Raw genomic sequence first — 43,764 nt, 5'->3', positions numbered from 1 at the left:
CGACGGCCACCAGCGGGATGATCCACAACACCGGGCTGCGGTAGGTGAGGATGAGCAGGAGCGTGACGACGACGATGGTGGTGAGGAGGACCTGCGTGTCGATGCCGTCGAAGACGGCGTCCATGTCGCCGTCGATCGCGCCCGGGCCGGTCACGTCGAGTTCGAGGCCGGAGGGGCGGTCCTTCGCGGCGTCACGCAACGGGCCGACGATGTCCTCCGGTGCGCCGTAGGTCGTGCTCACGTCGAGGGTGAACATCATCGCCTTGCCGTCGGTGGAAGGGCTCGTCGGTGCGCCTTCGTCGTCGGCCGGGGCCGCCGTCTTCGGCGGGTACCGCTCGGCAAGGGTGTCGTAGTGGCGCTCGACCGTCGCGCGGTCGGCGTCGGTCATGCCGCCGGCCCGGTGGTACACGAAGACGAACGTGTTGTCGTCACCGTCGGGGAGACTGTCCTCCAGCACTGCGACCTTGGTGGACTCGGCGCCGGCCGGCAGGGTGTCAGCGGCGCTGTCGGTGGTTACCGAACTCAACTTACCGCTCAGCGGCACCGCGAACGCCGCCAGCACCAGCCACAAGCCGATCACCAACCACGGCACCCACCGGCCTGCCAACCGACCGGCCGGCGTTCCCCCGGACGGCCCTGCGTTGACTGCCATTACTAGCCTCCTACATACGGATTACATCGGTTATCTGCCGCCTACTTCCTAATGAGCGAACCTGAGACGACCCCTAGAACCTCGGATGCAAAGACCACCCGAGGTGTTCGGATCACTCTGGGATCAATGCCGCGGGGGTATGGGGGGCCGCTGCTCAGGTAGCCCTCACCACCGGACAACTCCTGTGTCCCGGCCACTGAGAGACACCGTTCGACAGATCAGGCAGTTGTGTCCACGGGATCTGCGGGGAATGAGGAAGGCTGGGTCGGTTCAGCACGCGTCGGTGCAGGGGGCCGGCTTGCGCAGCCTGTTGGCCCGGTGGTCCGCGTGTGCGAGTACGGGGTCGTCCTGTGCCGACAGGCACCGTGGCGGTGTGTCAACGAGGGCGGGAGGTTCGGGCCGTGTTCGAGGGCTTTGAGACCAGGCGGGTTCATGTCGATGAAGCATCGATCTTCGTCCGCTACGGCGGGGAAGGGCCGCCGGTGGTGCTGCTGCACGGCCACCCCCGGACATCCGCGACGTGGCATCGCGTCGCCCCGCTCCTCGTCCGACGCGGTTTCACCGTGGTCTGTCCCGATCTCCGGGGATACGGCCGGTCCACCGGTCCGGCGCCTACCGCAGACCACGCGGGATACTCCAAGCGGGCCGTCGCTGGTGACGTGGTCGAGGTGATGCGCTCCCTCGGCCATGCCCGGTTCGCGCTCGCCGGGCACGACCGCGGATGCAGTGTCGCGCTGCGTCTCGCACTCGATCATCCCGACGCGGTTTCGCGGGTGGCGCTGATCGACGGTCTGCCTCTCACCGAGCACCTGTCCCGCATCACGACCGAGTTCGCCACGCAGTGGTGGCACTGGTTCTTCTTCGCCCAGCCGGACATCCCCGAGCGGGTCATCAACGCCGATCCGGACAGTTGGTACCGCGGTGACCCCCAGAGCATGGGGCAGGAGAACCATGACGAGTGGCGCGCGGCCACGAGGAACCCCGCCGTGGTGCGGGCGATGCTAGAGGACTACCGGGCCGGCCTCACCATCGACCGGCGGCACGAGGAGGACGACCGCGCGGCCGGGACACAGATCCAGTGCCCGGCGCTGATCCTCTGGTCCCTCCGGGACGACCTCGAGGACCTGTACGGGGACCCGGTGCAGATCTGGCGGCAGTGGGCACCGGACGTACGCGGCCACGGCATCGACTCCGGGCATCATGTGGCCGAAGAGGCTCCGGAAGCGCTCGCATCTTCCCTCACGGACTTCTTCGCCGGACGACCTGACTGAGAAACCTCTGAGCCCCCTCCCGCACAACCGTGGGCCCCGGCTTCACGACCCCCGGCCCCTCAGCTCATCCAGCTCGCAGCCCCCGCCACGGGGCCCACTGTCGTGACCTCGGCATCCCCTCCACGGAGGCCGGTCTCGTCGACTCCTGCCGCCAGGCCCTGCGCGACGTGCACGAAGTGGGCGAACCGCTCCACGCCGACATCTGAGCCGCACCGACGCGACTCGTGAGAGGTGACTACGGTTGCGTTGGATCCGTCTGGTGACTGTTCGTCTCCTGACGCCCTCTCGTCGCACATAAGAAGGTGGGGCTCATGACGCTGGTGAAGGAACGCCCACGTGCGCTGCTCGCGGGGGCGTCGCGTCGGTGGGTGCGGCTGTTGCCGTGGGGTGTGGCGTTCGTGCTGTGTGTCGCCCTGCTGCCCACGACCATCGTGGTCCTCACCGCCGATTACGGCCTGAACGGTGCCGTGGCGAGTGCGTTGGCGGTCACGCAGGCGGCGCCGCTGTTGCTTGCTGTCGTCCGGCCGCTGCGCGCCTGGTTCGTGATTTTCGCGGCGGATGTGGCGGGAGCGCTGGTCCTGCTCGGTGTGGACTTCGAGGAGCGGCTTCTGTGGCCGTTCCCGCCCATGGAGATCGTCGGGTACGTCGGCCTCTGCCTCGCCCTCGGCCTGCGCGAGTCGCGCCGGACGCTGGTGCTGGTGTGGCTGGCGACGGCGGGCGCGAACGTCGGGCTGGGGTTCGCCGCGCCGCACGGCGCGGACGCGAGGAGTGTTCTGCTCACCATTCTCGGGGGCGTCACGCTTTTGCTCGGCGGTGCGCTCCGAGAGCGTCACGAGGTGCAGCGCAGGCTGGCCGAGCAGGAGACGATCAGTGAGGCGGAACGTGAACGTCGGACGCTGCTGGAGGAACGCGCCCGCATCGCGCGTGAGCTGCATGACGTGGTGGCGCACCACATGTCCGTGATCACGGTGCAGGCGGACACGGCGGCCTATCGTCTCGAGCGGCTGCCGCCGGAAGCGCAGAACGAACTGACGTCGATCGCGGCGACGGCGCGTGAGTCGCTGAGTGAGATGCGCCGGCTCCTCGGTGTGCTGCGGAACGAGGACACGCACGGCGAACTCGCGCCCCAGCCGGACCTGACCCGGATCGGACAGCTCGTGGAGGCGACGGCAAGAGCGGGCACGCCGGTGACGTTCACTGACTGCGACGCCGAGGTGCCCGAGGCGGTGGGGCTGTCCGCCTACCGCATCGTCCAGGAGGCACTCGCCAACGTCGTACGGCACGCACCCGGTGCCCCTACCCAGGTATCGGTGTCGCAGGATGAGGACCGGCTCACCGTGCTTGTCGTCAACGGTCCGCCGCCCCAGGCGCCTGCCGCGCCGCTGGAGGAGCACGGCACCGGGCATGGCCTGGTCGGGATGCGTGAGCGGGCTCGGATCATCGGCGGCACCCTTGACGTGGGGCCGCTGCCGGGCGGCGGTTTTCGGGTCGCCGCCCAACTCCCCCTGACTGAAAGGAATGTCACGTGACGACGCGCGTCATCATCGTCGACGACCAGGCCATGGTGCGGGCGGGCTTCGCCGCGCTGCTGGCCGCGCAGAGCGACATCGACGTGGTGGGCGAGGCCCCCGACGGCGTGCAGGGTGTCGAGCTGAGCCGGCGCACCCGTCCCGACGTCGTGCTGATGGACGTCCGCATGCCCGAGATGGACGGCCTCGAAGCCGCCCGCCGCCTCCTGACGCCCCCACCGGGCGTGACCCACCGGCCACGCGTGCTGATGCTCACCACCTTCGACGTCGACGATTACGTCTACGAGGCGTTGCGGGCGGGCGCGAGTGGCTTCCTGCTGAAGGACGCCCCGCCGGCCGACCTGATCGCCGCGGTCCGTGTCGTGGCCTCGGGCGAGGCACTGCTCGCCCCCTCCGTCACGCGCCGCCTCATCGCCGACTTCGCCCGCCAGCGCCCCGCCGCCCGGGGCAAGCCCGCGCTGAGGCTGAAGGCGCTGACGGAACGTGAGACGGAGGTCCTCACTCTCGTCGCCCGCGGCCAGTCCAACACCGAGATCGCGCAGACACTGGTCCTGGCGGAACAGACGGTGAAGACACACGTCAGCCGCGTCCTCACCAAACTCGACCTGCGCGACCGCGCCCAGGCGGTCGTCTTCGCCTACGAATCCGGCCTCGTCACCCCGGGTGAGTAGGCCGGCGGGCCTGCCCCACCCCCTACCGGGGTAGCACATCCCATACAGCTCCCGGGTATGACGCCCGACGCGCAGCCGTCCCCGCACTCTCTGGTCCGTCGGTACCAAGAGATCGCGAAAGGGCGGAACATGAGGCTACGCAGCACCAGGCGGCAGAAGGCGGACGACCGACCGGAGGCACCCGCCGCCACCACATCCGGCCTCGCCGTCGAACTGCGCGGTGTTCAGCGGCAGTACGGCCGTGGCGCGGGAACGGTGCACGCCCTCGCGGGCGTCGACCTGGCCCTCGCCCGGGGAACGTTCACCGCGGTCATGGGCCCGTCCGGGTCCGGCAAATCCACCTTCCTGCAGTGTGCCGCCGGGCTCGACAGGCCCACGTCGGGGCTGGTCGCCCTGGGCGGTACGGAGATCACCGGCATGAGCGAGGACGAGCTCACCGAGCTGCGCCGCAACCGCGTCGGCTTCGTCTTCCAGGCGTTCAACCTGCTGCCCTCGCTGACCGTGGAGCAGAACGTCCTGCTGCCCATGCGCCTGGCCGGACGGCGCCAGGACCGCCGCCGGGCGGCCGAGGTCCTCGCGCAGGTCGGGCTCGCCGACAAGGCCCGGCGCCGGCCCGGCGAGCTCTCCGGCGGCCAGCAGCAGCGCGTGGCGGTCGCCCGCGCCCTGGTCACCAGCCCGGACGTGATCTTCGCCGACGAGCCGACCGGCGCCCTCGACACCGGCACCGCCACCGACGTCCTCGGCCTGCTGCGGAACGCGGTGGACACCCTCGGCGCCACCGTCGTCATGGTCACTCATGATCCGGTGGCGGCAGCCTGGGCGGACCGCGCGCTGTTCCTCGCCGACGGCGCCTTCGCCGACCACCTCGAACGGGGTTCGGCGGAACGGATTGCGGCACGGATGGCGATGCTCACCTCCCGCAGGGGTGCGATGGCAGGTGCCGCGGCATGAGGCGCCCCAATGGACTCGCCCGTGAGGCCGTCCGCTTCAAGCCCGCGTCCTTCGCGGGGACCTTCCTCGCACTCTTCATGTCCGCACTGATCGTCGCCGCCTGCGGAATTCTGTTGGAGACCAGCCTGCGCGCGTCAGTGCCGGCGGAGCGGTATGCGAAGGCGCCGGTCGTTGCGGCGGCGGACCAGTACGAGTACGTCGTCACGGGCAGCGGCGAGGACCAGGAGAGGGAGGCCACCCCGCTGCCGGACACCGCCCGGCTCGACGCGGGGCTGGCGGCCGAGGCAGCGAAGGCACCGGGCGCGGCCTCCGCCGTCCCCGACTTCACCTTCCCGGTGCGCGTGGCGCACGAAGGCGAACTGCGCCTTCCTGGTGATCTGCTCACCGCGCACGGATGGGGATCCCACACATTCACCGGTACGGCGCTGACCGCGGGCTCCGCCCCCCGTCGAGGCGAGGTCGTGCTTGACGCGGGTACGGCCCGCGCCGCGGAGGCCGCGGTCGGCGACACCGTCGTACTGCGGACTGCCGCAGGTCAGCAGGCCTTCCGCATCGCCGGCGTCGCCCGGGCCGGAACGGCGGACACCGCCCGCAGCGCCGGACCCCTGGCCTGGTTCGCCGACTCCCAAGCGCCCGTGCTGGCCGGACACCCCGGCAAGGCCGACGCCATCGCCGTACTGGCGCGGAACGGCACCGATGCCCACGCGCTCGCCGCCGCGGTGAGGAAGGCCCTCGCCGGTTCCGGCGCCCAGGTGCACGTCGGCGACGACCGCGGCGCCGTCGAGGACCCCGGCCTGGGCCACGCCAAGGAGACACTGTTCGGAATCGGCGGTTCCTTCGGCGCCATCGCCGCCATCGTCGCGGTCTTCACCGCGGCAGGGACCGTGGCCCTGTCCGTGTCTCAGCGAGCCCGCGAGTTCGCGCTGCTGCGTGCCGTCGGCGCGACCCCGCGGCAGGTCCGGCGGGCGGTCGCCTCCGAGTCACTGCTCATCGCTCCGCTCGCCGGTGTCCTCGGCTGCCTGCCCGGTATCGGGCTCGCGCACTGGTGGTTCGGGCAGTTGCAGGACCGCGGCGCCGTCCCGCGGGCCGTGGACCTGCACGTGTCCGCGCTGCCTCTCCTCGCCGCCGTCGGCATCGGACTGCTCACCGCGCTCGGCGCCGGATGGGCGGCCGGTCGGCGGCCCGCCAGGATCAAGCCGGGACAGGCGCTCGCCGAGGCGTCGGTGGAGCGGCTGCGGCCCGGCCTGGTCCGTACGATGCTGGGCATCGGCGCCCTCGTCGGCGGGGGAGTCCTCACCGGCGTCTCCGCCAGCTCCTCGGGGGACGACGCGGCCGGGGCCGCTCTGGGCGTCGTCATGCTCTTCATGCTCGCCGTCGCGCTGCTCGGTCCGCTGGTGGCGCGACTGTGCGCGGGGCTCTTCGGCCTCCCGCTGCGTGGCGCGGGCCCCACCGCCCAGCTCGCGGCCGCCAACTCCCGTACCAACGCCCGCCGCCTCGCCTCCGCAATCACCCCGATCGTGCTCGCCATGGCCTTCGCCTCGACCCTCGTCTTCATGCACACGAGCGAGACCCGGGCCGCCGACAAGCAGCTGCGCGCGGGTGTCACCGCGGATCACGTGGTCACGGACCCGGCCGGGCTTCCCGTGGACGCGGCGGCGCGGGCCGCCCGAGCGCCGGGCGTGGAGGCGGCCGTCGGCCTGCTGAACACCCAGGTGCTGGTGCCGATCGGCTCCGGCGAGTTCAAGTCGCTCCAGGGCGCGGTGACGCAAGGCGTCAGCGGCTCGGGTGCCGAACTCGCGAAGGTACAGGACCTGGACGTACGCGAAGGCAGCCTCAGTGGGCTCGGCGAGAGTCGTATCGCCATCGACAAGACCCTGGCGAACTCGGCGGACGTCGGCGTCGGCGACCGGCTGCCGCTCTACCTCCCGGACGGCACCGAGGCCCGCCCCGAGGTCATCGCGGTCTACGGCCGTGGCCTCGGCCTGGCCACGGTCACCATGGACCGGGAGTCCCTCGCCGGCCACGTCACCTCGGGCTTCGACAGCACGCTGCTGGTACGCGGCGGATCGGAGAAGTCACTCACCGCATTGGGTGAGGTCACCGACGCCTCCGGCTACGCGACCGGGAAGAGCCTGGACGCGAAGCTGGGCGCCTGGATGAACAACACCATGGCCGCGGTCCTCGGCGGCTTCGCCGCCATCGCCGCCGTCAACACCCTGGTGATGACGGTCCTGGACCGCCGTCGCGAACTGAGCGCCCTGCGCCTGGTCGGCTCGACCCGACGCCAGGTCCTGACCATGCTCGGCTGGGAGAGCCTTCTGGTCTCCACGGCGGGCGTGGTCATCGGATCCGCGATCGCCGCGGCCACGCTGATCCCGATGATGCGAGGCATGACCGGCGAGGCGCCCTATGCGCCCCCGCTGCTGTACGGCCTCTTCGCGGCCGTCGGTGTAGGTCTGACCCTGCTCGCGGTGACGCTGCCGGCGCGGGCAGCGCTGCGACGCAGGCCATAGAAGCCGCACCGGGGCGGTACCGCTCTCGTCCTGGCCGCCACGGTGCTCGCTACTCGCCGCCGCCGGGGTGGTCACCTCCACCCCGACCGGGCTCGCGGCGGACCCCGGCCGAAAGCGGCCCGCCCTCAAGGAGGCCCTGCCCCCGAAGAGCGTTTCCCCGCCGAAGCCGTCGACGGCCGGGGCGGGCGAAACCGCCACCCGGGCGGCCGGACCCCTACCCGCCCGGCACCAACGGAAAGGACCCTCGTGACCACAACCCTGGCCTCTCCGGCCCGCATGGAGAAGGCGGCCGTCGCGGCCCTGGGCATGCTGGCGGTCTCCACCGGCGCCCTGGAGTCGGTCGTGGCGCCGACGCTCCCGCTCCTGCAACGCGAACTGGACATGAGTCCGTCCGAAGGGGCGCTCCTCAACATCGTGCTCGCCATCACCGGCACCCTCATCACACCGTTCGCGGGCAAACTCGGCGACCGCTACGGCGGGAAACGCGTCCTGATCCGGCTGATGGCCGTGGTGTCGGCCGGCGGCCTGGTGTCCGCCCTGGCGCCCAACCTGCCGGTGCTGCTGATCGGCCAGATTCTTCAGGGGGCGATGGTGGGCGCACTGCCGCTGTCGTTCATCGTGGTGCGCACACACCTCCCCTCCGGAGCGTCGAAGGCCGCCATCGGACTGGTCAGCGGAATGTTCGTGGGCGGCTCGATGGTGGGCCTGCTGGCGGCCGGGCCCGTGGCGGAAGCGTTCTCCCGGCACTGGATGTTCGCGGTGCCGACCTTCGCGGTCATCGGATTCACCCTGCTGGTGAACAGGCTGATGCCGTCCGATCCGCCGGGCCGGCCGGACGACGCCGGGCTCGACTGGCCAGGCCTGCTTCTCCTGAGCGGGATCCTGGTCACCCTCCTGCTCGTGTTCGCGCTGGCACCCGAGGCAGGCTCGCAGCCACTCGTGTTCGTCGCCCTCATCGCCCTGCTGGCCGCCTTCGTGGCCGGGTGGACAGCCGTTGAACGTCGCTCGGCCGCGCCGATGGTCGATCTGCGCATGCTGGCACGGCCGGTGATCTGGAAGTCGTGTGTGGTGACGTTCGTGATATGCCTCGGCACCGCGATGGGGGTCTATCTCGTCCCGCAACTGCTCGACGTGTCGGGCGATGGATACGGTTTCGGGCTCGGCGCCACCGAGATCGGCTTCGTCCTCCTGCCCGGCGCCGTCGCCGCGACGCTGGCCGGGCCGCTCGGCGGAATCTGGGAGCGGCGCTTCGGCTCGCGTGCCGTGGTCGCCACCGCGGCCGTCCTGATGGCCGCCGCCCTGCTCGCGCTGGCGGCCGCACACTCCGAGGTCTGGCACATCGCCGTCGGCAAGGCGCTGATCGCGCTCGCCAACGGCTTGTGCGTCACGGCCATGGTGACCAGCATCGCCTCTTCCGTCGACGCAGGCGACACCGGCATCGCCACCAGTCTGGTCCTGGTGACGCGCGTGCTGGGCTCCGCCGTGGGCGGGATGCTCGGCGGCACACTCCTCACCTCGGGAACCCTCCCCGGCTCCGAGGTCCCGACCGAATCGGCCTTCAGCGCCGGTTTCCTCATCGCCGGCGTCGTCGCGGTGCTGTCCCTGCTTGTCGTCCGAACCATGAGCAAAGGAGTCAAGGAATGACCTACACCGACCAGCTGACGGCTGCTCGTACCACGCCGAGGCCCAAGGTCCTGATCTCCGGGGCCGGCATCGCTGGTCCCGTCCTCGCGTTCTGGCTGAACCGCTACGGATACGCGGTCACGATGGTGGAGAAGGCGGGCGCGCCGCGCAGCGGTGGCTACCCCGTCGACGTGCGCGGCACCGCGCTGGAAGTCGTCCGTAGGATGGGCATTTTGCCACGGCTGCGGGAGGCGCACGTCGACCTGCGCCGGCTCACCTTCCTCGAAGGGGACGGCAGGGAGGTGACCTCGCTGCACCCGCACAGCGTCACTGGCGGTGTCGAGGGGCGGGACCTCGAGGTACGGCGCGGAGACCTCGCCGACGCTCTCCACACGACGGTCCGTGACGACCTGGAGTTCGTCTTCAACGATTCCATCGACACCCTCGACCAGTCCGGCCACGGAGTGGACGTCACCTTCCGCGGGGGCGGCCGGCGTACCTTCGACCTCGTCTTCGGTGCGGACGGCATGCACTCGCGTACCCGGGACATGGTGTTCGGCCCCGAAGAGCAGTTCCACCACTACCTCGGCTACTGCTTCGCCGTGTTCACCATGCGCAACACCTTGGGACTCTCCCACGAGAGCGTGATGTGGAACTCTCCCGGCAGGGCCGCGGCCCTCTACGCCGTGGGCGACGACGAAGTGCACGCCTTCCTGAACTTCGCCCAGCCGCGACTGCCGTTCGACGCGTTCAAGGATCCGCAAGCCCAGCGCGACCTGGTCGCCACGGCCTTCGCCGACTCCGGATGGGAGGTCCCGGGCATGCTGGCCGCCCTGCGTGACGCGGACGACGTGTTCTTCGACGCGGTCAGCCAGATTCGCATGCCCCGCTGGTCCCACGGCAGGGTCGCGCTGGTGGGCGACGCCGCGTGGGCGCCGTCATTCCTCACCGGACAGGGCACCAGCCTCGCCCTCGTCGGCGCGTACATGCTCGCCGGTTCCCTGGCCGGCCGGGACCATGCCGCGGGTTTCGCCGCCTACGAACACTCCACCCGTGACTTCGTGACCATGAACCAGGCTCTGGTCGGCAACGGCAGTGCCACCCTCTTCCCGACCACGCCTCAGGCCCTGGCGGAACGCAACGACAGGCTGCGCGCCATCGACGCCGTCCCCTCCGGTGAGGGACGACCGGCCCACTCGGCCCTCACCCTGCCCGACTTCACCGGGTGACCGGAGGATGCCCCGTCCTTTAGAGCGGGAGGAATCCGGCTTCCCGCGTAGCGGGGCAAGGAAAGAGCAATCGCCGTCAGGGCGATTGCTCGTTTCTCTCCCGCGGCGGCGCGAGCGACCTCAGGCCTGTACAGCAACTCGGAGTTGAGGGACCGCCGCTCGCGCTGTGCGTGAGCGCGCAACCAGTCACGGTGTTCTCTGGGGAGACGCAGCGTCATACGGACTTCCTCATCAGTCATGGTGCTATTACTGGTGTATGGCGACACCAGTGCTAGGCGACGGGGTCGGGCACGCCCGGTACACCTACCGGCTTCGCGTGTCGTCTACGGCCCGCACCGCTCTGGAAGCGGAGTGGGGCCGGTGCCGCTGGGTCTGGAATGAGTGCGTGGCCAAGTCCCGCCAGACCCACTCCCACAACAAGACACGTCCCGGCGACAAGCGCACGTGCGGTCCGGCGCAGCTCGACAAGATGCTGACCGAGGCCCGCGCGGCGATGGCGTGGCTGCGCGAGGGCGCTTCGGTGCCACAGCAGCAGACCATCCGGGATTTCGCGAAGTCCCGCGCCAAGGCGTTGAAGGACATCGCCAAGCGGCTCCCGATGCCGCGGCGCGCGGGCATGCCCCGCCCGAAGAAGAAGTGTGAGGCGCTGCCGACGCTGAACTACACCAAACGCGGATTCCGCGTGAAGGATGGCCGACTGCACCTCGCGGGCGGCATCGTCCTGACGGTGGTCTGGTCGCGCGAGCTGCCGTCCGACCCGTCGAGCGTGCGCGTGTACCGCGACAGCCTCGGCCACTGGCACGCCTCGTTCGTCGTCGCCGCGCAGACACAGCCCCTTCCCGCTACCGGTACCGTGATCGGCATCGACTGGGGTGTCAAAGAGACCGCGACCACCACCTCGAACGCACACGACCTCCCCCACGCCGAGCACGGCAAGAACGCGGCGCAGCGCCTCGCCCGCTATCAGCGGATGATGGCCCGCCGGAAACCGAAGCGCGGCCAGCCCGCGTCGAAGGGCTACCGGAAGGCGCAGAAGCAGACGGCGAAGCTGCACAAGAAGGTCGCCCGGCAACGCCAGGACACGGCCCGCAAGTGGGCCAAGCGCGTGGTCCGCGACCACGACGCGATCGCCGTCGAGGACTTCCGCCCGAAGTTCCTCGCGAAGACCACCATGGCCCGCAAGGCCGCAGACGCCGCGATCGGCGCCAACAAGGCTGCACTGATCGACCAGGCCCGCAAGCACGGCCGCGCCGTGCACCTGGTCGACCCCGCGCACACCACCATGGACTGTGCGCACTGCGGTGTGAGAGCCAAGCACCGCCTGCCTCTTTCCGAGAGAACGTACACGTGCACCGCGTGCGGAGCCGTCTCGCCCAGAGACAAGAACTCCGCCCGCGTGATGCTCGTCCGGGCTGGTCTCAACCCGGCTAGTGCTGAGGGCGTAAGACCCCCGGGGGCGCTGCTCCCGGAGGCCGCCTGAGCTAGGAATCCCCCTCCTTCAGGAGGGGGAGGACGTCAAGCCCATGACGTGACCCGGAGCTCCGCTCGGTTCTTACAAGCGCCGTTGCCCGAGCGGAAGCGTCCCGATCACCCCACCCGCAAGCTCGTCGACGCCGTGTTCAAGGATGTGACCTCGTTGCACGTCTCCCGGCCGGCCGCGTGGGCCCTCCGCGTCGGTGACGCGGGCCGTGCTGACGGAGATCATCGACGGCACGAGAAGCGCGGCGGCCGAGGATGCCAGGAAGAGGCTGATCCCCAAGGACCTCATCTGGCGACCGACCGCAACGTCGAGGTGGAGGAGGGATCGGCGTGCTACCTGCACAGCCCGACCTTCCACGGCCTGATCGGCGAGCTGCGCAACGCCGATGGTGCGCTCGTGTCTCTTCGTGAGCGCCGCGGGGCGCGTACACCGAATGGTGTGGCTGGGACCCACCGGTTCGAGGCCGGGGTGAGAAGTGTGCTGCGAAGCCGGGGATGAAGGGGTGGGGCAGTACCGGGGCGGGTCCTTCAGTTACGCGGCTCTTCGGGTAGGAAGGTCACCTGCGGGGCGCCCGTGCGCGGGTGGGCGGCGACTTCCGCTGCTACTCCGTAGACCTCGGCCAGGAGCTGCGGTGTGAGGATCTCAGCGGGCGGTCCGGAGGCGGTGACTTCGCCGGCGTGCAGGACGTAGAGGCGGTCGCAGTAGTAGGCGGCCAGGTTGAGGTCGTGGAGGGCGAGCAGCACGGTGGTGGGCAGGCGGCGCAGCACGCTGAGCACGGACAACTGGTGGCGGATGTCGAGGTGGTTGGTGGGTTCGTCGAGGACGAGGAGGGTGGGCTGCTGAGCGAGGGCGCGCGCGATGAGGACACGCTGGCGCTCGCCGCCGGAGAGCCGGTCGAAAGGGCGGTCGGCCAGGTGGACGGCGTCGACTGCGAGGAGTGCGGAGTCGATGAGTTCGGCGTCCTCGGCTGTGTCGCCGGCGAGGAGCTGTTTGTGTGGGGTGCGGCCCATGGCGACGACCTCGCGGACGGCGAGGTCGAAGTCAGGGGCCGAATCCTGGACCACTGCCGCCACGGTGCGGGCAAGTTGCCGCACCGGCAGCGCCCAGGCGTCGCCGCCGTCGACCCGGACCTGGCCGGTGTCGGGGCGCAGGACGCGGTAGACGCTGCGCAGAAGGCTGGACTTGCCGCTGCCGTTGGGACCGACGAGCCCGATGGTCTCGCCCGGGCGGGCGGTCAGTGAGACATCGCGCACCAGGTGGCGGGCTCCGGCGGTGAGCGTGACGCCGTCGATGCTCAGTTCGGCTGCGGTCATGCCACTCCTCGGTCGGTGCCGCGCCGGGCGTCCCGTCGCATCAGCCACAGGAAGAACGGCCCGCCGCACAGGGCCGTGAGCACGCCGACGGGTATCTCCATCGGTGCGGCGATGGTCCGTGCGGCGATGTCGGCCCAGATGAGGAAGACTGCTCCGCCGAGTGCCGCCGTCGGCAGGACCCGGCGGTGGTCGCCGCCGACGAACAGGCGCACGATGTGGGGCATCATCAGGCCGACGAAGCCGATCGGTCCGGCCGCCGCGACCAGCACCCCGGTGACGAGGGAGAGCACGACGAACAGCCGGGCGCGGAATCGGGCCACGTCCAGCCCCATCGTGGTCGCTGCCTCCTCTCCGGCCAGCAGCAGGTTCAGGTTGCGGGCCTGCGCCATGAGGACGCCGACACCGAGCAGCAGGGCCGTGCCGGGCAGCCACAGCGTGCCCCAGTTGACCCCGCCGAGGCCGCCGAGGGTCCAGGCGAGGACCGCGCGGGCCTCGTTGCCCCGGTCGGTGGTGAGCAACAGCAGATCGAGGACCGCGGTGAGCACCGCCGCGATCGCCACTCCGGACAGCACCAGCCGTGTCGAGGTGATACGTCCGCCGGTGCGGGCGGTGGCGTACACGAGCAGGAGCGCGCCCAAGGCGCCGATGAAGGCGGCCACCGACAGGGAGAGCGGTCCGAAGAGCGTGACCCCGAACACGATCACTGAGACCGCGCCGAGCGATGCCCCCGACGAGACGCCGAGCAGATATGGCTCGGCGAGCGGGTTGCGCACCAGAGCCTGCAGTGCGGTGCCGATCACCGCCAGGCCGGCGCCGGTGACCGCACCGAGCAGCACCCGCGGCGCCCGCACGTCCACCACGATGGTCTCCCGGGCCGGCGACCAGTCCGGATCCTGCCAGTCAGCGCCCAGTGCGTGTGTCACGATGCCCCATACCTGGCCGGGCGGCACCTGGACGGAGCCGATCGCCAGGCCCGCCGTGGCGGAGACCATCAGCAGGGCGGTGAGTACGAGCAGCGTGACGGCCAACCGTGTACGGCCTGTTCCTGACCCGGTGGTCTTCCGCCGTTGAACCGTCCGCTCGGTGGACGTGTCGGTGGCGGCCTGGGTCACCGGAAGCTCTCGGGGTGCAGCCCGCGGGCCAGGTCGTCGACCGCGTAGGCCGAGCGGATGCCGACCAGGGTGGCGGTCAGCGGCAGGACGACGAACCGCTTGTTCCTGATGGCGGGTACGTCGGCGAGCGCGGATTGGGAGAGCAGGAACTCCTTCTTCTCCTCCACGCTTCCGGCGCCGGCGTAGTCGTAGATGGCGATGATCTCGGGCCTGCGCTCGACGACCTGCTCCCAGGAGACGTCGCCGAAGACGTCGTCGAGGTCGGCGAAGACGTTCTCGCCGCCGGCCAGCCGGATCAGTTCGGTGCCCAGGCTCTTGCCGCCCGCGGTGAAGGCGCTCTTGTCGCCGCTGTCGTAGACGAAGACGGGCACCTCGGGCTCGCCCTCGACCTTGCCGGTGGCCTTGCCGACGCGGCCTTCGAGGTCGGCGACCAGCTTGTCGGCCCGGTCCGGGACACCGAAGACCTTGCCGATGGTGCGGATCTCGTCGTAGGTGTCCTCCATTGTCACCTGCTTCTTGCCGCAGTACTCGCGGTTGAGGTAGGTGTCGATGCCGGCGTCGGCGAACGCCTTGCGGGAGCGGCCCTCGTTCTCGGCGAAGGCGCTGCCGTAGCCGCCGTAGACGAAGTCGGGTTCGGCGTCCAGGATTTTCTCGAACGACGGTTCTTTCTTCGCCAGTTCGGGGATCGCCTCGTAGTCCTTCTTCAGCTCGGGCAGGACGGCGGAGTCGGGGAAGGCTGTGCCGACCATGCGGTCCTTCAGACCGAGGGCGAGCATGAGTTCCGCCGGGTGCTGATGAATGGTGACCACCCGCGACGGCGGCCTGTCGTACGTCGTTTTCACGCCGCAGTTGTCGACAGTGATCGGGAAGCCCGTGGGCACGGCAGCGGTAGCCTTCGCGTCCCTGCCGCTCTCCTCGGACGAACCGCAGCCGGTGGTCAGCAGCACTGACGAAAGAGCCATGGCAGCGGCCGTGGCACGAAGGAACCCGCGCGTGCGGGCAGGGGTGAACAAAGGGGACACGTGAAGCCTCCTGGAGTCCGCGCTCCTCGGATCGGGCCCGCGACGGACCAGTGTCCTGACTCCCGGATCGACGTTCCCTCCGCCTTCCCGCGCGGTGCGCAGTGGCATGTCGGAGGGGCGCTCCCCGGTCACAGTGGCGGGACCGTGCCGGATTCGCACCGGCTTCCTGTCTCCCGTCGCGGCGATGACCAGGTGATCCTACGTTCCTTCGAGCCGACGGCAAAAGGGCGCGCGGACCCGGCCGCACGCCCCGCACCCCCTCACGCTTCGCGGACCGCCCGAAGGACGAGCCGCTCGGCACTCTCGTCGTAGGGGCGCCCGTCGAACCCGCCGAAGACCTCCACGTGGCCGAACCCCGCCTCCTCGGTCATCCGCCGCAGCTCCACCGCGCTGTACACGAACCACGTCAAGGTGGCCCGCGTCACCCGCTCACCCCGGACCAGCACCCACTCGCTGCGCAGCCGCGCCCACTCGTCCAGCACGGTGTCGGTTTGCACCATCAGGTCGTCACCCCGCCGCACCACCTTGGGCGGAGTGACCCTGCGGGCCAGGAGCTCCTTTCCGGCGAGGTCCAGGACGAGCGTGCCGCCGGGAGCCAGGCAGGTGTACATCGTGCGCAGCACGCGCGCGTTGTCTGCGGGATCCTCGAAGTACCCGAAGGAGGTGAACATGTTGAGGACGACGTCGAAGCCGCCCGGTGCCTCGTACTCGCGGGCGTCGGCCCGCACGTACGTCACCTCTGCACCGGCGTCGGCCGACCGCTTGCGTGCCCGGTCCAGCATGGCCGGGCTCAGGTCCACTCCGGTCACGCGGTGACCGCGGCGGGCGAGCGGCACGGTGAACACCCCCGGCCCGCAGCACAGATCCAGCACACGCGCCCCCTGCGGAAAGGTCAGTAGGGGAGAGGTATCCAACAGCTCCTCGGCCTGCTCGTGGCGCTGCTCGGAGAAGAGGAAGTCATGGAATTCGGTCCAGAAGTCATCGTCCTGGAATCCGCCCGTCCGTGTCATCGCGCGTCAGTGCTCCTTCATGGTCGCCGTCGGGGACAGGACGCAGCGCCGTGCGACGGCGCAGCGTGAGTAGAAGAGGGGGAAGCAGCAGACACTGGACGGCTGCCAGCAGCCAGAACCAACCGGTGTGCCCGGCCCGTTCGCTGAGGCCGTACAACTGCCCGCCCAGCACGCCGCTCAAGCAGGCGCCCAGGCCCGCGGCCAGCCGCTGCTGGCCGAAGACCACGGCGTCGGAGCGCGGACTGCGGTGCAGTGCCTCCAGGTCGTTCTTGAGGAACAGCACGGTGTCGCCCAGGGTGATCAGCGCGCCACCTGCCAGCAGTGCCGTCCGGGTACCGGCCGCCAGCACCGTCAGGCCCGCCGCCAGGCCCGTGAAGCCGACCGCGAGGGCGAGGGCGTACGGCATGCGCCGGATCAGGCCGGACGCGAGCGGCTGGACGACGATGACCAGCGTGAAGCAGAGCAGCAACACCACGCTGTAGAAGGCGCTGGAGGCGCGCTCGACGGCGTACACCGCCAGGAAGTGCTGGAAGTGGAAGTAGAGATAGAAGGCCAAGGCGTTGGCGACGAACGGCAGGAGTGCCACACCGGCCAGGAGACCCGAGGCGGCAGTCTCCTCCGACCCGGTGGGGTGCTCCGCGGTTGTCCCCGGTAGTCGGGCGTGTCCCGCCGTGACCGCGAGGAACAGCGCCGTGACGGCCACGAACAGCCAGCCGGGTGACGACAGGACGAACGGCCCGGCGATCAACGGGCCCACGGCCATGCCCGCATTGAGTGCCGCGTTGCCCGCCGACAGGAACGCCGGGCGGCGCTCGTCGTCGACCCCGTGCACCAGGTACGCCTTGTTGGCGGGCAGGTAGAGCGCGGCACCGCAACACGTCAGGACCAGCGCCCAGATCGCCAGGGGCGGCCAGCGCAGGGCCAGCAGGAGCCCGGCGAAACCGGCGGTGCGTACGACGAGTGCCCACAGCATCGTGCGGCGTAGCCCGATCCGGTCCGCGAGGGCCCCACCTACGATGCCGCCGGAGAACTGCACGAGCGACGCCACGGCCAGGACGACACCGACCGTGCCGAGCCCCATCCCAAGCCGTTCGTGCAGGAACACCGACATGAACGGCAGCACCATGAAGCTACCGAGCGGAATGAGGAACGAGCTGAGCAGGAGAAACCGCAGCGGGCCGGTGAGCGGGAACAGCGAGGCGCGCAGACCAGGTCCCGGTCCCCAGGTGGTGCGCTCACCCACCGGGCGCCTCCGGACTGGCCGGGTCGGTGAGAACCCGCAGGGCGTTGGCAGCGGCCACCGCGCGGTGAGTGGCGAGTTCGGCGGTCTGCGCCTCGGCGTACACGATGCCCGCGTAGCCGCGGCTGTCGCCCAGGTGCTCGATGAGGTCCCCGGTCTGCTTGACCGGATACCAGGCGGGCGTTCCCGGCATGTCGGTGAGCCGGTCGAGCCCGGCCACGCCGGTGAACACGCCGGGCGTGGCCGGATAGCCCAGGACGAAGGCGACGGCCGGACCACCGGGCAGGTCCGCGTCCATGAGACGGGGGCGGCGACCGAGCACGGCCTCGACCATCGCCTCGTACACGTTGACGCCGAGCGCCCGGCACATGCCCTCCCCGACCAGGGCGCCCCCGATCCGGGGATTGACCTCCACCACCTCCGGGCCGTCGGCGCTCAGCACGAACTCCACGTGTGCGAACCGGTCGGTGTACCCGATGGCGGCGAGCACCCGGTCGAGCCAGCGCTCCAGCGATGTCCGCTGCGGGTCCGGGAAGGCGACGGGGAAGGCGGTGATCTCCTCCCGGAAGTGCGGCTCCGGCGACATGAGCCGGCTGGAGACACCCAGCAGCCGGGTGCGGCCGTCCCAGGTGAGCGTCTCGGCGCTGTACACCGGGCCGCTGAAGTAGGGCTCGGCGAACAACCGTCCCTTCAGGTCCCGGCCGGACGCCTCGGCGAGTGCCGTGTCGAGTTCTCCCTCATCCCGGACCAGCCACACGTTCTGGCTTCCTGTGCCCGCCGTGTCCTTGAGCACGAGCGGCAGTCCCGCCTCCTCGAGCAGCAACCCGCGTGCCTCACGGTCCGGACCGGCGTTCTCGACGGCCCTTCCGCGGGACAGACCCGCGTCGTGCAGCCTGTTGCGTACGGCGGCCTTGTCCCGGGTCAGTCGCAGGACGGACGGATCGAGACCCGGCAGGCCGAGGCGTTCGGTGAGGGCAGCGCCGGTGAGAGTCCAGGTGTCGGTGGAACTGATCAGGCCGCGCAGTCCCGGAGTGCGCTGGAGCAGATCGGCGGTTCGTTCTGCGTCGAAGGTGTCGGTCACGACGACATCGAGGGCGCCGGCGGGTAACCGGTCCAGTTCATAGGTGTAGTAGGCGGGGTCCCGGGTGAGGAGCAGCAGGCGCTCGCCGAGCCGGTCGGCGGCGCGGACCAGATGGCGAAGGCCGAAGGTCAGTGACTCCAGGCAGGCCACGGTCATGCCGCCCGCTCCTTCCAGTGGGCCGGGCAGGGAGTGCGCTGCCACGTCATCCTCGACCAGGGCATGGTCATCTCCTCCGGAGTGCGAACCTCAAGGGGTTTCAGCGCGGCCGGGTCCAGGGCCTCGGCGTGTCGGGCGAACACGCGTTCCACGTAGCGGTGTCCGGTGTCGGCCCCAATCACCAGGTGCAGTCGGTCGGGGTAGCGGCGGGCCTCGTACGTCGCCGTCAGGTAGCCGGCACCGGTGGACAGTCCGGCGAACACCGCGTGTTCGCGCAGCAGGGTGACGGCGCCGGACATGGCGTGGGTGAAGTCCAGCCAGTGCACGGTGTCGTAGAGATGGTGGCGGACGTTGTCGAAGACGATCGACGAGCCGATGCCGGCGATGATCGCCTCGGGATCGTGATGGTCCTGGCTGCCGAAGGTGACGCTGCCGAAGGGCTGGACGCCGACCAGGCGCACCGAGGGGTCCGTCACGCGCAGGCGTGCCACGATGCCGCCGGTCGAGGCTCCCGACCCCACCCCGCCGACGACGGTCAGCGATACGGCCGGGAACTCCGCCGCGATCCGGTCGGCGACCTCGCGGTAGCCGAGGTAGTGGACGTCGTCGTGGTACTGACGCATCCAGTGGTGTCCGGGACGCTCGGCGAGGATCTCGCGCACCCGCCGCACCCTCAGTTCCTGGTCGAGCTTGAGGTTCCGCGACGGTCTGACCTGTTCCACCGTGGCGCCGAGGATCTCCAGTTGGGCGAGGGTGGTGACGTCGACGGTGGTGGACGCGACGATATGGCACCGCATGTCGTACCGGTGGCAGGCCAGCGCGAGGGCGTAGGCGTAGATGCCGCTGGAGCTGTCGATCAGGGTCTGCCCCGGACGGACCGTGCCCCGCTCCAGCAGATGACGGACGGCGGCCAGGGCCGAGTAGATCTTCATCGACTCGAACCGCAGCAGGACCAGGCCATCGGTGAGCCGGACGAGATCCGGGACTTTCAGAGCGTCGGCGATGTGGGGGTGGATCACCCGTAGCCTCCTTGGGCGAAGGTGCACTGGTGGCCGAGCGAGTGGAAGAACGCGGAGAGTTCGGACTTGACCTCGGCGCATGGGCGTGAGGCGAAGAGATAGCCGGCCAGGCAGCCGGTGTGGGCGACGAAGACGCCGTCGGCGCCGAACCGCTCACGATGGGTTCGCAGGCTGCCGAAGGTCACCTTGGGCAGCACCTCCTGGGACAACGCGGCGCTGACCGTCGCGGCACGGGCGACGGCCGCCGGGTCACCCGAATCGAAACCCTTCACCAGATCGGTCAGACACCGCTGGTACTCCTCGCCGCGGCGCCGGTAGTGGTCCAGCAGCAGGGGAGTGACGGCGGCGGTGTCCACCGTGCCGGGCTCCGTGACGTAGGCGGTGTGGAAGCCGATATCCGCGCCCAGCCGCCGCACCACCTGGTGCCGGCCGCTGAGATACAGGGCGAACTCGTCGAGGAAGACGCTGTCGGCGCGCTCGATGTCCGCCAGGACGCCGAGGACCACGTCCGTGTCGTACGGCAGGGAGAAGACGCGGAACAGACAGCGCAGCGTCGCCACGATGTCCGCCGTCGAACTGGCCATCCCCACGCCCACCGGAAGTTCGGAGTGGGTGCGCCAGTCACCCGCGGGCAGGGCGAGACCGTAGTGGTCCAGGAAGAGCCGGGCCGCTGTCACCGACTTCTCACCCAGGGCCGGCGGACGCGGTGGTCCGGCCGTCGTCCTCGGTGTGAAGTACACCCAGGAGTGACGGTCCACGGGAAAGGACACCACCGCGATCTCAGGCTCGGTGTCCGCTCGCAACGGGCCCTGGTACAGCTCACCCAGAGTGCCGTGGCAGACACCGGACACCGTGCCGACAGCCACGTCCGGATCCTGGAGGACGCCCGCGACGGGTCCGAGGATCGTCTGTCCCGGTCCGTCGGACGACACGTCGACCCGGGGTCGGTACGGCCGACGCGAACCGGCTGGATCCCGCACGCCATCCTCCTCCGTCCCGGCCTTGAACACCGACAGGGAAGGAGGCGCGGCCACACACACGACGTACGACCGACCGTACCGCCGACCCAGTCCACGAGGTCACGTGCACAGCCCGCGCGGGACGCGGGCGCAGTGGCAGGTCTTCGGACTCGCGGGCACGTCCGCCGAAAGGGCGGACACCTACCGGCCGTCTCTTCCCCGGCCCTGACACGGGCCCAGTGACATCGACGGCTTTCGTTCCCACTCACCGCTGCGGGACAGCCCCGGACTCGCACCGGGTTCCCTCTTGCGTCGCGCCGCTGGCCGTCCGGGCGGACGGGAGGCGCGAACCGACTGCGTGTATCAGCGTAAGGGCGCTCGTACTCCTGCGACAGTGGCGCTTCGGCGGTTGTCTTGAATGTGGAGGGGAGGCAGAAACCAGGTGTGTCCCTGTCCAGCTGTCATGGCGGCCCTGGCCTGATAACGCCTCTGGCGATGGCTGCCCCATCAGCCAGACTTGTTGCCTCACGACACATGCACACCGTTGCCGCGGTGGCCCGTGCCCGGGAGGACCTTGATGCTGTCAGACGCGAGTCCGGACGAAGACGGGGCAGTAGCCCCGCCCGGAAGGCGACGGCCTCCCGGGGACCGCGTGGCTCTGCGCGGCGACCTGCGCTCCGCGCTGCCCGACGCCACCGCGGCGGTGGTGGTCACGGCGCTCGTGTTCGCCCTCCTGTGGGCGCGCATGGAGTCGGGCGAGTCGGACACCGTCGCGGTCATGCCGTTCATGGACGATCCCGGCACCTACTGGATGTACCTGCTCAGCCAGGCGTTCGGCTGGTCGGGGCTGCTGTGGGCGTGGGGCACGGTCATGCTCGGTCTTCTGCTGTCGGGGCCGCGCCCCGCCCGGCTGCCGGTCTCCCGGCAGGTACTGGAGCGCTGGCACCGCACCACGAGCCTGACGACCATGGCGCTGATGTTCGCGCACGCGCTGATGTTCGCGGCGGAACTCGTCCGCTACGAGACGAAGGTGGACTGGGCCGAGCGGCTGTGGATCGGTTTCGCGGACAGCTTCGTGCCGGGCTGGTACGACTCCGGAACCGGTCGGATCGCCATCCCGCTCGGTCAGGGGGCCCTGTACCTGGCGATTCCGCTGGGGCTGTTGTTCTACGTCCGGCACCGCATCGGAGCGAACACCTGGCGGCGGCTGCACCGGTTCGTGATCGTCGTCTATGTGCTGAGCGTGTGGCACACGCTGCTGTACGGGACCAACGTCTGGTACGGGGAGTGGCCGCGTACCGCTCTGTGGCTGCTGCAACTCCCGGTAGCGGCACTGCTGTTGCTGCGCCTGTTGCGACCGGCCCGGCGGGCCGAACGGCTGGGCTCCCCGAGCGGGGGCGCGGCCCGGCCGGGGTGGTGGGTGAGAGCGGCAGGACGGGTCCTCGCCGGAGCCGTCGTCATCGGGCTGGTCATCGTGGTGATGTCGGGCCGCGACGGCGGACGGGACCGTCCCACCCATCCGCCCGCGACGGCCCCGCACAGCCAGGAAACGGACTGACGACAGGCACCGGGCGAGTGGCATGGCGTCGCGGGATGGGATGATGGCCGGCGACAGGGCGACGGCGGACGTGGAAGCCGGTGTGAATCCGGCGCGGTCCCGCCACTGTGATCGGCGAGCGAGTCCCGACAGGCCACTGCCCGGCAGCGGGTGGGAAGGCCGGGACGAGCATCGATCCGAGAGCCAGGAGACTCACGCGGTCGCCTCCTCGACGACCACCGGGGCGGATCTCCCCGGAGAGAGGGACGGCACCGCATGCCCGCAGCGCCGACCGGACGAACGACGGACGACGAGAGGCCCGTGACGGTCACCGTCCCCGTGCCGTGCCGCATCGTCGTGTGCCGCGACTGCTGCTGCGGCAGCCCCAAGGTGACCGGCGTCGACCACGCGGCCCAGACCGAACGTCTGCGTGCCGCGGCACCGGTACGCGTCTCCGACTGCCTCGACGTCTGCGAACACGCCAACGTCATCGTCGTTCAGCCTTCTGCGGAGGGCCGGGCCGCCGGTGCCCGGCCCGTCTGGTTGGGGCTGGTCAACGACCCGGACGCGACCGAGGACATCGTGGCGTGGACCCGCGCAGGCGGTCCTGGGGTGGCGCCCCGGCCGGACATTCTCGACCTGTACGCCATCACGCCGCCGCGGCGGCGTACGGCCTCCTGAGCGTGTGGCCGGAGAGCCGGAAGGAGGACAGGACCGTGCACGACGCCCGTGCGTCGGCCGCATCTGTTGCCGCCGCACTGCACGACGTGGCGAAGCTCGGCGGCTTCTTCGCCCTGCACGTCGGCGGACGGGACAACGGCTGGCATCCGATCGCGCGCTCCTACAGGGCGGGCTTCACCGATCTCGCCGAAGCTGTCGCACGCCGCCACCACACCGCGGAGCCGCGCGTCGACGTTTCCATCGCCCACCTCGGTCACGCCGCCCGCCTCTGGTCACCGGCCCTTACCTGCGTCGTCCTGCACGGAATCGTCCCCGACCTGGAAGGGCTGGAGAGAGCCGACGAGGGGCCGGCCCTCCGGGTGCCCCGCCCGGCCGGCTGGTACGCCGACAGGCTCGACGGCGGTCCCGCCCGCGCCCTGTACCAGCAGGTGACACGTCACCTGTCGGCACTGGCCGACGGACTGCGCGTCAAGGTCGCCCCGCGTCTGCTGGACGGCAACTCGGCCTCGGCGCTCGCCGGGGCGGCCCACGCCCTGTGCGCGCTCCGTCCCGCCGTACGCGGGCCGCTCACCGACCTCACGACCGAGCTGCTGGACACCGGACGCCTGGCGGGCACCGGAGTGCTCACCGGCCCCGACCTCGCGTTCCGCCGCCGAAGCTGCTGCCTCTACTACCGCGCGCCGAACGGCTCGAAGTGCGGTGACTGCGGGCTGGCCGACGGCCTACGCCGCCGAGCCCCGCGATGAGGTACATCCGTTCCGGGCCGTGCCGCTCACCAGGCCGGAACATGTGCGTCCGGCCCGGTGAGCCGGGAGTCAGGAGCGGGACAGCTCGTCACGGACGGTGCGGGCGGCGGCCACCAGGTGTTCGAGCGAGGCCCGGATCTCGGGCCAGGCGCGGGTCTTCACACCGCAGTCGGGGTTGACCCAGAGCCGTTCGGCGGTCATGGCCTTCAGACCGGTGCGCAGGAGGTCCGCGGCCTCCTCCGTGCTCGGGACGCGCGGGGAGTGGATGTCGTAGACACCCGGTCCGGCCTCGCGCGGGTAGCCGTGGGCGGCGAGTTCGTGGGCGACCTGCATGTGGGAGCGGGCGGCCTCCAGGCTGATGACGTCGGCGTCGAGGTCGTCGATGGCCTGGACGATGTCGCCGAACTCGGCATAGCGCACATGTGGGTGTGGATCTGGGTGTCCGGGCGGACGCCGGACATGGTGAGCCGGGAGGTTTCGGTGGCCCAGGCGAGGTATCCGGCCCGGTCGGCGGTGCGCAGGGGCAGCGTCTTGCGCAGGGCGGGTGCGACCTGATGGGCGGTGTCGGCGAGTGGCTGATCGTCGCGGACGAAGGACCAGGCGAGCATGGTGACCGGCCCGGTGAGCATGCCCTTGACCGGCTTCTCGGTGAGCGACTGGGCGTAGGACGTCCAGCGCACCGTCATCGGCTCGGGGCGGGAGATGTCGCCGGCCAGGATCGGCGGGCGGACATAGCGGGTGCCGTAGGACTGGACCCAGCCGTGCTGCGTGGCCAGGTAGCCGGTGAGTTGCTCGGCGAAATACTGGACCATGTCATTGCGTTCGGGTTCGCCGTGTACGAGGACGTCGATGCCGGTCTTCTCCTGGAAGGAGATGACCTCCTGGATCTCCGCCTTGATCCGCTCCTCGTAGTCGGCCGTGTCGATCCGCCCGGCGCGCAGGTCGGCGCGGGCGGTGCGCAGTTCGGTGGTCTGCGGGAAGGAGCCGATGGTCGTGGTCGGCAGCAGCGGCAGCCCGAGGTGGGCGCGCTGGGCGGCGGCGCGCTCCGCGTAGCACGGGGAACGGCGCGTGTCGGCCTCGGTGACCGCGGAGGCGCGGGCGCGGGACGGACGGATCGTGGGTGACGGGGGAGTGGGGACGAGAGGCGAGGTCGGCACGGTTCGCCGCCAGGGCGGCGGCGATGGCGTCGGTGCCCCGGGCGAGACCCCTGGCACGGGTGACGACCTCGGCGGTCTTCTGCCTGGCGAAGGCGAGCCGGCGCAGGATCTGCGGTTCGATGTCCCGTTCGGCGGCCGTGTCCAGGGGGACGTGCAGCAGGGAGCAGGAGGCGGACACGTCGACGCGGTCGGCCAGGCCCAGCAGCGTGCCGAGCGCGGACAGGGAGGCGGCGAGGTCGTTGACCCAGACGTTGCGGCCGTTGACCACACCGGCGACCAGCCGCTTGCCGGGCAGCCCGCCGGCGGAGGCCAGCGTGTCCAGGTTGGCGGCCGCCGCCCCGGTCGAAGTACGAGGCGACCAGGAGCTTCGGCCGGTCGGCGAGACCGCCGAGGTCACGGTAGGCGCGTTCGGCGGCGTTCAGCTCGGCCGGGGTGCGGTCCTGGACGAGGGCGGGCTCGTCCAGCTGGACCCACTCCGCGCCCGCCGCCCGCAGGTCGGCCAAGACCTCGGCGTACACGGGCAGCAGCCGGTCCAGCAGGGTGAGTGGGTCGAAGTCCGCCGGCATGCCCGGGGCGGGATTGGCGAGCACAAGGTAGGTGACGGGAGGACGGGCCGGGCGGTCAGGCCGAGCGCGAGGGCCTCCTTCAGCTCACCGACCTGCTTGGCGGAGTCGGCGGTGAACGCGGAGTCGGGGCCCAGTTCCGGGACGAGGTAGTGGTAGTTGGTGTCGAACCACTTGGTCATCTCCAGCGGTGCCACTTCCTGGGTACCGCGCGCCATGGCGAAGTAGCCGTCCAGCGCGTCGCCGGCGACGGCGGGGCGGTGGCGCTCGGGGATCGCACCGACCATGACCGTGGTGTCCAGGACGTCCCTCCGCGCCACGGCCGCTTGACGAACGGCAGGGTCGGCAATGGGGCGCTGGGGCGCGCTCGGTGACGATGTCGAGAGGGCGGCATGTCAGCGCTGCGCAAGGTGGAGCTCCGAAGGTTCACAGGGGGAGCGGGGCGAGGGAACGGGCGGGGTGGCGCGGGCCGAGGAAGACGACGATGCCCGTGCCGTCGGGGGAAGGGTGGGTGGCTTGCGTCCAGCCGTTGCGGCGGTAGAAGGCCATGGCGCGCCCGTTCCGGACCGAGGTGAGCAGCCATGCCCGTCCCTCTGGCGCGTCTGTGGTCACCGCTTCGAGGAGGCGGGTGGCGAGGCCGGTGCCGCGGGCGGTGGGCCGGACGGCGAGTTCGTCGATCTCCCGGGCTCCGCACAGCCAGCCGGCGGTGCGGTCGTTGCCGAGGCCGGCGGCCGCCTGGGGATAACAGCGGTCGGTGGGGAAGGGGGCCGGAGTGGTCCACGCGGTGGCGAAGCCGACGACCTCCCCGTCGCGCACAGCGGTCGCGGCGGTGAACCCGGCACGCCGTACGCTCACCGGCAGCCTGGAGAGGAACTCGGTTGCCTGCGCCTCGTCCTCGTGCCAGGGCGGGGCGCAGAAGGCGTCGATGTACACCGAACGCAGTGCATCGGTGTGCGTGAGTATTCCGGCGTCCCGGTGCACACGGATGTCGGTGGTCATCAGGCGGCCACCGCCTTCCCCATGACGACAGCATGCCGTGCGGTGTATTCCAGCGGTGCCGGTGCGGCGCCCGCCCGTACGAGAAGGTCGCCGACGGGGGCGGTCATCGCGCCGTTGCCGGTGCACAGCCGCAGCGGCGGCATCCGCAGTTCGGCGCCCGCCGTCATACGGTGTTCCTCGGCCGATGACCGTACCGGCGAGCTCGCGGTGATACCGCCGGCCGCGAGAAGGGTGCTCACGCCGTGCTCGGCGCAGGCGGTGACCGCCTCGATGACCGAAGCGTCCTTGTCGAAGCACTCCGCGACCGCGTCGTCCAGTGCGTCCCCGAGGTGGGTGATCGGGTCCCGGACCAGGACCGCTTCCTGCTTGTCGTAGGACGACGCGACGCCTGGCGCCATCGCAGATCTCATCGGCGACTCTTTCTGCCTACGGTATGTTGTTGCAACTATTGTGCAATAAGCTCGTTCATGTGCACCAAACCGGCTCCGCGTACATGGCCGCCCCCGGAGGGCGCGGCCATGACTCCTTCGATGCTGCGCCTGATGCCGTGGTGCGCCGACGTGGCCCCCGCACGGCTGCTGTGGATCGCCGCGGTGAAAGCCGTCCGGGCCGGCGGCGACGGCGGGGGTGGCCCGGAGAGGTCGGCTGGGGCTCGTCTGCCTTCCGTGCCGAACAGGTCGCCCTCGCCGCGGAGTTCGCGGCAGCGAGGTGGGGCCGGGCGCCGCACGCGGTATCGGCCGCCTCGTGTTCGCCGTGCGCCGGTCGAGGTTTCGGCGCGACACCGGTCCTAGGGCCATCGCCTGATCAATGATCGCCACTACTGCTGCTAGCGTGCAACTGCACATTAGTTGCAATAAGGTCGGAGGATGTTGAACATGGCGGTGTACACGCTCCCGGAGCTTCCCTACGACTACTCGGAGCTCGAGCCGGTCATCAACCCGCAGATCATCGAGCTGCACCACGACAAGCACCACGCCGCGTACGTCAAGGGCGCCAACGACACGCTGGAGCAGCTCGCCGAGGCGCGGGACAAGGAACAGTGGGGCTCGATCAACGGCCTGGAGAAGAACCTGGCCTTCCACCTCTCCGGCCACATCCTGCACTCCATCTACTGGCACAACATGACCGGTGACGGCGGCGGTGAGCCCCTGGCCGCCGACGGCGTCGGTGACCTTGCCGACGCGATCGCCGAGTCCTTCGGCTCCTTCGCCGGCTTCAAGGCGCAGCTCACCAAGGCCGCCGCGACGACGCAAGGTTCGGGCTGGGGCGTCCTGGCGTACGAGCCGCTGAGTGGCCGGCTGATCGTCGAGCAGGTCTACGACCACCAGGGCAACGTCGGTCAGGGCTCCACCCCGATTCTGGTCTTCGATGCCTGGGAGCACGCCTTCTACCTCCAGTACAAGAATCAGAAGGTCGACTTCATCGACGCCATGTGGGCCGTCGTCAACTGGCAGGACGTCGCGAAGCGCTACGAGGCTGCGAAGGCCCGCACCAACGTGCTGCTGCTGAACCCCTGACCGCGGCGGCCGAATAACGTCCCGCACGTGATCGTCTTCTCACCCCTCACCTGCGGGCGGCACAAGGAAGGACCTCCGGCCGGGGACGACTCGGCCGGAGACCCTTCTGGTTGTATCCGGGGTGCACGACTTGAACACGTTCGAACCCGCCGGCGCCCATGGCCCCGTGATATCCGTTCCCAGCCATCGCGGGTCGGACGCGCGGCGGCCCGTCCGGGTGAATCAAGTCCGCTGCCGTCACAGCTCGACTCCGTCAGACGCGACGCACGGGGTGACACCTGGGGAGGATATGGCTGCCGCGCTGAAAGGGGCGGCCTCTGCGAAAGCGGTGCATGACCGCCCGTTCGGCAAACAATCAATTGAACGCAATATGACTGCAGTTCGGAATGACCGGCGGCTCTGCGGCAACGCGCGAAATCCACGATGCGGGGCTGATTCGGCGAGCGTAGCCTTGAATTGAGAGGTACGCAGGCCACGGAGGCGACAATGTCAGAACGCATCCTTTTCTACGGCGCGTCAAAAGGCCGCGGCGTGGTCGCCGCCATCGACGACGACAACCGTCTCGGGGACGTTCGAGTCATACCCGAGGGCAGCTTCGCAAGGGACTGGACCGCATTCACCGGCCTGAGCGGTGACCGGATCCTGTTCTACAGCGCGAGCAGGGGCGGCGGCGTGGTCGCCGCCATCGACGACGACAACAACATCGGAGACGTCACCCTCATCCCCAAGGGCAGCATGGCCACGGACTGGACAGAGGTCACCGCGCTCAGCGGCGACCGCATCCTGTTCTACGGAAAGTCCAAGGGCCGTGGCGTGGTCGCCGCCATCGACGACGGCAACAACGTCGGAGACGTCCGCGTGATCCCCGAGGGAAGCTTCGCCAAGGACTGGACGGAGATCGCCAGCCTGAGCGGTGACCGGATCCTGTTCTACAGCGCGACCAGGGGCGGCGGGGTCGTCGCCGCCATCGACGACGACAACAACATCGGAGACCTCACCCTCATCCCCAACGGCAGCATGGCCACGGACTGGACCCAGATCACCGCCGTGAGCGGCGACCGCATCCTGTTCTACGGAAAGTCCAAAGGCCGAGGTGTCGTCGCCGCCATCGACGACGACAACAGGATCGGGGACGTCCAGGTCATTCCCGAGGGCAGTTTCGCCAAGGACTGGACGGAGGTCAGCGCGCTGCGTCCGCAGGAGAGCCGTCTCGCAGCGGGCCTCGCGGCGGAATCGCGCCTCGCCTGACCCTCCCTGTACGCCTCGGTGTCCTGTGCCGGCGCAACGGCACAGGACACCGACACGACGTACACCGGCACGACGTACACCGGCATGACGTACACCGGCATGACGTCCCGCACGCCGACAGGCCCGTCACGCCAACAACTGCGCGAACCCCGGCGCCGTCTCTCCGTACCGCACGTTCCAGCCCTCGACGACGGCCGCCTCCAGAACGCCCGTGTCCACGTCCTCCAGAAGTCGCGGCGACGGCTGCCCCGGCGAGTTCTCGTAGTTGAACGCGATGACGTCCAGGAACACCGGGCGCTTCAGCCCCCTGCTGTTCAGCCTCAGCAGCAACGACTGGGCGAGTGCCGGATACGGCGTGAACTCGGGGTTGCGGAGCCAGTCGGCGAGGTCCGCCTCCGGCACGCTGTAGTCGACGGCCACCTCTGCCAGCGCGTCCATGAACGCGCTGGGCGATGCCTGGGCCTGCAGTAGCCTGCTCAGCTCGCCGCGTCCGACGGCGTCGAGGTCCGGCGGCTGGGCGATCAGCCTGAATGCCTGCCTCAGCCAGGCCCGTTCGGCGATCCGGCGCGTGCTGAGGTCGCTCCACGGCGGTTCGGGCGTCGGCCTGCGGAACGGCGCGGGCATCCGCTGGTACCGCTGCGCGATCCGGGCCAGACAGTCACCGAGCTTCGCCACGTCGTCGGGGTGGACGCCCTCCACCCATCCCGGTGCCGTGAACACGGCCGTGGCGGACGCCGTCGTCCCGCCGCCGCTCACCGTCACCACCGCGGGCGTCTCGTATCGCTCCCCGCCGCGGGAGGTGAGCACCAGCTCGGCCGTCTCCGGCTCGATCGTGTAGTCGAGCGTGAACACCGCCCCGTCCACAGGCACCTCGACCGTCCCGCCCGGCGCGGCCACCGGGACACCTCCTACGCTCCAACTGACCGTGGGCTGCGGGTCGACGGGGACACCGCTGCCGCCGAAGCCGGTGCTGCGCACGCCGAAGGCGGCGGTCGTGGCCGTGGCGAACGTCCCGCGGCGGACGGGATCGCCGCACGGCGTCCTGGTCTCCTGGAGGTCCCCGACGGGACCCATCACGCCGTCGGTCTGGAGCCCCCGGACGATCTCGGCCGCGCTCGCCGCGCCGGCCGTGACCGACACGTCCACCCAGTGCCGGTCCGGATCGGCGGCCACGGTGCGCACGACCAGCGGTGTCGTCGAGACGGTGACGTCGGTGTCCGGTGAATGCGTCGGTACGGCCCCTCTGTACCACACGCGCGGGCCCTTGTCGGCGATGTCGACGACCGAGTGGACGACCACTCCCTCCCGCGAGAGGCTCGCCCCCAGCGGGTCCATTCCGGCGTCCCAGCCCTCGGGTACGCGGTACTCGACGTAGACGCGGCCCACCCCGTTGGCCGGCTCGCCGGGCGGGTGCAGCAGGAGCAGGCACCTGCCGTTCGACGCGGACGCCGGTACGAGACGGGCGGTGACCGGCGCGCCCGGCTGCGGGAAGGGCGCCTCGACCACCCGGCCGGCCAGCGCGTCCGGCATGAACAGATGCAGGTTCGCGCGCGCGAGGTGCGGGCCCATCGCGACGGCGCCCGGGTACGGCCAGCCGGGGACCGCCGGCCCGGTGAAGGTCGGCTCACCGGCGTAGGTCGGCCCCGTGCCGAGGAAGCGGCCGGCGAAGGTGGCCGACGACATGAGGTCGTACGGCGAGCCGTACTCCTGGCCCACGATGATGTCGGCGTCACCCGGCGCCCAGTCGGTGCCGTTGTTGTCGAGCCCGAAGGAGTGGTCCAGGCCGAGGACATGACCGACCTCGTGGCACATGAAGGTGTGGTCGCTCGCCATCACCGGTAATACGGCGACCGGCAGCCCGTCGACACCGCTCGCGCCGCCGTCGAAGCTTTGCGTGATCGTGGGCGGCTGACCCGGGGTCCCCGCCAGGGGGTTGGGCACGGTCCGCTGTCCCGGGTGGGTGAGGACGATCAGACCGTCGAGGCCCGGCCACTCCGGCGGATCGGGGAACCGGGCGCGCAGCGCGTCGACGGCGGCGCGGGCCTGGGCCGCGCGGGAGGTGTCGGTCCCTATCGTCATGTCGACCCACGGGAACATCGTCGAGTCGACGAAGTCGAGATGTCCCCGGGTGGTGTTCTCCCAGAACCGCAGCACGGCGTGGTCGCCGGTCATGAGCACCGCGAAGCAGGCGGGGTCGGGGATGACGGGCACGGCGGTGTCGTGCCGGGCCCGGATGATGCCGAGGCGGACGGACTTGGCCATGATGTTCGGCTCCTTGTCGGGACTGCCGACGCGGGTGCGATTGGTGGGAGTGCGCTACGGCCCGGGGCACGCTCAGGAACTGGTCCTGACCCGCAGGTCCCAGTGGTGCAGAGTCCCGGCGGCGGGCTGCGCCGCGTCCGTGATGCGCAGCGCCCAGGGGCCCGCCACGCCGGTCCCCACGAGTGAGGCGAGCAAGGAGGGCGGCTGGGAGTCCAGCGAGAGCCGCAGGTTCTTGGTGGCTCCGCCCGTGCGGTTGTGCAGCACCGCCCGCCGTCCGGTCGGCGACAGCAACACCACGCGCAGGTCCCCGATGTGGGGATGCTCGATGTCGATCACGACCTTCAGCTCACGCACGGTACCCGCGCCCTGGAGCGTGATGGCGTCGGTCAGACCACCGGGGTCCTCCTGCGGGATCGGTGCGTCCGGCGACGACTCTCCCGTGATGAGGGCCCGGGCGGCGGCGTCGTGCGCCCCGGCGTGGAAGGTGATCACCGGGCCCGGCTCGCCGATCTCGGAGATGGTGAGGCCCGATTCGCTGCCGTCCCACCACAGGGACGCGGGTCGGCTGCTGTGCGAGAGGGCCGTGCCGGGGCTGGGGCCGTAGAGGTCCGAGCCGTCTCCCTGGTTGCGGTTGGTCTCCAGGTCCAGATGGCCGTCGGCCTGTACGAGCGCGCACTGGTAGTGCTTGAGCAGCGTGCCCTGCTGGAACTCGTTGGAGCCCTTGATGTCGCAGTGGTAGACGGCGAGGCCGCTGGCGGAGAGGGCCGAGTCGAAGCCGCGGCGGCTGCGGTTCTCGACGACGAAGTACTCGACGTTCGAGCGCTGCGGGTTGTCGTAGACGTAGACCTTGTCGTACGCCCCGTGTTCGATGGCGAAGTCGCCCTCGGCCGCGAGGTCGACCTCCTCACCGCACCAGTCGACCAGCCGCCGCAGATACGCGCACACGGCCGACGGCGTACGGCCCCTGCCCAGGTGGTCGCCCGCGGCCATCACGCAGTAGTTCCCGAGACCCGCGCTGGTGAAGTCGTCGCCCTCGCGTTCGATCGTCCCGTAGTCGTACAGGTCGGGCCAGCGGCACAGAAGGTGGCCGCTCTCGTGGCAGTAGGTGCCGATGCTCAGATCGGCGGCGTTACGCCCCATGGCGGTGACGGTGTACAGCTCGGTCCGGGTGCCGTCGATGACCCGGCGGTGCACCCAGTTGTGCGGCCACAAGTCACCCACGTACTCGGTGCGGCCCGCGTACATGATGTTCAACGAGTCGACGATGCCGCGCCCTTGGGAATCGAACCGGCCGAAGTCCACTCCGTCGTCGACCGCCGCCTGGATCGCGTCCGGGACGAGGAGCCCTTCCGTGTTCGCGTACGCCAGCTTGGACCGGGGCAGCCGGTACGGCCCCACGACCTCGTTGGTGAAGTCGAGCCGGCCCGTCGACATCGTCTTGAAGAACTCGTTCACCGAACAGCGGTTTCCGTTGGCGTGGTAGTCCGGGCTGTTCAGCATGGCGATCACGTCGTCCGGCATGACATCCGAGTCGGTGCCGGGGAAGGTGACGAGAATGGTCAGGCCGGCCACGTTCCCCTCGCTGACCCGGTCGCCGGGCAGCAGCCCGCGATTGGCGCCGAAGGTGAAGCCGACGTCGGAGGGTATACCTCCCCTCTCCTCCGGCGGCACCATCTTCGCGAAGCGGTCCCGCACCACGTTTCTGCGGTACTCCGGGCCCTCCTTCAGATGCCGGCGCAGTCCTTCGGGCGGCCGGTCCGCAAGGCGTACGCCTGTGGAGCCGAAGCGCCGCCGGAGGCCCTCGCCGACCGGCTTCGCGTAGCAGTAGCCGTCGTACTCGGGGTCGTACACGACCGTGTAGCCGTCCAGCGTCTCGTACCGCGCGTATTTGTCATCGCCGAAGGTGACGAGCTGTACGTCGCCGCCTTCGTGCTGGGTGAAGGTGAGGGTTTCACCGAAGATGGCACTCATCGCGCACTCCTCCCGTACGACAAGGGAGCGAAGGGCCGCCGACTTCAGTTTGCGCCCCGACGCGCATGCGCTGAAAGGGCAGAACCACCCCGGGCGCCAGGGGCGGAACTACCCCTTGACGATGTCGTGGGAGAGGGCGAAGCGGGTGAGATCGGCGCGCCGCCGGGACCCGATCTTGTCCCTGAGCCGGTCCAGGTGGGAGTGCACGGTGTTCTCGCTGATGCCCAGGCGGACGGCGATGCCGTGATCCGTCTCCCCGACCGCCACCAGTTCCATGATCTCCCGCTCGCGTTTCGTGACCCGGCAGGGCGGGTCGAGACACGGGCGCGGGTCGACCGCGAGGACAGCGGAGATGTATCGGCAGCCGGCGACGACGAGTCTGATCGCCGCCAGCAGTTCCAGCTCGCCGGCCTGCCGGCTCAGACAGCCCCGGGCTCCGGCGCGGATGGGCTCCGCGATGTCGGCGGGGGGCGCGGCGTACACCACCAGGACCCGCACGCCGCGCGCGGCGAGCCGCGAGACGGTCGCCGACAGGGCGCCCGGCGGCTCCTGGAGGTCCAGGAGGAGCAGGTCACCGCTCTCCAGCTCCCCCTCGGCCTGCGCGACGGACCGCGCCCCGACGGCGAACTCCAGGTCGGGCGCGGAGTCGATGACACGGGCCAGCCCGTACCGATAGGCGGGGCAGTCACCGACCACGGCGACACGGCTCACGTCGGTACTCATGGGGCCCTCGGGAAAGCTGGTACCGGATGCACTTCCAGTGTTGGTCCCCCGCGTGGTTCCCGCACGCCGAGCGCCGGCAGCGACACCGTGCCCCAGCACGGGCCGAGGGGCACCCCCAGGTCACGGGCGGCTGCCTTGCCGTGCTCGGCGTCGACCCGTGCCGGGCCGCCGGTCCCGACGAGGGTGCGGGGCGCATCGACCGAGCCGCGCCGCGCGAGGTTGGCGCGATCTCCGGCAAATCCACGGAGCTGCGGTTTGTCCAGCCTGAGGAGATCGATCAACTGCCGATGCACCACACGCAGCGGCTCCGGATCCGTCACTTCCTGGAGCCCCGTGATCGGCCCTACCTCGGCTGACCCTGCCGTAGAGGCTCAGAAGAAGACCTGGCTGAGGGCACGGCCAGGGTGGCTGCAAGCGTGAGTACGGCGGCGAACGTGGTGGGAGCCCGCATGACCGCCGTGGGGTGAGTGGCGCCATCCAGGCGGGCAAGCTCGCCTGCGCCGACGGCGGACAGCAAGGCGCGCCAGGCCGGTACGAGCCAATAGAGGCAACGTACGGGTACAGGCAGCCAGTCTTCAGCCGCGTTGGATGGGCAGCCCAGCGAATGGGGAGCAACAAGCCAGCAGACCCGCAGAAAGAGGAGGAGTGCTTCATGGGAACAATGCTGCTTGTTGCGCTAGCCGTCGCCGCCATCGGGACCATCGTCACCAGACTCGTGCGTGCCGGGCGACGCGAGGCGCAAGCGGAGAAAGCCCGACTGGCCGACGAAGCGCGTCGTCAGGCCCGCCGCTCCCTGGACACGGTTTGGGCCATGGACGACCGCCAGTTCGAGGAATACATCGCCGACCTGTGCCGCCGGGACGGCTGCACCGACGTGAAACGAGTCGGCGGCGCCGGCGATCTCGGTGCCGACGTCACCGGCCTTCTGCCCGACGGCCGCCGGGTTGTCATCCAGTGCAAGCGCTACGCCAAGCACCGTACGGTCGGCAGCCGTGACATCCAGACGTTCAACGGCACCGCCCGTGCCGAACACGGCGCCGACGTTCCCGTCTTCGTGGCCTCGTGCGTTTTCACGAAACCGGCCCGCGACTTCGCCGCCAAGCACCAACTGGTACTCATCGATGTCAACCTGCTCGGCTTCTGGAACAGCGGCACCCTGCTCACCTCGTTCCTGGACCTGGAAATCGGTAGGTCCGGCACCAACCGCAAACTCCACCCGGACCACGACTGACAGAAGACCCGCCGTGCTCGAGCAGGTGTTGTGGAACCGGAAGCGCTGTTTCGCGCGCTGCTCGGCGTCGCCGGAGGTCTCGTTCTGTGCGGTCGACAGGCTCTTGAGAGGAAGTACTCTTCTGACTCACACGTAGCCAGGTGGACTGAGGTGGCCATGCACCGAAGGCCTGTGCTCATCGGCGGGTTCGCGGGGATGGGGCTTGTATGTGCTTCCACCCTCTCAACTGCGCAGAACGACGTGAACGAAGGCGACGGGCATGGCGGTCAGTTCACAGTGACAGACGGCGATGGGAATACGCCCTCAGCAGGCCCGCCTCTCACCGAGCGGCAACGTAAGCAGAGAAGGCAAGTGGAGACGCCCGAACAGGTCCGGAAGCGGATCGATTACCTAGACAGCCTCCAGCGGAAGTACTCACCCGGCGACTGAGAACCTGGCGAGGGCGGGTGGTTTCCCAGTGAGTGGCTGTCCCTGACCGCCGGTCTTGGTCTGGCAGGCCGGGATGGGCAGCAGGGGTTCCAGCAGTGCCCACTTGCCAAATTACGCGCACGGCTGGCTCGGCCCTCGATACGAGCACCGTTGCAGTACTAAGTTGTAGATCTTCGACAGGTGTGGGGGGACGGCATGGGACAGCGGGGGACAGGGATGGCCGTGCTGGGCGCGACCTGGGTACTCCTCGCAGGCTGCGGTTCCACACCTGCCGACGCCGGCCAAGAGCCGGCAGGCGTGGCGCCGTCCGCGACGACGGCCCCGGCTTGGACGCTTGCTGCCCCGATCCGTATCGATGGCGTCCGTACCACTGACGGCGGCCGCTCCTTGGTGGTCGACGCCGAAGTGCCCGACGGCGCACGTGACTGCGTACGCGGCCTGCGCGGCGAGCTCGACACCGTGGAGCACGGCACGGTGTACGTGAACGTCACCTACGAGACCCGGTCTCTCGACCGGGCCTCCGGATGCACGGACACGCAGCAGGTGACAGCGACGGTTCAGCTGCGCGAGCCCTTGGGCTCACGCAATGTCATGGTGAACAGCATGGACGTGTACACCCCCGTGGGTGCCGAGCATTCCCCCGTTCTGCGGCAGTGCGGTGAGAACGGCTGCGACCCCACGCCCCCGCAGTGCACCTCGTCCTCCTACCGGCAGGCAGTCAACGACACCGACATCCCCGAGCACACGAGTTGGGAGGAACGCGGCTGCGACGACACCTGGCTGGTGCTGGATCTGTCCACGCGGATGGGCCCGGCATGCGGCGACCCCGGTGACGGATGCCCCCCTCCAGTGTCGCGCAGCGCTGGTTCTACCAGGCCGAACCCTCGGGTTGGCAGCCGGCCGCCACGAACGGCGATGCGGGATGCACGGGCATCCACAAAATCCTGCCGGAACTGCCCGAGCACCTGTGCGCGTCGCTGCCACAGCTTCCGCGCCGCTGATCCCCCGATCACGGCCCGTCGGCACGCGACCCCGACTACCCTGACCGAGGCGGTTCACAGGCTTGGGGGCTACGGATGGATCCCGCAGTCATCGGTACACGCCTGGCTTCGAGCGTGGTCGCTCCGCTGGTGCGGAAGCTGCTCGTGAAGGAGGGACCGGGCGCCGGACTGGTCGACAGGCCCGTGAGGCTGTCGAGCCTCGTCTCCTTCCGTGGTGAGAAACGGACCTTGAGCGAGAAGGACGTGCGCTCTCTCGCCGCCCGCCTGGTCCGCCAGGCGGCGGAGTCGCCGGGGGAGGCGCCCTTCCCCCGGGACGAGGAGACGGCGGTCACGGATGCGCTGACGGCCAGGCTGCTTGTACTGGGCGAGCTCGAGATGGACGACGTTCAAGCGGTACGGCTCGGCTACCGGGAGCTTGCCCGCGCCCTTCATCTTCAGGCCGCCACCCGGGACCTGTCCGCGGACGCCTCGTTGTTCCTGGACTCCCTCACCGAGTGGGCCTGCCTTCACATCATCAACTTCTTCACTCAGCGCTCGACTTTCGTGGCCCGCACGCTCGTGGAGCAGAGCCGGGATCATGCCGAACTCATCGCCAAATTGGATGTGTTGATCGCCCGCACTCCACGGCCGGACGGCCGTGACGCCGCCTTCGAGCAACGCTACCTGTCGTACATCACCAAGAAGCACGGCCGGTTGCAGATCTACGGCATCGACCTGCTCAACTCCCCGGGCAAGTGGCCGCTGGACGTGGCGTACATGCGTCTGGAAGCCACGTCGCCCGTGGACGCCTACGAGGACTTCCTGCGCCGGCACCCCCGGTTCCGGCAGGGGCGCCAGCCCGTGGACGAGGTCCTCGCCGGTCACGACCGCGTCCTTCTGCGCGGCGAGGCCGGATCCGGAAAGACCACGCTCATCCAGTGGCTGGCCGTCTCCGCCGCGCGCCCGGACCCGGACGACCGGATGGCGTATCTCGCCGGTCTGATTCCCTTCGTTCTTCCCCTGCGTACCCTGACCCGCCACGGTGGACAGCTCCCCGCCCCCAAGGACTTCCTGGCCGCCGTGGGCTCACCCCTGGCCGGTGAGGAGCCGCCGGGCTGGCCCTCGCGCGTCCTCACGTCCGGACGCGGACTCCTCCTCATCGACGGAATCGACGAAGTCCCCGAAAGTGAGCGGGCACATGCACACGGTTGGCTCAGCGACCTGGCCGAGGCATACCCGGGCAACCGCTGGCTGGTCACGTCCCGCCCGTCCGCCGTGGCGGAGGAGTGGCTGACGGCCGAGGGATTCGGCGAACTGAGGCTGTCGTCGATGCGACCCGCGGATGTCCGGTCCTTCGTTGTACGGTGGCATGAAGCCGCGCGCACGGGCGTGTCCGCGGATGACGAGGCGCTGGCCTCGTATGAGAGCCGGCTCCTGGACTCCATCCGGACCAAACCCGATCTGGGGCGACTCGCCACCAACCCGCTGATGTGCGGCCTGATCTGCGCCCTGCACCGGGACCGCCACGGCTTCCTGCCGATCGGCCGTAAGGAGCTGTACCAGGCAGCGCTCAGCATGCTCCTCATCCGCCGTGACCGCGAGCGCGGGGTGACGGGGCCCGAGCTGAGGGAGGAGCCACAACTCCAGATCCTCCAGCGACTCGCCTACTGGTTGATCAAAGACGGCCGAACGGAGCTGACCCGCGACCGGGCGCTCGTCGAGATCGGCAAGGCACTGCCCGCCCTGCCCGAGATGGCGGCGCTGGGCGACCCCGAGACGGTCCTTGCCCACCTGCTCAACCGCAGCGGTCTGCTGCGCGCCCCGACCGCCGAGACCATCGACTTCTGCCACCGCACCTTCCAGGACTTCCTGGGGGCGCGTGCCCTCCTCGACGAGGGCACGTTCGGGATGGTTCGCAAGCATGCCGCCGACGACCAGTGGGAGGACGTCATCCGCATGGCGGTGGCACAGGGGCGTCCGCGCGACCGGGCGGACGTCCTGCGCGAGCTCCTGCACGACGGGTCGGCCCGGGCCGTGGTGCTCGCCGCATCCTGCCTCGAACAGGCCACGGAACTGGACCCCGCTGTACGGGCCGAACTCGAACACAGTATGTCCGCACTGCTTCCCCCGCGCACCCCTGAAGCGGTGACCACGCTCGCGTCGGTGGGACCCCTCGCCCTCGACTTCCTGCCGGGACCGGAGGAACTGGCCGGCGCGTGGCCCGCCTCCGACAGCGACGACTACGCCCAGCTGTGCGTCAGAACGGCGTCCCTGATCGGAACCGACGAGGCCATCCCGTACCTGGCTCGCTTCAACGACCACCCGTCCCTGCGCGTACGCAGTCAACTTGCCCTGTTCTGGCACCGGTTTCCCATTGAGACCTACGGCAGGGAGGTCATCGCCCAGCTCCCGTACGACGACCTCTACCTGATAGCTCACTCCGTGGCAGAACTCCGTGCCCTGCGGGAATTGGGTGGCCGCCCGTGGATGAGGCTGGTCGGCGACTTCACGGCCACAAGCCTCCTCGTCTACCTGGACCCGAGCCAACTCACCCGCCTCGACCTGCGAGGCACCGTCGACGACATGTCGGTGCTGGGAGAATTTCCCCTCCTGGAAGTCGTCTCCGTTTCCGAGTGCCCCGACAGCACCTCACTGGCGAGTCTCCAAAAGCTCCCTGAACTGCGCCACTTACGGCTGTCAGCACGGCACGCGGCCCGCTCCGCCCGGTCGGGTGTGCGTTTCCCCCAGGTCCACCGTCTCGACCTCCACGACACGTACACCGATGCCATGCTGGAGCCGCTACCGCAGGCGTACCCCTCGGTCGACACTCTGTGTCTGTACGCCGCCCCGAGCCCGGACCACCGCCTGGACCAGGCCCGTCTCCACGCCCTTTTCCCTCACGCGTCGATCAGCGTGACCGTGTAGGCGCCGATCAACGACACCGCGAGTGGGATGCGTCGGCCGTGGACGACGGGTGGTGGTTGATGTGCCCGGCTGTGTTCGGCCGACTTTCCCTCACCGACGACCGGATGGAGTCCTCGACCCAGTGAGGCCACCGTCGAAGCCGAGGACAGCTGTTCAGTGGCCTCCGCAGTCGCCGACGCGGGAGACAGCCGGGCCCGTAAGGCCCTCGCTCCTTGGAAGCGCCGCCGGGAGGCGACCTGCGGCTGCTGCGCCCGGCGCCTGAACAGCCGGATTCAATCGCCGGATGAGCGTCGGGGCCCGCGGCCCGGGCCCCGAACCTCGTCACTGGCTGCGCACCACCACACCGTCCAGCAACGCCCGCAGGTCGCGGGCCGGCCGGGCGGGAGCCCGGATCCCGTCGAGCTCCGACAGCGCCGAGGCTCTGCACCGCCGCGCGACGGCGAGCGCCGCCGCGCGTCCCCCCGCTTCCTCGGCCAGCTCCGCCGCCCTGGCCACGTCCCCGTCCGCTTCGAGCAGAGCGGCGAGACGACGGGCGGCGGGGCGGCCGCTCTCCAGGACGGACACCACCGGCAGGGTCTTCTTCCGCTCGCGCAGGTCACCGTGCACGGGCTTGCCGGTGACGGCGGGATCGCCCCACGTGCCCAGCACGTCGTCCGCGATCTGGAAGGCGACCCCCGCCTGCCGGCCGGCCCGGTCGAGGCCGGCCACCACGGCGGGGGACGCGCCGGCGACCAGCGCCCCCAGGGCCAGCGAACAGCCCAGCAGCGCACCGGTCTTGCCCTCGGCCATGTGCCGGTACTCCGTGCTCCGCACGCGGCGTGGCCCGGTCCACGGGCGCCCCGCGAACAGCAGGTCGTCGGCCTGTCCGCGCACCAGGTCGCCCAGCGCCGCCGACAGCAGCCGTACGCCCTCGATCCCGCCGGCGGACGTGGCGAGGGTGTCGACGGCGAGCGCGAAGAGGGCGTCGCCGGCGAGGACGGCGGGGCCGGTCCCGTACGCCCGCCAGACGGCGGGACGGCTCCGCCGTACCGGGTCGCCGTCCATGATGTCGTCGTGCAGGAGCGAGAAGGTGTGCACCAGTTCCACCGCGACGGCGGCGGGCACCCCTGTCTCCGGGGGCGCTCCGGCGATCTCCGCACCGAGCACGGCCAGTGCCTGCCGTAGGCCCTTGCCGCCGGGGGCGGTGACCGGCGCGCCGCCCACGTCGCACCAGCCGAAGGAGTAGGCGGCCATCTCACCGACCCAGGGGTGCAGTCGGCCGACGGCCTCCCGCAACGCCGGCCGGGTCAACCGCGCGCACCGGTCGACGATCTGGGCCGGTGCCGCCGGTACGGCCGTCACCGTCACGCGGAGACCTCCCCGTCCGGGACGAACTCCGCCTGAGCCCGGGCGACCATTTCCCGGGCGTGCCGCAGTCCGATCCGCTCGGTCAGACGGGCGAGTTCGGCGAGTTCGGCCGCCGTCGCGGCGCGGTCACCACCCAGTCGGGCCAGTGCCTTGGCCAGCCCGAGCCGGGCCAGCGTCTCACCGCGCGGCTCGGTCATCTCACGGAACTCCGCAAGCGCGTCCCGGTACAAGTCACACGCCTCGGCGTAACGCCCGGCGCGGTAGAAGACGTTGCCCCGCATTTTGAGGTTGTAGGCGAGAGCGCTCTTCAGTTTCATCTCCCTGCACGTGGCCTCGGCCTGCGACAGCAGGGACAGGGCCCGCTCGGTGTCGCCGTCGCGTACGGAGACGACGTCGGCGAGGCCGCGCAGCGCCCAGGCGTGCCCGCGCCGGTCGTCGGCGCGGGCGGATATCTCGGCCGCCTCGGCGAACAGTGCGTAGGCGCTGTCGTACTGCCCGGTGTTGCGCCGCATCTGGGCGATGCCCTCCAGCGCCCAGACGGTGTGGCGGGCCTCGCCGCGCTTGCGGGCCTCGTCGAGCAGTTGCTCGTGCAGCCGGCCCACGGCCTCGTAGTCCCCCTGGATACGGCCGGTCTCGGCGAGACCGGCCAGCGAGTACCCGCGGACGACGACGTCCCCCGCCTGCTCGCCGAGCTCGGCGGCGAGTGCGAGCAGCCGACGGGCCAGCGGGAACGCGCCCCGTTGGCGGGCCAGGGTGCCGCCGCTCCAGAGCGCCCAGGCCATGCCCGCCAGGTCTCCGGCCTCCCGGGCCGTGCGGTAACTCGCCTTCCAGGCCCGCTCGGCCTCGCGTACCTGCCCGAGGCGCCGGTGCGCTTCGGCGACCGCCAGGCCCGTCCGCGCCGCCTCGGCGGTCCGTCCGGCCCGTACGGCCTCCTGCATCTGCTCGGTGCCGGCCGCGAGCACGTCCGCCAGCGGTGCGTTGACGGAGAGGGTGGTGAGGGCGCCCTGGTACTCCGGGGCGAATGCCTTGCCGTACATCGAAGCCTTTCCGTTCGGTGGCCCGGAACCCCGCGTATACACATCATGTATACGTCGGGTGTATAGTCCGGCGGCCGTCAGCCCTTCCGCTGAGGGAGGGGAGAGAGGGCTGCGGCCCGTTCGTCGTCCGTCAAGACGGAGGATCTCGGTCCGGGGTTGCCTCCGCTGATCGACGAAAGGCGCGACGACACCGGGCGCGCACACCAGCCGGGCGGTGAGCTCCTCCGCGAGCGAGGAGGCCCACGCCCGCCGTCCCGCGTCAGCGGTTGCTCGTCGTCTCGATGTAGATGAAGCATCACTTTGAGCCGACCAGCTGCGGGCGTACTTCAATGCGTCGTCACTCAGCGGCACCCCGGCCGACGGGACGTGCTCCCAGGCCAGCGTGTGCCAGGCTCGGGTCATGATCGGTCCGTACTGGATAAGCCGACGCACTGGACCGTGCGCCACTTCTCGCAGGCCAACCCTGCTGGCCCCGGCTGCGACAGTGTTCCGGCGCTTCTGCGGCGGCTGGCGGATTCCATCGAGGCGTTGGCCCCCGCCGAGATCCAGGATGTGGTCATCGCGTCGGAGATGGCCGAGCATGGCCCCTGGCGGTCGGGGACCGTCTATTTCCACCTGCCTGAGGATGAGGACTGATTCTGACACTCACGAACGGAACCAGATAGCGAGGGGCCGCGGCAGTCGCGGTCCCAAGGAAGACGTAGCCGCGCTTGTCATAGCGGGCGGCCACTGCTCTGGCGTGCTCAAGCCGATTGATCGCCCGTTCGACGGTGCTGCGCTTCCTGTACAGCTCTTCGTCGAAGCTGGGTGGCCGTCCGCCGCGTGACCCTTTGCGCCGGCGGGCGGTCCGGCTGTCGGTCGCGGGATGGTTCCGACCGCGGTGTGGAGGGGCTGGTTGTTGGACTCGGAGAGCCGTTCGAAGAGGTGCTCTGTTGCGCTGACGGGTTGAGGTCACCCGGTGAACGACCCGAGAACCGGCCGCCCGTGGCACACGGGCGGGGGGCTGCCCCGCGGCGCACCGAAACCCCGCCGACAGGAAGCGGGGATGTTTCCCCGTTTTGTGCTACGGTCGCGGCCGAGGCTTTGAGCGGGGACAGCTCCCCACTTCCACCAGGAGTCGCCAGTGCACCCGCAGCGCCCCACCGTCCGGCTCGCCGACCTGACCGACGACTTCACCGCCGACCCATACTCCGCCTTCACCTCGCTGCGTTCTCGCGGATCTGTCCACCATGTGCATTTCCCCACCGGGGACGAGTCGTGGCTGGTGGTCGGGCACGAGGAAGTGCGTATGGCGTTATCCGACCCCAGGCTGCTCAATGACGTACGGCACTCCGCCGACTTCGAGGACGACGGGCTGTACTCCGTGGGCCGCAATATGCTCCAGGTCGACCCGCCCGATCACACCCGGCTGCGGACGCTGGTGGCCCGCGAGTTCACCGCCCGCCGTGTCCACGCGCTGCGCCCCCGCGTCGAGGAGGCGGCCGTTGCGCTGCTGGACGTGGTGGCCGCCGACGGCCGGGCCGACCTCGTGGCGGCGTACGCCTATCCGTTGCCACTCACCATCATCTGCGAGTTGCTCG

General features: G+C 70.2%; 34 protein-coding genes, 5 pseudogenes and 3 riboswitches (1 of these 42 cut by a window edge). Of the genes and pseudogenes, 21 read left to right on the top strand and 18 right to left on the bottom strand.

The window, feature by feature from the left end:
* Positions 1-652, bottom strand: a 652-nt coding sequence (locus tag IE118_RS32535) for an MMPL family transporter (protein ID WP_189561695.1), incomplete at its 3' end; no start/stop codon positions are given.
* Between the two features lie 401 nt (positions 653-1,053).
* Here IE118_RS32535 and IE118_RS32530 point away from each other — a divergent pair.
* The 8 genes and pseudogenes from IE118_RS32530 (at position 1,054) to IE118_RS32500 (ending at position 10,439) form a co-directional block, all read left to right on the top strand.
* Positions 1,054-1,923 carry an alpha/beta fold hydrolase gene (locus IE118_RS32530; protein ID WP_189561694.1) on the top strand — a complete coding sequence of 290 codons (870 nt, stop codon included), beginning with the start codon at positions 1,054-1,056 and terminating at the stop codon, positions 1,921-1,923.
* A gap of 92 nt (positions 1,924-2,015) precedes the next feature.
* A pseudogene (locus IE118_RS34295) lies at positions 2,016-2,129 on the top strand (acyl-CoA desaturase); the annotation flags it as partial.
* 105 nt (positions 2,130-2,234) lie between these two features.
* Positions 2,235-3,452, top strand: a complete 1,218-nt coding sequence (locus IE118_RS32525) for a sensor histidine kinase (protein ID WP_189561693.1) — start codon at positions 2,235-2,237, stop codon at positions 3,450-3,452.
* Entirely contained in the window at positions 3,449-4,123 is a 675-nt protein-coding gene (locus tag IE118_RS32520; RefSeq protein WP_189561692.1) for a response regulator, read from the top strand. Before IE118_RS32525 ends, IE118_RS32520 begins: the two co-directional genes overlap by 4 nt.
* A gap of 129 nt (positions 4,124-4,252) precedes the next feature.
* Positions 4,253-5,074 carry an ABC transporter ATP-binding protein gene (locus tag IE118_RS32515; RefSeq protein ID WP_189561691.1) on the top strand — a complete coding sequence of 274 codons (822 nt, stop codon included), beginning with the start codon at positions 4,253-4,255 and terminating at the stop codon, positions 5,072-5,074.
* The gene (locus tag IE118_RS32510; protein WP_189561690.1) at positions 5,071-7,587 is read left to right on the top strand and encodes an FtsX-like permease family protein; all 2,517 of its coding nucleotides are present in this window, start codon (positions 5,071-5,073) and stop codon (positions 7,585-7,587) included. The genes IE118_RS32515 and IE118_RS32510 overlap by 4 nt, the downstream gene beginning before the upstream one ends.
* Before the next feature lie 246 nt (positions 7,588-7,833).
* Entirely contained in the window at positions 7,834-9,231 is a 1,398-nt protein-coding gene (locus IE118_RS32505; protein WP_189561689.1) for an MFS transporter, read from the top strand.
* On the top strand, positions 9,228-10,439 hold the full coding sequence (locus tag IE118_RS32500) for an FAD-dependent monooxygenase (protein ID WP_189561688.1): 1,212 nt from the start codon (positions 9,228-9,230) through the stop codon (positions 10,437-10,439). The genes IE118_RS32505 and IE118_RS32500 overlap by 4 nt, the downstream gene beginning before the upstream one ends.
* Here IE118_RS32500 and IE118_RS32495 read toward each other — a convergent pair.
* Complete coding sequence (locus IE118_RS32495; RefSeq protein WP_229847059.1) at positions 10,331-10,657, bottom strand: Arc family DNA-binding protein; 327 nt, start codon at positions 10,655-10,657, stop codon at positions 10,331-10,333. The genes IE118_RS32500 and IE118_RS32495 overlap by 109 nt on opposite strands.
* A 38-nt stretch (positions 10,658-10,695) precedes the next feature.
* On the opposite strand from IE118_RS32495, the gene IE118_RS32490 reads away from it, so the two are divergent.
* Both IE118_RS32490 and IE118_RS32485 read left to right on the top strand, forming a co-directional pair.
* The gene (locus IE118_RS32490) at positions 10,696-11,919 is read left to right on the top strand and encodes an RNA-guided endonuclease InsQ/TnpB family protein (protein ID WP_189561686.1); all 1,224 of its coding nucleotides are present in this window, start codon (positions 10,696-10,698) and stop codon (positions 11,917-11,919) included.
* An 84-nt stretch (positions 11,920-12,003) separates the two neighbouring features.
* Positions 12,004-12,414: pseudogene (locus tag IE118_RS32485) on the top strand (hypothetical protein); the annotation flags it as partial.
* A 32-nt stretch (positions 12,415-12,446) separates the two neighbouring features.
* On the opposite strand, the gene IE118_RS32480 reads toward IE118_RS32485, so the two are convergent.
* The 8 genes from IE118_RS32480 to IE118_RS32445 all read right to left on the bottom strand — a co-directional run bounded on the left by IE118_RS32480 (position 12,447) and on the right by IE118_RS32445 (position 20,738).
* Positions 12,447-13,232 (bottom strand): ABC transporter ATP-binding protein, encoded by a 786-nt coding sequence (locus tag IE118_RS32480; RefSeq protein ID WP_189561685.1) that lies wholly within the window; start codon positions 13,230-13,232, stop codon positions 12,447-12,449.
* Positions 13,229-14,344: a FecCD family ABC transporter permease gene (locus IE118_RS32475; RefSeq protein WP_189561684.1), complete on the bottom strand. Its 1,116-nt coding sequence runs from the start codon at positions 14,342-14,344 to the stop codon at positions 13,229-13,231. The genes IE118_RS32480 and IE118_RS32475 overlap by 4 nt, the downstream gene beginning before the upstream one ends.
* Positions 14,341-15,306 (bottom strand): ABC transporter substrate-binding protein, encoded by a 966-nt coding sequence (locus IE118_RS32470; RefSeq protein ID WP_229847058.1) that lies wholly within the window; start codon positions 15,304-15,306, stop codon positions 14,341-14,343. Before IE118_RS32470 ends, IE118_RS32475 begins: the two co-directional genes overlap by 4 nt.
* A gap of 88 nt (positions 15,307-15,394) precedes the next feature.
* A riboswitch (cobalamin riboswitch) is annotated at positions 15,395-15,572 on the bottom strand.
* A gap of 54 nt (positions 15,573-15,626) precedes the next feature.
* On the bottom strand, positions 15,627-16,376 hold the full coding sequence (locus tag IE118_RS32465) for a class I SAM-dependent methyltransferase (RefSeq protein ID WP_189561682.1): 750 nt from the start codon (positions 16,374-16,376) through the stop codon (positions 15,627-15,629).
* Positions 16,345-17,619: an MDR family MFS transporter gene (locus IE118_RS32460; RefSeq protein ID WP_229847057.1), complete on the bottom strand. Its 1,275-nt coding sequence runs from the start codon at positions 17,617-17,619 to the stop codon at positions 16,345-16,347. The genes IE118_RS32465 and IE118_RS32460 overlap by 32 nt, the downstream gene beginning before the upstream one ends.
* Entirely contained in the window at positions 17,612-18,853 is a 1,242-nt protein-coding gene (locus IE118_RS32455; protein WP_189561681.1) for an ATP-grasp domain-containing protein, read from the bottom strand. The genes IE118_RS32460 and IE118_RS32455 overlap by 8 nt, the downstream gene beginning before the upstream one ends.
* Entirely contained in the window at positions 18,850-19,872 is a 1,023-nt protein-coding gene (locus IE118_RS32450; RefSeq protein WP_189561680.1) for a cysteine synthase family protein, read from the bottom strand. Before IE118_RS32450 ends, IE118_RS32455 begins: the two co-directional genes overlap by 4 nt.
* Complete coding sequence (locus IE118_RS32445) at positions 19,869-20,738, bottom strand: GHMP family kinase ATP-binding protein (RefSeq protein WP_229847056.1); 870 nt, start codon at positions 20,736-20,738, stop codon at positions 19,869-19,871. Before IE118_RS32445 ends, IE118_RS32450 begins: the two co-directional genes overlap by 4 nt.
* A gap of 235 nt (positions 20,739-20,973) precedes the next feature.
* Positions 20,974-21,198: riboswitch (cobalamin riboswitch) on the bottom strand.
* A gap of 210 nt (positions 21,199-21,408) precedes the next feature.
* Between IE118_RS32445 and IE118_RS32440 the strand changes: the two genes are divergently transcribed.
* From IE118_RS32440 to IE118_RS32430, 3 genes are all read left to right on the top strand, one after another.
* On the top strand, positions 21,409-22,389 hold the full coding sequence (locus IE118_RS32440; protein WP_189561679.1) for a ferric reductase-like transmembrane domain-containing protein: 981 nt from the start codon (positions 21,409-21,411) through the stop codon (positions 22,387-22,389).
* A gap of 72 nt (positions 22,390-22,461) precedes the next feature.
* A riboswitch (cobalamin riboswitch) is annotated at positions 22,462-22,581 on the top strand.
* 63 nt (positions 22,582-22,644) lie between these two features.
* Positions 22,645-23,049, top strand: coding sequence for a (2Fe-2S) ferredoxin domain-containing protein (locus IE118_RS32435; protein ID WP_189561678.1), 405 nt, complete (start codon positions 22,645-22,647; stop codon positions 23,047-23,049).
* A gap of 35 nt (positions 23,050-23,084) precedes the next feature.
* Positions 23,085-23,795, top strand: coding sequence for a (2Fe-2S)-binding protein (locus IE118_RS32430; protein ID WP_189561677.1), 711 nt, complete (start codon positions 23,085-23,087; stop codon positions 23,793-23,795).
* A gap of 69 nt (positions 23,796-23,864) precedes the next feature.
* Here the strand turns inward: IE118_RS32430 and metE are convergent.
* The 3 genes and pseudogenes from metE to IE118_RS32405 all read right to left on the bottom strand — a co-directional run.
* A pseudogene (gene metE / locus IE118_RS34550) lies at positions 23,865-25,820 on the bottom strand (5-methyltetrahydropteroyltriglutamate--homocysteine S-methyltransferase); the annotation flags it as partial.
* A gap of 121 nt (positions 25,821-25,941) precedes the next feature.
* Positions 25,942-26,514 carry a GNAT family N-acetyltransferase gene (locus IE118_RS32410; protein WP_189561674.1) on the bottom strand — a complete coding sequence of 191 codons (573 nt, stop codon included), beginning with the start codon at positions 26,512-26,514 and terminating at the stop codon, positions 25,942-25,944.
* Positions 26,514-26,867: pseudogene (locus IE118_RS32405) on the bottom strand (tRNA (adenosine(37)-N6)-threonylcarbamoyltransferase complex transferase subunit TsaD); the annotation flags it as partial. The gene IE118_RS32410 and the pseudogene IE118_RS32405, both read right to left, overlap by 1 nt.
* Positions 26,868-27,389: 522 nt before the next feature.
* On the opposite strand from IE118_RS32405, the gene IE118_RS32400 reads away from it, so the two are divergent.
* Both IE118_RS32400 and IE118_RS32395 read left to right on the top strand, forming a co-directional pair.
* Positions 27,390-28,031, top strand: coding sequence for a superoxide dismutase (locus IE118_RS32400; protein WP_189561672.1), 642 nt, complete (start codon positions 27,390-27,392; stop codon positions 28,029-28,031).
* Positions 28,032-28,517: 486 nt separating this feature from the next.
* Entirely contained in the window at positions 28,518-29,279 is a 762-nt protein-coding gene (locus IE118_RS32395) for a hypothetical protein (RefSeq protein ID WP_189561671.1), read from the top strand.
* Between the two features lie 126 nt (positions 29,280-29,405).
* Here the strand turns inward: IE118_RS32395 and IE118_RS32390 are convergent, their stop codons facing one another.
* From IE118_RS32390 to IE118_RS32380, 3 genes are all read right to left on the bottom strand, one after another.
* The gene (locus IE118_RS32390; RefSeq protein ID WP_189561670.1) at positions 29,406-31,541 is read right to left on the bottom strand and encodes a hypothetical protein; all 2,136 of its coding nucleotides are present in this window, start codon (positions 31,539-31,541) and stop codon (positions 29,406-29,408) included.
* A gap of 72 nt (positions 31,542-31,613) precedes the next feature.
* Positions 31,614-33,512, bottom strand: a complete 1,899-nt coding sequence (locus IE118_RS32385) for a M6 family metalloprotease domain-containing protein (RefSeq protein ID WP_189561669.1) — start codon at positions 33,510-33,512, stop codon at positions 31,614-31,616.
* Positions 33,513-33,620: 108 nt separating this feature from the next.
* The gene (locus tag IE118_RS32380) at positions 33,621-34,235 is read right to left on the bottom strand and encodes a response regulator transcription factor (RefSeq protein ID WP_189561668.1); all 615 of its coding nucleotides are present in this window, start codon (positions 34,233-34,235) and stop codon (positions 33,621-33,623) included.
* A 224-nt stretch (positions 34,236-34,459) separates the two neighbouring features.
* On the opposite strand from IE118_RS32380, the pseudogene IE118_RS32375 reads away from it, so the two are divergent.
* From IE118_RS32375 to IE118_RS32360, 4 genes and pseudogenes are all read left to right on the top strand, one after another.
* Positions 34,460-34,591, top strand: a pseudogene (locus IE118_RS32375) (DNA mismatch repair protein MutT); the annotation flags it as partial.
* Between the two features lie 296 nt (positions 34,592-34,887).
* On the top strand, positions 34,888-35,466 hold the full coding sequence (locus IE118_RS32370; protein WP_189561667.1) for a restriction endonuclease: 579 nt from the start codon (positions 34,888-34,890) through the stop codon (positions 35,464-35,466).
* 30 nt (positions 35,467-35,496) lie between these two features.
* Positions 35,497-35,895, top strand: coding sequence for a hypothetical protein (locus IE118_RS32365; RefSeq protein ID WP_189561666.1), 399 nt, complete (start codon positions 35,497-35,499; stop codon positions 35,893-35,895).
* Between the two features lie 1,076 nt (positions 35,896-36,971).
* Positions 36,972-39,800, top strand: a complete 2,829-nt coding sequence (locus tag IE118_RS32360) for an NACHT domain-containing protein (RefSeq protein WP_189561665.1) — start codon at positions 36,972-36,974, stop codon at positions 39,798-39,800.
* A gap of 321 nt (positions 39,801-40,121) precedes the next feature.
* On the opposite strand, the gene IE118_RS32355 is transcribed toward IE118_RS32360, so the two are convergent.
* A complete protein-coding gene (locus IE118_RS32355) occupies positions 40,122-41,141 on the bottom strand; it encodes a polyprenyl synthetase family protein (RefSeq protein WP_229847062.1) in 1,020 nt (339 codons plus the stop codon).
* A gap of 2 nt (positions 41,142-41,143) precedes the next feature.
* A complete protein-coding gene (locus tag IE118_RS32350) occupies positions 41,144-42,184 on the bottom strand; it encodes a tetratricopeptide repeat protein (protein ID WP_189561664.1) in 1,041 nt (346 codons plus the stop codon).
* Positions 42,185-42,622: 438 nt separating this feature from the next.
* Here IE118_RS32350 and IE118_RS32345 point away from each other — a divergent pair, with 438 nt between their 5' ends.
* Both IE118_RS32345 and IE118_RS32340 read left to right on the top strand, forming a co-directional pair.
* Positions 42,623-42,820 carry a hypothetical protein gene (locus tag IE118_RS32345; protein WP_229847054.1) on the top strand — a complete coding sequence of 66 codons (198 nt, stop codon included), beginning with the start codon at positions 42,623-42,625 and terminating at the stop codon, positions 42,818-42,820.
* Between the two features lie 487 nt (positions 42,821-43,307).
* A protein-coding gene (locus tag IE118_RS32340; RefSeq protein WP_229847053.1) for a cytochrome P450 family protein crosses the window boundary here: on the top strand, positions 43,308-43,764 show its 5' end (the start). 749 nt of this gene lie beyond the right edge of the window; only the first 457 of its 1,206 coding nucleotides appear in the window; it begins with the start codon at positions 43,308-43,310; the stop codon falls past the right edge of the window.

The organism is Streptomyces pilosus (assembly GCF_014649835.1).
GTDB classification, from domain to species: Bacteria; Actinomycetota; Actinomycetes; order Streptomycetales; family Streptomycetaceae; genus Streptomyces; species Streptomyces pilosus.
The sequence above is the reverse complement of the archived record's forward strand: the minus strand, read 5'-3'. Positions and strand labels throughout refer to the sequence as shown.

What these genes read in the sequence shown, in the direction of transcription:
- IE118_RS32500 (WP_189561688.1), top strand. Translation starts at nt 9,228, where the DNA reads ATGACCTACACCGACCAGCTGACGGCTGCTCGTACCACGCCGAGGCCC.
- IE118_RS32515 (WP_189561691.1), top strand. Translation starts at nt 4,253, where the DNA reads ATGAGGCTACGCAGCACCAGGCGGCAGAAGGCGGACGACCGACCGGAG.
- IE118_RS32490 (WP_189561686.1), top strand. Translation starts at nt 10,696, where the DNA reads ATGGCGACACCAGTGCTAGGCGACGGGGTCGGGCACGCCCGGTACACC.
- IE118_RS32495 (WP_229847059.1), bottom strand. Translation starts at nt 10,657, where the DNA reads ATGACGCTGCGTCTCCCCAGAGAACACCGTGACTGGTTGCGCGCTCAC.
- IE118_RS32410 (WP_189561674.1), bottom strand. Translation starts at nt 26,514, where the DNA reads ATGACCACCGACATCCGTGTGCACCGGGACGCCGGAATACTCACGCAC.
- IE118_RS32400 (WP_189561672.1), top strand. Translation starts at nt 27,390, where the DNA reads ATGGCGGTGTACACGCTCCCGGAGCTTCCCTACGACTACTCGGAGCTC.
- IE118_RS32455 (WP_189561681.1), bottom strand. Translation starts at nt 18,853, where the DNA reads ATGACCGTGGCCTGCCTGGAGTCACTGACCTTCGGCCTTCGCCATCTG.
- IE118_RS32440 (WP_189561679.1), top strand. Translation starts at nt 21,409, where the DNA reads ATGCTGTCAGACGCGAGTCCGGACGAAGACGGGGCAGTAGCCCCGCCC.
- IE118_RS32385 (WP_189561669.1), bottom strand. Translation starts at nt 33,512, where the DNA reads ATGAGTGCCATCTTCGGTGAAACCCTCACCTTCACCCAGCACGAAGGC.
- IE118_RS32350 (WP_189561664.1), bottom strand. Translation starts at nt 42,184, where the DNA reads ATGTACGGCAAGGCATTCGCCCCGGAGTACCAGGGCGCCCTCACCACC.
- IE118_RS32390 (WP_189561670.1), bottom strand. Translation starts at nt 31,541, where the DNA reads ATGGCCAAGTCCGTCCGCCTCGGCATCATCCGGGCCCGGCACGACACC.
- IE118_RS32395 (WP_189561671.1), top strand. Translation starts at nt 28,518, where the DNA reads ATGTCAGAACGCATCCTTTTCTACGGCGCGTCAAAAGGCCGCGGCGTG.
- IE118_RS32465 (WP_189561682.1), bottom strand. Translation starts at nt 16,376, where the DNA reads ATGACACGGACGGGCGGATTCCAGGACGATGACTTCTGGACCGAATTC.
- IE118_RS32480 (WP_189561685.1), bottom strand. Translation starts at nt 13,232, where the DNA reads ATGACCGCAGCCGAACTGAGCATCGACGGCGTCACGCTCACCGCCGGA.
- IE118_RS32470 (WP_229847058.1), bottom strand. Translation starts at nt 15,306, where the DNA reads ATGGCTCTTTCGTCAGTGCTGCTGACCACCGGCTGCGGTTCGTCCGAG.
- IE118_RS32370 (WP_189561667.1), top strand. Translation starts at nt 34,888, where the DNA reads ATGGGAACAATGCTGCTTGTTGCGCTAGCCGTCGCCGCCATCGGGACC.
- IE118_RS32360 (WP_189561665.1), top strand. Translation starts at nt 36,972, where the DNA reads ATGGATCCCGCAGTCATCGGTACACGCCTGGCTTCGAGCGTGGTCGCT.
- IE118_RS32525 (WP_189561693.1), top strand. Translation starts at nt 2,235, where the DNA reads ATGACGCTGGTGAAGGAACGCCCACGTGCGCTGCTCGCGGGGGCGTCG.
- IE118_RS32510 (WP_189561690.1), top strand. Translation starts at nt 5,071, where the DNA reads ATGAGGCGCCCCAATGGACTCGCCCGTGAGGCCGTCCGCTTCAAGCCC.
- IE118_RS32380 (WP_189561668.1), bottom strand. Translation starts at nt 34,235, where the DNA reads ATGAGTACCGACGTGAGCCGTGTCGCCGTGGTCGGTGACTGCCCCGCC.
- IE118_RS32435 (WP_189561678.1), top strand. Translation starts at nt 22,645, where the DNA reads ATGCCCGCAGCGCCGACCGGACGAACGACGGACGACGAGAGGCCCGTG.